The organism is Arthrobacter sp. BB-1, assembly GCF_006151685.1.
Lineage (GTDB): Bacteria > Actinomycetota > Actinomycetes > Actinomycetales > Micrococcaceae > Arthrobacter.
The window spans coordinates 228,718-285,067 of sequence record NZ_VDEV01000012.1 but is presented as its reverse complement, the minus strand read 5'-3'; the positions used below and the strand labels follow the sequence as shown (position 1 = coordinate 285,067).

Annotated in this window: 52 protein-coding genes, 3 tRNA genes and 2 riboswitches (2 of these 57 running past the window's edge); of the genes, 18 read left to right on the top strand and 37 right to left on the bottom strand. The window is 66.2% G+C overall.

Annotated features, from left to right (window positions below):
• Positions 1–1,497, bottom strand: the 5' portion of a protein-coding gene (locus FHJ30_RS07470; protein ID WP_139028670.1) for a cation acetate symporter. 120 nt of this gene lie to the left of the window's left edge; the window shows 1,497 of its 1,617 coding nt (coding positions 1–1,497); its start codon is at positions 1,495–1,497; its stop codon lies off the left edge, out of view.
• Positions 1,494–1,874 carry a DUF485 domain-containing protein gene (locus tag FHJ30_RS07465; RefSeq protein ID WP_139028669.1) on the bottom strand — a complete coding sequence of 127 codons (381 nt, stop codon included), beginning with the start codon at positions 1,872–1,874 and terminating at the stop codon, positions 1,494–1,496. Before FHJ30_RS07465 ends, FHJ30_RS07470 begins: the two co-directional genes overlap by 4 nt.
• 181 nt (positions 1,875–2,055) lie before the next feature.
• Here FHJ30_RS07465 and FHJ30_RS07460 point away from each other — a divergent pair, with 181 nt between their 5' ends.
• From FHJ30_RS07460 to FHJ30_RS07445, 4 genes are read left to right on the top strand one after another with little or no spacing between them, the layout of a single operon-like run.
• On the top strand, positions 2,056–3,252 hold the full coding sequence (locus FHJ30_RS07460) for a sensor histidine kinase (RefSeq protein ID WP_139028668.1): 1,197 nt from the start codon (positions 2,056–2,058) through the stop codon (positions 3,250–3,252).
• Between the two features lie 57 nt (positions 3,253–3,309).
• On the top strand, positions 3,310–4,026 hold the full coding sequence (locus FHJ30_RS07455) for a LytTR family DNA-binding domain-containing protein (RefSeq protein WP_139028667.1): 717 nt from the start codon (positions 3,310–3,312) through the stop codon (positions 4,024–4,026).
• Positions 4,023–4,373, top strand: a complete 351-nt coding sequence (locus FHJ30_RS07450) for a hypothetical protein (protein ID WP_139028666.1) — start codon at positions 4,023–4,025, stop codon at positions 4,371–4,373. Before FHJ30_RS07455 ends, FHJ30_RS07450 begins: the two co-directional genes overlap by 4 nt.
• Before the next feature lie 7 nt (positions 4,374–4,380).
• Positions 4,381–5,847: a cation acetate symporter gene (locus FHJ30_RS07445; protein ID WP_139028665.1), complete on the top strand. Its 1,467-nt coding sequence runs from the start codon at positions 4,381–4,383 to the stop codon at positions 5,845–5,847.
• 56 nt (positions 5,848–5,903) lie between these two features.
• Here the strand turns inward: FHJ30_RS07445 and FHJ30_RS07440 are convergent, their stop codons facing one another.
• The 6 genes from FHJ30_RS07440 to rpsB all read right to left on the bottom strand — a co-directional run bounded on the left by FHJ30_RS07440 (position 5,904) and on the right by rpsB (position 10,885).
• A complete protein-coding gene (locus FHJ30_RS07440) occupies positions 5,904–6,488 on the bottom strand; it encodes a DivIVA domain-containing protein (protein WP_139028664.1) in 585 nt (194 codons plus the stop codon).
• A gap of 89 nt (positions 6,489–6,577) precedes the next feature.
• Positions 6,578–7,501 carry a phosphatidate cytidylyltransferase gene (locus tag FHJ30_RS07435; protein ID WP_139028663.1) on the bottom strand — a complete coding sequence of 308 codons (924 nt, stop codon included), beginning with the start codon at positions 7,499–7,501 and terminating at the stop codon, positions 6,578–6,580.
• The gene (gene frr / locus FHJ30_RS07430; RefSeq protein WP_066274709.1) at positions 7,501–8,058 is read right to left on the bottom strand and encodes a ribosome recycling factor; all 558 of its coding nucleotides are present in this window, start codon (positions 8,056–8,058) and stop codon (positions 7,501–7,503) included. The genes FHJ30_RS07435 and frr overlap by 1 nt, the downstream gene beginning before the upstream one ends.
• A 128-nt stretch (positions 8,059–8,186) precedes the next feature.
• Positions 8,187–8,924, bottom strand: coding sequence for a UMP kinase (gene pyrH / locus FHJ30_RS07425; protein WP_139028662.1), 738 nt, complete (start codon positions 8,922–8,924; stop codon positions 8,187–8,189).
• A gap of 125 nt (positions 8,925–9,049) precedes the next feature.
• Positions 9,050–9,886 (bottom strand): translation elongation factor Ts, encoded by an 837-nt coding sequence (gene tsf / locus FHJ30_RS07420; protein WP_066274704.1) that lies wholly within the window; start codon positions 9,884–9,886, stop codon positions 9,050–9,052.
• 129 nt (positions 9,887–10,015) lie between these two features.
• Positions 10,016–10,885 carry a 30S ribosomal protein S2 gene (rpsB, locus tag FHJ30_RS07415; RefSeq protein WP_139028661.1) on the bottom strand — a complete coding sequence of 290 codons (870 nt, stop codon included), beginning with the start codon at positions 10,883–10,885 and terminating at the stop codon, positions 10,016–10,018.
• 466 nt (positions 10,886–11,351) lie between these two features.
• Here rpsB and FHJ30_RS07410 point away from each other — a divergent pair, with 466 nt between their 5' ends.
• The gene (locus FHJ30_RS07410; RefSeq protein WP_139028660.1) at positions 11,352–11,921 is read left to right on the top strand and encodes a M23 family metallopeptidase; all 570 of its coding nucleotides are present in this window, start codon (positions 11,352–11,354) and stop codon (positions 11,919–11,921) included.
• Between the two features lie 35 nt (positions 11,922–11,956).
• Here the strand turns inward: FHJ30_RS07410 and FHJ30_RS07405 are convergent, their stop codons facing one another.
• Positions 11,957–13,147: an acyl-CoA dehydrogenase family protein gene (locus FHJ30_RS07405; RefSeq protein WP_139028659.1), complete on the bottom strand. Its 1,191-nt coding sequence runs from the start codon at positions 13,145–13,147 to the stop codon at positions 11,957–11,959.
• A 634-nt stretch (positions 13,148–13,781) separates the two neighbouring features.
• Here FHJ30_RS07405 and FHJ30_RS07400 point away from each other — a divergent pair.
• Positions 13,782–16,214: an AAA domain-containing protein gene (locus FHJ30_RS07400; protein ID WP_240793625.1), complete on the top strand. Its 2,433-nt coding sequence runs from the start codon at positions 13,782–13,784 to the stop codon at positions 16,212–16,214.
• A gap of 31 nt (positions 16,215–16,245) precedes the next feature.
• Here the strand turns inward: FHJ30_RS07400 and FHJ30_RS07395 are convergent.
• The 5 genes from FHJ30_RS07395 to FHJ30_RS07375 all read right to left on the bottom strand — a co-directional run bounded on the left by FHJ30_RS07395 (position 16,246) and on the right by FHJ30_RS07375 (position 20,215).
• Positions 16,246–16,319: transfer RNA gene (locus FHJ30_RS07395), tRNA-Ile, on the bottom strand.
• 72 nt (positions 16,320–16,391) lie between these two features.
• On the bottom strand, positions 16,392–17,588 hold the full coding sequence (locus FHJ30_RS07390; RefSeq protein WP_139028657.1) for a glycosyltransferase: 1,197 nt from the start codon (positions 17,586–17,588) through the stop codon (positions 16,392–16,394).
• 148 nt (positions 17,589–17,736) lie between these two features.
• Complete coding sequence (locus tag FHJ30_RS07385) at positions 17,737–18,645, bottom strand: DMT family transporter (RefSeq protein WP_139028656.1); 909 nt, start codon at positions 18,643–18,645, stop codon at positions 17,737–17,739.
• Complete coding sequence (locus tag FHJ30_RS07380) at positions 18,645–19,268, bottom strand: CDP-alcohol phosphatidyltransferase family protein (RefSeq protein ID WP_139028655.1); 624 nt, start codon at positions 19,266–19,268, stop codon at positions 18,645–18,647. Before FHJ30_RS07380 ends, FHJ30_RS07385 begins: the two co-directional genes overlap by 1 nt.
• A 95-nt stretch (positions 19,269–19,363) precedes the next feature.
• Positions 19,364–20,215, bottom strand: coding sequence for a phage holin family protein (locus FHJ30_RS07375; RefSeq protein WP_139028654.1), 852 nt, complete (start codon positions 20,213–20,215; stop codon positions 19,364–19,366).
• Between the two features lie 176 nt (positions 20,216–20,391).
• Between FHJ30_RS07375 and FHJ30_RS07370 the strand changes: the two genes are divergently transcribed.
• The 3 genes from FHJ30_RS07370 (at position 20,392) to FHJ30_RS07360 (ending at position 22,317) form a co-directional block, all read left to right on the top strand.
• Positions 20,392–21,615 carry a multidrug effflux MFS transporter gene (locus tag FHJ30_RS07370; protein ID WP_228405652.1) on the top strand — a complete coding sequence of 408 codons (1,224 nt, stop codon included), beginning with the start codon at positions 20,392–20,394 and terminating at the stop codon, positions 21,613–21,615.
• 4 nt (positions 21,616–21,619) lie between these two features.
• Positions 21,620–21,808, top strand: coding sequence for a hypothetical protein (locus tag FHJ30_RS07365; protein WP_139028653.1), 189 nt, complete (start codon positions 21,620–21,622; stop codon positions 21,806–21,808).
• Positions 21,809–21,909: 101 nt separating this feature from the next.
• Positions 21,910–22,317 (top strand): hypothetical protein, encoded by a 408-nt coding sequence (locus tag FHJ30_RS07360; RefSeq protein WP_139028652.1) that lies wholly within the window; start codon positions 21,910–21,912, stop codon positions 22,315–22,317.
• 49 nt (positions 22,318–22,366) lie between these two features.
• Here FHJ30_RS07360 and FHJ30_RS07355 read toward each other — a convergent pair.
• The 6 genes from FHJ30_RS07355 to FHJ30_RS07330 all read right to left on the bottom strand — a co-directional run bounded on the left by FHJ30_RS07355 (position 22,367) and on the right by FHJ30_RS07330 (position 28,683).
• Positions 22,367–22,442 (bottom strand) — tRNA-Asn (locus FHJ30_RS07355).
• Between the two features lie 125 nt (positions 22,443–22,567).
• Positions 22,568–22,640: transfer RNA gene (locus FHJ30_RS07350), tRNA-Asn, on the bottom strand.
• A 71-nt stretch (positions 22,641–22,711) separates the two neighbouring features.
• Positions 22,712–24,640: a DNA primase gene (gene dnaG / locus FHJ30_RS07345; protein ID WP_139028651.1), complete on the bottom strand. Its 1,929-nt coding sequence runs from the start codon at positions 24,638–24,640 to the stop codon at positions 22,712–22,714.
• A gap of 52 nt (positions 24,641–24,692) precedes the next feature.
• A complete protein-coding gene (locus tag FHJ30_RS07340) occupies positions 24,693–25,982 on the bottom strand; it encodes a deoxyguanosinetriphosphate triphosphohydrolase (RefSeq protein ID WP_139028650.1) in 1,290 nt (429 codons plus the stop codon).
• On the bottom strand, positions 25,975–27,153 hold the full coding sequence (gene dusB / locus FHJ30_RS07335) for a tRNA dihydrouridine synthase DusB (RefSeq protein WP_139028649.1): 1,179 nt from the start codon (positions 27,151–27,153) through the stop codon (positions 25,975–25,977). Before dusB ends, FHJ30_RS07340 begins: the two co-directional genes overlap by 8 nt.
• Positions 27,154–27,219: 66 nt before the next feature.
• Positions 27,220–28,683: a YibE/F family protein gene (locus tag FHJ30_RS07330; protein WP_139028791.1), complete on the bottom strand. Its 1,464-nt coding sequence runs from the start codon at positions 28,681–28,683 to the stop codon at positions 27,220–27,222.
• A 142-nt stretch (positions 28,684–28,825) separates the two neighbouring features.
• Here FHJ30_RS07330 and FHJ30_RS07325 point away from each other — a divergent pair, with 142 nt between their 5' ends.
• Positions 28,826–29,581 (top strand): alpha/beta hydrolase, encoded by a 756-nt coding sequence (locus FHJ30_RS07325; protein WP_139028648.1) that lies wholly within the window; start codon positions 28,826–28,828, stop codon positions 29,579–29,581.
• A gap of 107 nt (positions 29,582–29,688) precedes the next feature.
• Here the strand turns inward: FHJ30_RS07325 and FHJ30_RS07320 are convergent, their stop codons facing one another.
• The 3 genes from FHJ30_RS07320 to FHJ30_RS07310 form a co-directional block, all read right to left on the bottom strand.
• Positions 29,689–30,717 carry a GNAT family N-acetyltransferase gene (locus tag FHJ30_RS07320; protein WP_139028647.1) on the bottom strand — a complete coding sequence of 343 codons (1,029 nt, stop codon included), beginning with the start codon at positions 30,715–30,717 and terminating at the stop codon, positions 29,689–29,691.
• A gap of 2 nt (positions 30,718–30,719) precedes the next feature.
• Entirely contained in the window at positions 30,720–32,105 is a 1,386-nt protein-coding gene (locus FHJ30_RS07315) for a glycine--tRNA ligase (RefSeq protein ID WP_139028646.1), read from the bottom strand.
• Between the two features lie 251 nt (positions 32,106–32,356).
• Positions 32,357–33,358, bottom strand: coding sequence for a DMT family transporter (locus FHJ30_RS07310; protein WP_139028644.1), 1,002 nt, complete (start codon positions 33,356–33,358; stop codon positions 32,357–32,359).
• A gap of 33 nt (positions 33,359–33,391) precedes the next feature.
• On the opposite strand from FHJ30_RS07310, the gene FHJ30_RS07305 reads away from it, so the two are divergent.
• Positions 33,392–33,619, top strand: coding sequence for an RNA-binding S4 domain-containing protein (locus FHJ30_RS07305; RefSeq protein WP_139028643.1), 228 nt, complete (start codon positions 33,392–33,394; stop codon positions 33,617–33,619).
• Between the two features lie 47 nt (positions 33,620–33,666).
• Here FHJ30_RS07305 and FHJ30_RS07300 read toward each other — a convergent pair whose 3' ends face one another.
• Complete coding sequence (locus FHJ30_RS07300) at positions 33,667–34,317, bottom strand: alpha/beta hydrolase (protein WP_139028642.1); 651 nt, start codon at positions 34,315–34,317, stop codon at positions 33,667–33,669.
• A gap of 79 nt (positions 34,318–34,396) precedes the next feature.
• Here FHJ30_RS07300 and FHJ30_RS07295 point away from each other — a divergent pair, with 79 nt between their 5' ends.
• The 3 genes from FHJ30_RS07295 to FHJ30_RS07285 all read left to right on the top strand — a co-directional run bounded on the left by FHJ30_RS07295 (position 34,397) and on the right by FHJ30_RS07285 (position 37,085).
• The gene (locus tag FHJ30_RS07295; RefSeq protein ID WP_139028640.1) at positions 34,397–35,266 is read left to right on the top strand and encodes an SGNH/GDSL hydrolase family protein; all 870 of its coding nucleotides are present in this window, start codon (positions 34,397–34,399) and stop codon (positions 35,264–35,266) included.
• 84 nt (positions 35,267–35,350) lie between these two features.
• Positions 35,351–36,553: a winged helix DNA-binding domain-containing protein gene (locus FHJ30_RS07290; protein ID WP_139028790.1), complete on the top strand. Its 1,203-nt coding sequence runs from the start codon at positions 35,351–35,353 to the stop codon at positions 36,551–36,553.
• 13 nt (positions 36,554–36,566) lie between these two features.
• A complete protein-coding gene (locus tag FHJ30_RS07285) occupies positions 36,567–37,085 on the top strand; it encodes a hypothetical protein (protein ID WP_139028639.1) in 519 nt (172 codons plus the stop codon).
• Between the two features lie 6 nt (positions 37,086–37,091).
• On the opposite strand, the gene FHJ30_RS07280 is transcribed toward FHJ30_RS07285, so the two are convergent.
• The gene (locus FHJ30_RS07280) at positions 37,092–38,576 is read right to left on the bottom strand and encodes a CoA-acylating methylmalonate-semialdehyde dehydrogenase (RefSeq protein ID WP_139028638.1); all 1,485 of its coding nucleotides are present in this window, start codon (positions 38,574–38,576) and stop codon (positions 37,092–37,094) included.
• Between the two features lie 28 nt (positions 38,577–38,604).
• A complete protein-coding gene (gene mmsB, locus FHJ30_RS07275; RefSeq protein WP_139028637.1) occupies positions 38,605–39,507 on the bottom strand; it encodes a 3-hydroxyisobutyrate dehydrogenase in 903 nt (300 codons plus the stop codon).
• Between the two features lie 114 nt (positions 39,508–39,621).
• Between mmsB and FHJ30_RS07270 the strand changes: the two genes are divergently transcribed.
• Positions 39,622–40,545 carry a LysR family transcriptional regulator gene (locus FHJ30_RS07270; RefSeq protein WP_171058956.1) on the top strand — a complete coding sequence of 308 codons (924 nt, stop codon included), beginning with the start codon at positions 39,622–39,624 and terminating at the stop codon, positions 40,543–40,545.
• Positions 40,546–40,587: 42 nt separating this feature from the next.
• Here FHJ30_RS07270 and FHJ30_RS07265 read toward each other — a convergent pair whose 3' ends face one another.
• The 4 genes from FHJ30_RS07265 to FHJ30_RS07250 all read right to left on the bottom strand — a co-directional run bounded on the left by FHJ30_RS07265 (position 40,588) and on the right by FHJ30_RS07250 (position 46,038).
• Positions 40,588–41,706 carry a zinc-binding dehydrogenase gene (locus FHJ30_RS07265; RefSeq protein WP_139028635.1) on the bottom strand — a complete coding sequence of 373 codons (1,119 nt, stop codon included), beginning with the start codon at positions 41,704–41,706 and terminating at the stop codon, positions 40,588–40,590.
• Positions 41,707–41,806: 100 nt separating this feature from the next.
• A complete protein-coding gene (locus tag FHJ30_RS07260; RefSeq protein WP_139028634.1) occupies positions 41,807–43,189 on the bottom strand; it encodes an MFS transporter in 1,383 nt (460 codons plus the stop codon).
• 180 nt (positions 43,190–43,369) lie between these two features.
• On the bottom strand, positions 43,370–44,485 hold the full coding sequence (locus FHJ30_RS07255; RefSeq protein WP_139028632.1) for a homoserine O-acetyltransferase: 1,116 nt from the start codon (positions 44,483–44,485) through the stop codon (positions 43,370–43,372).
• Between the two features lie 12 nt (positions 44,486–44,497).
• A riboswitch (SAM riboswitch) is annotated at positions 44,498–44,613 on the bottom strand.
• Positions 44,614–44,712: 99 nt separating this feature from the next.
• On the bottom strand, positions 44,713–46,038 hold the full coding sequence (locus tag FHJ30_RS07250) for a bifunctional o-acetylhomoserine/o-acetylserine sulfhydrylase (protein WP_139028631.1): 1,326 nt from the start codon (positions 46,036–46,038) through the stop codon (positions 44,713–44,715).
• 43 nt (positions 46,039–46,081) lie between these two features.
• Positions 46,082–46,197: riboswitch (SAM riboswitch) on the bottom strand.
• 164 nt (positions 46,198–46,361) lie between these two features.
• On the opposite strand from FHJ30_RS07250, the gene FHJ30_RS07245 reads away from it, so the two are divergent.
• Together FHJ30_RS07245 and FHJ30_RS07240 are read left to right on the top strand one after the other, a co-directional pair.
• Positions 46,362–47,000 (top strand): VOC family protein, encoded by a 639-nt coding sequence (locus FHJ30_RS07245; protein WP_104997321.1) that lies wholly within the window; start codon positions 46,362–46,364, stop codon positions 46,998–47,000.
• Positions 47,001–47,183: 183 nt separating this feature from the next.
• A complete protein-coding gene (locus FHJ30_RS07240) occupies positions 47,184–48,635 on the top strand; it encodes an HNH endonuclease signature motif containing protein (protein ID WP_139028630.1) in 1,452 nt (483 codons plus the stop codon).
• A 99-nt stretch (positions 48,636–48,734) separates the two neighbouring features.
• Here FHJ30_RS07240 and FHJ30_RS07235 read toward each other — a convergent pair whose 3' ends face one another.
• From FHJ30_RS07235 to tdh, 6 genes are all read right to left on the bottom strand, one after another.
• A complete protein-coding gene (locus FHJ30_RS07235; protein WP_139028629.1) occupies positions 48,735–49,511 on the bottom strand; it encodes a CPBP family intramembrane glutamic endopeptidase in 777 nt (258 codons plus the stop codon).
• A 97-nt stretch (positions 49,512–49,608) separates the two neighbouring features.
• A complete protein-coding gene (locus tag FHJ30_RS07230) occupies positions 49,609–50,397 on the bottom strand; it encodes a DeoR/GlpR family DNA-binding transcription regulator (protein ID WP_139028627.1) in 789 nt (262 codons plus the stop codon).
• 95 nt (positions 50,398–50,492) lie between these two features.
• Positions 50,493–51,704: an imidazolonepropionase gene (gene hutI / locus FHJ30_RS07225; RefSeq protein WP_139028625.1), complete on the bottom strand. Its 1,212-nt coding sequence runs from the start codon at positions 51,702–51,704 to the stop codon at positions 50,493–50,495.
• A gap of 11 nt (positions 51,705–51,715) precedes the next feature.
• Complete coding sequence (locus FHJ30_RS07220; protein ID WP_139028623.1) at positions 51,716–52,849, bottom strand: FAD-binding oxidoreductase; 1,134 nt, start codon at positions 52,847–52,849, stop codon at positions 51,716–51,718.
• A 41-nt stretch (positions 52,850–52,890) separates the two neighbouring features.
• Entirely contained in the window at positions 52,891–54,087 is a 1,197-nt protein-coding gene (locus FHJ30_RS07215; protein WP_139028621.1) for a glycine C-acetyltransferase, read from the bottom strand.
• An 8-nt stretch (positions 54,088–54,095) separates the two neighbouring features.
• Positions 54,096–55,142 carry an L-threonine 3-dehydrogenase gene (gene tdh / locus FHJ30_RS07210; RefSeq protein WP_139028620.1) on the bottom strand — a complete coding sequence of 349 codons (1,047 nt, stop codon included), beginning with the start codon at positions 55,140–55,142 and terminating at the stop codon, positions 54,096–54,098.
• A gap of 130 nt (positions 55,143–55,272) precedes the next feature.
• On the opposite strand from tdh, the gene FHJ30_RS07205 reads away from it, so the two are divergent.
• On the top strand, positions 55,273–56,184 hold the full coding sequence (locus FHJ30_RS07205; protein ID WP_139028619.1) for a LysR family transcriptional regulator: 912 nt from the start codon (positions 55,273–55,275) through the stop codon (positions 56,182–56,184).
• Between the two features lie 57 nt (positions 56,185–56,241).
• On the opposite strand, the gene FHJ30_RS07200 is transcribed toward FHJ30_RS07205, so the two are convergent.
• Positions 56,242–56,350: the 3' portion of a DUF5666 domain-containing protein gene (locus FHJ30_RS07200; protein ID WP_139028618.1), read on the bottom strand. 491 nt of this gene lie beyond the right edge of the window; only the last 109 of its 600 coding nucleotides appear in the window; the start codon falls outside the window, past its right edge; its stop codon occupies positions 56,242–56,244.

Sequence of the window (56,350 nt, the reverse complement as noted above, 5' to 3'; positions counted from 1 at the left end):
CGCCAGCGGGATGGATACGATGCCGGGGTTGCTCAGCGGGAAGAGCGCGAAGTTCGCGTCCTTGATCATCGAGGTTGCTGCGCCGGAGACCACCGGCGAGAAGATGATCAGGACAATCGCCGAGCCCAGGCCGCCGTACATGCTCCAGACCGCGCCCTGCGTGGTGAACCTCCGCCAGAACAGGGAGTAGATGATGGTGGGCAGGTTGGCGGAGGCTGCCACGGCGAATGCGAGCGCCACAAGGAACGCCACGTTCTGTCCGTTGGCGAGGATGCCGCCCAGGATGGCCAGGACCCCGATGACCACAACGGTGCGCCGGGCCACTTTCACTTCCGTGTCGGCGTCGGCCTTGCCCTTGGCGATGACGCTGGCATAGATGTCATGGGCGAAGGAGGCGGCAGCGGTGATGGTCAGGCCGGCCACAACGGCGAGGATGGTGGCGAACGCCACGGCCGAGATGAAGCCCAGAAGCAGCGGCCCGCCCAGGTAGAAGGCCAGGAGCGGGGCAGCGGAGTTGACCTTGCCCGGGGCGGAGTTGATGGTTTCGGCGCCAACCAGGGCGGCTGCGCCATAGCCGAGGACCAGGGTGAAGAGGTAGAACAGGCCGATCAGCCAGATGGACCACACCACGGACTTGCGGGCTTCCTTGGCCGTGGGGACGGTGTAGAAGCGCATGAGCACGTGGGGCAGCGCGGCAGTGCCCAGCACCAGGGCCAGGCCAAGCGACATGAAGTCGAGCTTCGAGGTTTCCGTCTTGCCATACTGCAGGCCGGGGTTGAGGACGGCCGGGTTGTTGGCGGTCTCAACGGCTGCGCCGAGGAGGCTGGACAGGTTGAAGCCGTAGATGGCCAGGACCCACAGGGTCATCACGGCGGCACCGGCGATGAGGAGGATGGCCTTGATGATCTGCACCCAGGTGGTGCCCTTCATGCCGCCGATGAGGACGTACATGATCATCAGGGCGCCGACGACGATGATCACCAGGGCCTGGCCGCCCCAGTCGCTGATGCCGAGCAGCAGGGAGATGAGGCTTCCGGCGCCTGCCATCTGGGCGAGGAGGTAGAAGAAGCAGACGGCGAGGGTGGAGATGGCGGCGGCGATGCGGACCGGCCGCTGCTTCAGCCGGAAGGACAGGACATCAGCCATGGTGAACTTGCCGGTGTTGCGGAGGAGCTCTGCAACGAGGAGCAGTGCAACGAGCCAGGCCACCAGGAAGCCGATGGAGTACATAAAGCCGTCATAGCCGTTGATGGCGATGGCGCCGGTGATGCCCAGGAAGGAGGCGGCCGAGAGGTAGTCGCCGGCGATGGCGGTTCCGTTTTGGGAGCCTGTGAAGGAACGGCCGGCCGCGTAGTAGTCAGCCGCGGTCTTGTTGTTCCGGCTGGCGCGGAAGACAATCACCATGGTCACGGCAACAAAAAGGCCGAAGATGCCCATGTTCAGCAGCGTGGTGTCCTTGAGGGCGGCAACGTCCACCGCTGTAGCGATAGTGATCATTTGGTGGCTCCGCCTACTCGGTTTCCGTGCTTATCAAATTCGTGCCCTTCGATTTCGTCCCGGATCTCCTTGGCGATGGGGTCAAGCCGCTTGTTGGAGTAGTGGACGTACCAGCCAGTGATCGCGAACGTTGACACGAACTGGAGCAGGCCGAGGATCAGGCCAACGTTGATGTTGCCCCAGACCTTCGTGGACATAAAGCCCACGGCATAGTCGGCGAGCAGGACGTACGCGAAGTACCACAGCAGGAATGCTGCTGCCATGGGAAAGACAAAGCTGCGGTGACGCTTGCGCAGTTCCTTGAACTGCCCGGTCGACTGGACTTGCTCGAAGTCCACGGACGCCGCTGCGTCCGGAGTGTGGGCATCGTTACCCATCGTTCCTCCTCGTTGAGACTTGCCTGGACACACCAAACGGCAGTCCCGGGAATGGGGTACCGCAAATGTGACTGCAATCACTCTGCTGCGTGGGGGTCCCACATTCCAGACTTTCCCTGCCGGCGGTCGCTCAACGGTTGGGATGCTGCGACAAACGGCACCCGCGGCTACGCTGGGCACCATGCCGGACTCCCCCCTCCTGACTGCCGCGGCCGTGGCCGTCATCGCCATGGCCATCGCCGTCGTCGTCGGCGTGGGACTCAAGGTGCTCCGCTCCTTCCGGGACCTGGGGACCGACGCCGAGCGGGCCACCTACCACACGCTGCACGCCGCCTCCCAGGCGGGCCAGCACCTCCGCCGCGGGCTCAACCCCGCCGGCGCCGCCAAGGCCAGCCGCCAGTTGCGCGGCCTCCTGGGCTGCGACGCATTGGCGATCATGGACACCTCCGGCGTGCTGGCCTGGGACGGTGCGGGTGAGGACCTGAAACCCCGGATGATGGACCTTGCTGCCGGTGTCCTGGCGAACGGCCGGACAGCCGTGCTCCCCGCCGGGGACGCCGGCCCCGCAACAGACACTACCGGGGGTCCGCTCGCTGCTGTGATCGCTCCGGTGCGGGCCGGCACCCGGGTGGTGGGCGCCGTCGCTGCCTTCGCCCCGACCGCGGGTGCGGGGCTTGTCCGGGCCACCAGCGAAGTGGCGGACTGGGTGGCTGTACAGGTGGAACTCGCGGAGCTGGACGCGTCCCGCACCCAGTTGATGGAGGCCGAGGTGCGGGCGCTGCGCGCCCAGATCAGCCCCCATTTCATCTACAACTCACTGAACGCCATCGCATCGTTCATCAACACGGACCCGGCACGCGCCAGGGAGCTTGTGGTGGAGTTCGCCGACTTCACCCGCTACTCCTTCCGGCGGCATGGCGACTTCACCACGCTCGCCGAGGAGCTCCGCTGCATCGACCGGTACCTGCTCCTGGAGCGGGCCAGGTTCGGCGAGCGCGTCCAGGTGAGCCTCCGCGTGGCGCCGGAGGTGCTCAGCACCGTCATCCCGTTCCTGAGCCTGCAGCCGCTGGTGGAGAACGCCGTCCGGCACGGGCTCGAAGCCAAGGAAGGGCCCGGGCACATCAGCATCACGGCCAACGACGCCGGCGCCTTCGCCGAGGTGACCATCGAGGACGACGGCGTCGGCATGGACCCCGGCCAGCTCCAGTCCATGCTGGCCGGGCACACCGACGGCGACCATGTAGGCCTGCGGAACGTCGATGCCCGGCTCCGCCAGGTCTACGGCAACGACCATGGGCTGGTGATCGAAACCGCTCCCGGAGAAGGAACCCTGATCACCATGCGGGTCCCCAAGTCGCAGCCGGGCCACGATGCGTGACCCTGCCCGGACTGCGCCCGGTGCTTTACGCAGGCTCCGGAAAGCTACCCTTGGAGCATGATTAACGTCCTCGTCGTTGATGATGAGCTGCCCGCCGTTGAGGAACTGGCGTTCCTGCTGGGCAGGGACGACCGCGTGGGAACGGTCCTCCGGGCCACCTCCGGCAGCGAAGCCCTCCACGCACTCTCCTCCGCCCCGGTCGACGCCGTCTTCCTGGACATCCACATGCCCGCGATGTCCGGCCTGGACATTGCGCGCGCCATCGCAGGGAGCAGCCGGCCGCCCGCCGTGGTGTTCGTGACGGCGGACGAGGACCACGCGCTGGACGCTTTCGAACTCGCCGCGGTGGATTACCTGCTCAAGCCGGTGCGGGCGGAGCGCCTGGCCCGCTGCGTGGGGCGAATCAGCGAACTGCGCGACGGCGGCGCCGCCCCGGAGATGATCACGGTTGACCAGGGCGGGACCACCCGGATGATCAGGCGCGACGACGTCACGTACGTCCAGGCGCAGGGCGACTATGCGCGCCTCCACACCGCCGAGGCCAGCTACCTGATCAGGGTTCCGCTGGCTGACCTTGAGCAGCAGTGGGCTGACGCAGGATTCATCCGGACGCACCGCTCCTACCTGGTGGCCCTGAAACACGTGACCTCCATGAAGCTTGCCGCCGACGGTCCCAGCGTCACGGTGGCGGGCGCGGGGCTGCCCATCAGCAGGCGCCACCTGCCCCTGGTGCGGGAGAAGCTCGAGGCCACCCGGATCAGGCCCATTGCATGACCAGGGTGCGGGTAACGGCGCCGCGGACTGCGGTGCGTCCGGCGAAGGAGACGCGGGAAGCCGCCCAGGATTCCGAAGTCGGCCAGGTTTTTGTGAGGTCCCTCATCCGGTCCCAGCTGCGGCTGGCGCTGGTGGTGGCCGGGGGGTTCCTGGTGATCCTTGGCGCGTTTCCGCTGCTGCTCACCGCGGTCCCGGGGCTGGCTGAAACCCGGGTGGCCGGCATTCCGTTCGCCTGGCTGCTGCTGGGGGCAGGCATCTACCCGGTTATTGGGCTGAGCGCCTGGCTGTACATCCGGACGGCCGCGCGCAACGAGGCCCGGTACCGGGACCTGGCCGAGGACCAGTGAGGCAGGCGTGAACCCTGGCATTGCCGTCGCTGCCCTGCTGGGCGTCTCCCTGGCCACCGCCGTGATCGGCTTCTACGGCCTCCGCATTTCGCGGACCACGGGTGATTTCTACGTCGCGTCCCGCACCGTCCGGCCATGGTGGAATGCGTCCGCGATCGGCGGCGAATACCTGTCGGCCGCCAGCTTCCTGGGTGTCGCCGGGCTCATCCTGCTGTCCGGAACCGATGCACTATGGTTTCCGGTGGGGTACACGGCAGGCTACCTCATGCTGCTGCTCTTCGTGGCGGCCCCGCTGCGGCGGTCGGGTGCCTACACGATCCCCGACTTCACCGAGGCAAGGCTTGACTCGCGGCCGGTCCGGAAAGTCACCAGCCTGGTGGTGGTCTTGGTGGGCTGGCTGTACATCGTGCCCCAGCTCCACGGCGCCGCGCTCACCATCCGCATCACCACGGGGCTGCCGTCCTGGGTTGGGTCCGTTGCAGTAGTGATTGTCGTCTGCCTCACTGTGGTGGCCGGCGGCATGCGCTCCATCACGTTCGTCCAGGCGTTCCAGTACTGGCTCAAGCTCACAGCGCTGGCCGTGCCCATCCTGTTCATCATCTTCGTGCTCGCGGGCAACGGGGCCCCTGCGCTGGCGGCACCTGCGGTCAACCCCACCGGCGTGCCCCCTGCCGGGCTCTACCAGAACGTGTCGCTGCTGGTGGCCCTGCTTTTTGGAACCCTGGGGCTGCCGCACGTGCTGGTCCGGTTCTACACCAACCCGGACGGCCAGTCCGCCCGCCGCACCACGCTGATCGTCCTGGGCCTGCTGTCCGTCTTCTACCTGTTTCCCACCGCCTACGGGCTCGTGGGGCGGATGTTCGCGCCCGGCCTGGCCCGGGCCGGGCAGGCCGATGCCATGGTGCTGCTGCTGCCGGGGGAACTGGTGGGCGGGACGGCGGGAGACCTGCTGTCCGCGCTGGTGGTGGCGGGAGCGTTCGCAGCGTTCCTTTCCACTACCTCCGGGCTGGTGGTTTCCCTGGCTGGCGTCATCAGCCAGGATGTCCTGGGCGCGGGCGTGGGCAGTTTCCGGCTGGCCGCCGTCATTTCCGCCGTTGTCCCCCTGGGCTTTGCGTTCATGACCGACTCGTTCGCCCTGGCCGGGAGCGTCGGGCTGGTCTTCGCCTTCACGGCTTCCACCGTGTGCCCGGTGCTGCTGCTGGGGATCTGGTGGCGGGGGCTTACGGACGCCGGCGCCATCGCCGGCATGCTGACCGGCGGGGCCCTGTGCGGCGGGGCAATGATCGTGGGCGCCCTGGCCGGGGCAGCCAACACGCCGGGCTGGCTCGCCCAGCCGGCAGCGTGGACTGTGCCCACAGCCTTCGCGGTGATGGTCATCGTGTCCCGTGCAACGGTGCGGCGGATTCCGGGAACCATGGCCAGGGTGATGACCCGGCTGCACACGCCGGAGCGCCCGCTCGCCACCGAACGCTGAGCTCCGCTCCCCTGCCGGCGGACAACGGAGCCATGTCCGCGGGCGGCTGTGCGGCGTCAGTCGATCGCAGCCATCAGCTCGACCACGCGGTCCAGGAACGCGTCCACCTGCGATTCCTCGTACCCGTCCCTGCCCACGGCAGGGCGGAACACTGCCCGGCGCACACTGTCCACGCTGAGCGGCTTGTCCTGCTCAAGGTAGGCAATCAGCTCGCGGCACAGCCGGTCGACGTCGGCCGTGTTGTAACTGCGCGCCTTCTTCTTGGTGGGACGGCGGAAGCGGTCGCCATCAGGGCGGTGCAGGCGCCCGCGGAGGATGCCGGAGAGGTTCCCGATCTCGCGCAGCCAGGCCTCTTCCCCGCGGGCTGCGATCAGTTCGTCCCGCTCCCGCCGGGCGAAGGCGTCCTCGAGCCGGTCCAGCGCGGCATCCACCACCGTGGCCGAATACCCGCCTTTGACGGGGTCGAAGGAGACAGCCCTGACATCTGAACTGTTGACGGGCTGGGCCGCGGATTCCGGAGTCTCCAGTGACACCCTGGCACGTTGCAGGAACTGGTCCACCTGTTTGGCGTTGTAGCCATACTCACCGCGCTGCACGCGCTCAAAGGACGCAGGGATCTGCCGATGAAAGTCCAATGCCACTTTTGCTTCCTTCAATGCTCTTCAGCCGTAGTACTTCCGCACCAGCTTATTTGTGCTGGGGGTGGTCCGCCTTTCAGGCGGCGTTTGTGTCAGGCACCGGCCACCAGTCCGTAAAGGACAAAGGCTGCCGGCGATGCAAAGACGATCGAGTCAAGCCTGTCCATGACTCCGCCGTGCCCTGGCAGGATGCTGCTCATGTCCTTGATGCCCAGTTCGCGCTTGACCATGGATTCAGCGAGGTCCCCTGCCGTAGAAGCGGCAACCAGGCCAACCGCCAGGACAATGCCCACCCACCACGGCTTGTCGAGCACGAACAGGCAGGCAAGGATGCCGATGAGCATGGCCCCGCCGATGGATCCCGCGAATCCTTCCCAGGACTTCTTGGGGCTGATCTTGGGCGCCATCGGGTGCTTGCCCAGGGACGCCCCCACAAGGTAGCCGAAGGTGTCGTTGGAGACCACCAGCAGGAGCATCACCGCCACCTGCCAGGCGCCCTGCGGGATTATTCCGCCCGGCCACAGCCCCAGCGGCGTTACACCGCCCGCGGCGTGCAGGGGCAGGACGGCGAAGCTGATGAAGAACGGCACCCAGCCCAGGGTGAAGACGCCCGCGAAGATACTGTTGGCCGAGCCGGCGGCACTCTCGATGGACCGCCACAGCAGGACGGCCACCGAGCTCATCAGCATGGCAAACAGGAGGCTTTCAATGCCCCCGAGGTACGCGGCGAACGGCATGGCCACTGTGCCGGTCATCACCGGCACGATGGGCATCCTGGTCCCGTTGGCCTCCAGGGCGCGGTAGATCTCCCACACCCCGAAGATGGCAAAGGTGGTGGTTACCGCAACGAAGCCGAGCGGGAGCAGCAGCAGGCCGCCCAGCACGGCAAACAACATGGCCAAACCCACCACGACGGCGGCCGGAAGGTTGCGTCCGGCCTTTGGCGTCGGGTTGCTCCTGGGCTGCTTCCCCCGTGTGCGCGCCCTTGCTGCCGGGGCCTGATCTGCCTGGCCCATCAGACTTCGAGCAGCTCTGCTTCCTTGCGCTTGAGCAGCTCATCGATGCCGTCAACGTGGGCCTTGGTGAGGCTGTCGAGCTCCTTCTCGGCGCGGGTGCCCTCGTCCTCCCCGGCCTCGCCGTCCTTGACCAGCCTGTCCAGGGTTTCCTTGGCCTTGCGGCGGATGTTGCGGATGGACACCTTGGCGTCCTCGCCCTTGGTCTTGACGATCTTGACGTATTCCTTGCGGCGTTCCTTCGTCAGCTCCGGGATGGTGATCCGGATGACGTTGCCGTCGTTGGAGGGGTTGGCGCCCACCTCGGAATCGCTGAGGGCCCGCTCAATGTCGCGCAGGGCGGTCTTGTCGAACGGGGTGATGAGGATGGTCCGGGCGTCCGGGATGGCGAAGGATGCCAGCTGCTGCAGCGGGGTGGGCGAGCCGTAGTACTCCACCAGGACCTTGTTGTACAGGCCCGGGTTGGCGCGGCCGGTGCGGACGGAAGCGAAGTCTTCCTTGGCTACCTCTACTGCCTTGTCCATCTTTTCTTCGGCCTCGAGCAAGGTTTCTTCGATCACGGTCTCTCCTGAAGGGTCCGGTGCAGTCCGGGTACCCGGGTCCCTGCACACAACATGGTTCTCTGTTGCTGTCCGTCCCCGCCACTACAAGCGCGGACGGAACTGTCCTGAAATCATCCTAGCCGCAGCTAGGTGGTGACCAGCGTGCCCAGCTTTTCGCCGAGGATGGCCCGGGTGACGTTCCCTTCGCCTTCCATGCCGAACACCACCATGGAAAGGTTGTTGTCCTTGCACATGGTCATGGCCGTCTGGTCCATGACGCGGATGTCGCGGCGGAGCGCGTCATCGTAGCTGAGGGTTTCCAGCCGCTCGGCTGTGGGGTCCTTCTTGGGGTCCGCCGTGTAGACGGCGTCCACGCCGCTCTTGGCCATCAGGACGACGTCGGCGTGGACCTCCAGGGCCCGCTGCGCCGCGACGGTGTCCGTAGAGAAGTACGGCAGCCCGGCGCCCGCACCGAAAATGACCACGCGTCCCTTTTCCATGTGGCGGATGGCACGGCGGGGAATGTAGGCCTCGGCCACCTGGCCCATGGTGATGGCGCTCTGGACGCGGGTTTCGACGCCGGCCTGTTCCAGGAAGTCCTGGAGGGCCAGGCAGTTCATCACGGTGCCGAGCATGCCCATGTAGTCGGCGCGGGAGCGGTCCATGCCGCTCTGGGAAAGTTCGGCGCCGCGGAAGAAGTTGCCACCGCCAACCACGATGGCCACCTCCACCTGCGGGACGGCTGCGGCGATCTGCTTGGCGACATCGCGGACGGTCTCAGGGTCAACGCCCAGCTTCCCGCCGCCGAAGACCTCACCGGAGAGCTTCAGGAGGACCCGGCGTCGACTTTTCTCTGGCTGGATTACAGTGTTGACGGCTTCCATGATGCCTTCCTGTTGGTGAACTCTAAAAAGGTTATCCTGCTGCGCGGCCAAAGGTCCCATACGGGACGTCCCCCGCGCATGCAAAAGGGGCGGCCACCGAAGTGGCCACCCCCTTGCTGTTTCGGCTAGGAGCCGACGCGGAAACGCGTGAACGCGGTTCCCTTGACACCGGCCTCGGTGAGGACCTGTGCCACGGACTTCTTGGCGTCCTTGGCGAATGCCTGGTCAACCAGGACCTCACCCTTGTAGAAGCCGGTAACGCGGCCTTCCACGATCTTGGTGAGGGCGGCTTCGGGCTTGCCCTCGGCCTTGGCGGTCTCTTCGGCGATGCGGCGCTCGGACTCGACCAGGTCGGACGGAACGTCCTCGCGGGTCAGGTAGTTCGGGGCCATGGCAGCAATGTGGACTGCGACATCGTGGGCGGCGGTGGCAGCAGCTTCGCCTTCACCGTCAACAGCGAACAGCACGCCAACCTGGGCCGGCAGGTCCTTGGAGGTCTTGTGCAGGTAAGCGTCGACCGTTGCACCCTCGATGCGGGAGATGCGGCGGACAACAACCTTCTCGCCCAGGACAGCGCCTTCTTCGACGACGACCTCGGAGAGGGGCTTGCCGTCAACATCGGTGGCGAGCAGGGTCTCGAGGTCGGCTGCGCCGGACTCGACGGCAACGGCCAGGACCTTGTCGGCCAGCTGGATGAACTTGTCAGCCTTGGCGACGAAGTCGGTCTCGCAGTTGACCTCGATCATGACGCCGACGCCGTTGCTGACCTTTGCGGCCACCAGGCCTTCAGCGGTGGAGCGGCCCTCACGCTTGGTAGCGCCCTTGAGGCCCTTGATGCGGATGATCTCGATGGCCTTCTCGGCGTCGCCGTTGGCCTCGTCAAGAGCCTTCTTGACGTCCATCATGCCGGCGCCGGTGCGCTCGCGCAGGGCCTTGATGTCCGCGGCAGTGTAGTTCGCCATGTGAACCCCTCTGTCTAGAAATTTGTTGTGGTGTACGGACCGACAGGACGGCAGCCCGTGGTGGGCCGCCATCCTGTCAGCAGCTCCGGCAACCGCATGACGGCGCCGGAGAATCCGGATTTACTTGTGTTACTTGGCTTCTTCGGAAGGAGCAGCAGCTTCCTCCGCCGGAGCAGCAGCTTCTTCTGCGGGAGCAGCAGCAGCTTCTTCTGCCGGAGCAGCAGCTTCAGCCTTGCTGCCTTCAAGGAGCTCGCGCTCCCACTCGGCCAGCGGCTCTTCCGGAGCTTCGGTAGCGCCCGTGCCACGGTTGTTGCGCGCGATGAGGCCTTCGGCAACGGCGTCTGCAACAACGCGGGTGAGGAGGTTGACGGAGCGGATAGCGTCGTCGTTACCCGGAATCGGGAAGTCGACCTCGTCCGGATCGCAGTTGGTGTCCAGGATGGCGACAACCGGGATGTTCAGCTTCTTGGCCTCGTCAACGGCGAGGTGTTCCTTCTTGGTGTCCACGATCCAGAGCACGGACGGTGCCTTGGTCAGGTTGCGGATACCGCCGAGGTTGGACTCCAGCTTGGTGAGTTCGCGCTTGAGGAGCAGCAGCTCCTTCTTGGTGTAGGCGGAACCGGCGACGTCGTCGAAGTCGATCTCTTCGAGTTCCTTCATGCGCTGGATGCGCTTGGCGACCGTCTGGAAGTTGGTCAGCATACCGCCGAGCCAACGCTGGTTGACGTAGGGCTGGCCAACGCGGGTAGCCTGCTCGGCAATCGCTTCCTGGGCCTGCTTCTTGGTGCCGACGAAGAGGACGGTGCCGCCGTGTGCAACGGTGGCCTTCACGAACTCGTAGGCGCGGTCGATGTAGGACAGCGACTGCTGAAGGTCGATGATGTAGATGCCGTTGCGCTCCGTGAAGATGAAGCGCTTCATCTTCGGGTTCCAACGGCGGGTCTGGTGTCCAAAGTGGACGCCGCTGTCAAGCAGCTGGCGCATAGTTACGACGGGCATGCCGACGCTCCTTCCGGCAGGTCATTCATGAGAGAGCCCGGAGGCTTCTTACCCTGCCACTAGTTGACGGTTGATTAGCGTGGCCCGGACGGGCCGTGCTCCTGGCATCCATCAGGCTTCCCATCAGGACCGGGGTCCTGACCGCAAGAGGCCTGATCCGCCGCCAGCGAGGCCTGGGCGTCGCTTCTGGAGGGCTGGATGCGCGTAGTCAGCCGCCGCTCCCCCACACTCCTGAATGAGATGTGCCGACGCCGCCCGGACAGGACCATGTAACCCTTGGAAGAACCATTGGATAGTCGCTGGACGGAAAGCGTTGAGGGCGCAGCAAACTGCTCCATCAAGTGTACTACAGGCGACCTCGGCCAGAGGACACTGACCAGGACAGGAACGACGCCGCCACGCGCCTTATCCACATAGCCGCGGCTTGCACTCGCGGCACCATTTGGGGCGGGCGCAGGCTGGTGGCATGAGACCATCCTTGCTGCTCGCGGCGTTCCTCCTGATGCCCGCCTCGCTGGCCCCGGCCGGGGAACCCCTCGCCCCGGCACCTGCCCAGGCTGCGCCCCTGGCAGCCGTGGGCGACGCAACGCCGGCAGCCACGCCAGGTGTGGCCAAACCCTCCTGGCAATGGCCCCTCGCTCCACGCCCCCGGGTGTTGCGGGATTTTGATCCGCCACCCAAGCCCTGGCTGAGTGGCCACCGGGGCGTGGACCTTGGGACAGCGTCCGACGGCGCGCACGTTGCCTCGCCGGCCGCGGGCACCGTCAGCTTCGTCGGAGTGGTGGTGGACCGGCCCGTCATCACCATCGACCACGGCAATGGCCTGCGGAGCAGCTTTGAACCCGTTGAGAGCACTCTCGCTGCCGGCAGCACGGTAGCAGCCGGGCAGCTCATCGGCTCCGTCATTCCCGGGCATTGCCCTGCCGAATCCTGTGTCCACTGGGGCGTGCGCCGCGGCGATGACTACGTCAATCCGCTGCAGTTTGTCATGGACCTCCGGCCGTCCATCCTGCTGCCGCTCGGAGCACCGCCTTAGCCCCCGGTCCGCGGGCGCCAGGCCGGCCGGACTGGCTAGACGATCGCAGAGATGCCGGTGATGGCGCGACCCGTCACCAAGGTGTTGATCTCGTGGGTGCCTTCATAGGAGTAGATAGCTTCGGCGTCGGCGAAGATCTTCGCCATCTCGAAGTCCGTCACAATGCCGTTGCCGCCCAGGAGGCTCCTGCCGATGGCTACGCTTTCGCGCATCCGCGCGGTAGTGAACGCCTTGGCCAGGGCCGACTGTTCGTCCTTTGCCAAGCCTGCGTCCTCCAGCTGCGACAGCCTCACCATCATGCCCATGGAGCTGACGGCGTTGCCCAGGATCTGCACCAGCTGGCTTTGGACCAGCTGGAAGGACGCGAGGGGCCTGCCGAACTGGTGGCGTTCCACGGCATAGCGCCGGGCAACGTCGAAGGTTGCCAGCTGCTGGCCCACCGCCTGCCAGGCGACGCCGAGGCGGGTCACTTTGAGTACCTTGTTGGTGTCGCGGAAGCTGTTGGCGTGGGCGAGCTTGAAGAAGTCCGGGACCACAACGCCATCCAGGGTGATGTCGGCATTCTGGACGGTGCGCAGGGAGATCTTGTTCTCGATTTTGGCGGCACTGAAGCCCTCCAGCGTGGTGTCCACCAGGAAGCCCTTGACCTGGTTGTCGTCAACGTCCCTTGCGTAGATGACCACCCAGTCGGAGAACGTTGCGTTGCCGATCCAGCGCTTTGCTCCATTGAGGATCCAGTTGCCGCCCTCCCGGCGGGCGGTGGTGCGGGTGCCGCCGGCCACGTCGCTGCCGCCCAGGGGTTCGGTCAGCCCGAAGGCGCCAATCTTCTTCAGGGCATAGACGTCCGGAAGCCAGGCGTCCTTCTGCTCCTGTGAAGCCAGCGCCTCAATGGAGCCGGTGAAGAGGCCGTCGTGGACGCCCATGAACGTCGAAATGGAGGTGTCGGCCCGGGTCACTTCGGCGTGCATCAGGCCGGCAAAAAGGTTGGAGTGCCCCTGCCGCCTTACCGGACTGACAAGGTCGATCTCCGCAAGTTTCGGAATGAGGTCCATGGGGAACTCACCGCGGTTCCAGCAGTCCACGGCGATGGGCTTAACCTCCCGCGCCAGGAACTCCCGGACCTCCGCCAACCGGTCCTGTTCCTTTCCGGTGAGCAGTTGCTCGAAGGCGAAAAAGTCGCCGTCGGCGTAGGGAAGGTCGTGGATGGTTTGGGATGTGTTGGACATGGTTTCCTCACAACGATCACAACAGTCGGCAGGATCTTCGGGTTAAACCCGGCAGACCCACTATGTTACTGGTGAGTAACTTACCGCAAGTTTTTCTTTGCCGCAATGGCTGGCCTGGCGGCTTGGGCGCGCAGGGGTTGATCCCGATGCATGAATCGTGCGGGGAAGTTCTGTAACGTCTGAGCGCAACGGAGCAAATACTTCACTTGGGGGAAATGTCATGGTTGATCCGCGCCGCGAGGCCGTCCTGATCCGGCGCCGGGACCAGTCAGGCGTTGAGGACAAGACCCCGGAAGTGCTGGACTACAGGGTCGACGGGGACGCTGTCCACGTCACCTTCCGAACGGCCGGCGGGCCCCGCGCGTACAGGTACTCCGCGAGGAATGTCATGGTTCTCCGCGACCCGGTCAGCACAACCATTGACGACAGGACCCGTATCAGCTTCGGCGGCCGGGCCATCCATGGGGTTACCGACCTGTTGTGTTTCCGCGGCCCGGGCGGGGCATGGTGGCGGGCTTTCACTTCAGGCAGTGAGGGCGAAAGCTACAGGACATGCCGTGAGGAAGAAATCAGCATTGAACGCAGTCCTGACACTGGGACCGAAGCATCCGACGTCCTGGGTTACTGGCACAGTGTGGTCTCCCATTTGGCCCAGGACGACCCACTGCGCAGGCCTTATGCGAACTTTCGAGCCGTCCCGCGGGAAAGCGTCCTCGATCTTTATCTTCGCGGTCATTCTCCTGACCCGGAACCGGAACTGGACGGGTATATTTTCCCCTTCTCGTCAAACCTCAGCCAGCGGGAAGCTCTCAGAAAGGGGCTGGCCCACCGGATTTCAGTAATCGACGGACCGCCTGGCACGGGAAAGACGCAAACGATACTCAACATGGTGGCAAACATCGTCCGCCTCCCCGGGAAAAGTGTGGCCATTGTGTCTTCCAACAATGCTGCGGTCGAAAACGTTCGTGACAAATTGGCCAAAGAGGGCTTCGGGCACGTCGTTGCAGACCTGAGGCGAAACGACCTCAAACGTGATTTCTTCGAGAATAAACACGTCGAGAATATGGAAATGCAACGCAGGCTGGGAGCTTCACCTGTGGCCGCGCCAGAGGCCAGCAGGATTTGGCGGCTTGACGCGCGCCTGCAGGAGCTGCAGGCGGTGGCCAGGGAACTGGCAGGCAAGCGGCAAGAACTGGATGCCTTCAGGCTCGAACAGCGGCATTTCAGCCGCCACGTCGCCAATCACGATCCGGCTTTCCTGCCGGCTTTGCCCCTCCTGCAGGGGCCCTCAGGCCGGATCCTTGAATTCCTGGCGGAGGCAGCGTGCATTCCAGCAAACGAGCGCCCCCTGCGCCGGCTTTTCCGCCGGATCAGGAGCCGTTTCCGATACGGATCAACCCGGAACATAGATTCCGGTGACACGGACGTAGTCATGCGCCTTCAGGCTGCCTACTACGACACCAGGATCGCGGAGTTGGAAAAGCAGATTGAGCAGGCCGCCGCACATCTCGCCGGGGACGATTTTCCTGCTCTCGAAGCCGAACTGCGGCAGCTGTCCCAGCAGTCGCTGAAGGCGGACTTGTACCAGCGCTACGCGGGCGTTCAGCCACAAAACTACACAGACGGCTCTTACCTCCGGCAGTTCACATCATTTATCACCGGCTACCCAGTGGTCTTGAGCACATGCCATTCCTTGCGGCGGAGCGTCCCTCCCGGATACTTGTTCGATTACCTGATCATCGATGAGGCTTCCCAAGTAGACCTGTTGGCCGCGGGCCTCGCACTTTCCTCTGCCAGGAACGTGATCGTCGTCGGCGACCTTCGCCAGCTTCAGCACATCGCCGTCCAGGGAGCCGCCAAACGCGCCGGACCAGCACCGGCGCCCAGCTACGACTACGGCCGTCACAACATACTGTCTTCCATCATCGAACGCTTCGGTGCGGATGTTCCCCGGACCATGCTTCGCGAACACTACCGTTGCGATCCTGCGATCATCGATTTCTGCAACAGGAAGTTTTACGGTGGGCAGCTCATTCCCTACACAGTGGGTGACCCGCAAGGTACCGCCCTTGCAGTAGTACGGACAGCGCCCGGCAACCACATGCGGCAACACCTGGGAGGAGGACGGACCAACCAGCGCGAAGCCGACGTCATTGCGAAGGACGTACTTGAACGCTTCTGCTCGGGCACCCGGCACGAAGACATCGGCGTGGTCACGCCGTACCGCCGGCAAGTGGACAAGGTGGCGGAGGCCCTGCTCAACAGCATCCAGGCCGACACAGTTCACAAGTTCCAAGGCCGTGAAAAGGAGATCATCATCATGAGCACGGTCCTGGATGAGACCAGGGACGGGAACTTTGGCGTTGATTTCGTGGATAACCCGCAGATGGTCAACGTGGCGGTGTCCCGGGCGATCAAACGCTTTGTCCTGGTGACCAACCATGACATGCTGCCGGCCAGCCGCCATCTCCGGGACTTGGTGGAGTTCATCCGCTATCACAATCCCGACGAGGGCATCTCCGACAGCGGAGTCCTTTCAGTTTTCGACCTCCTTTACACGGAATATTCAGCAGTGCTGCAGCCCTTGGCATCACGAATGCAGACACCGTCAAAGTTTGCTTCGGAAAACATCATCTGGACAGTGCTATTGGAGATACTGGCGGAGGAGATGTTCAAGGACTTGTCTGTTGCCCGGGAGGTCCTCTTGCGAAACCTGCTGCCTGGCTTGTCACGGCTCACCACTCCACAGGCCGCCTATGTGCGGAACGGCGCCAGATTTGACTTCCTGATATACAGCCGCATCACCAACAGACCGGTCCTGGCCCTAGAGGTTGACGGATTTGCCTTCCATGAAAATGACGGAAGACAAAAAGCAAGGGACAGCCTTAAGGACGGGATCTGCCGGACACACGGAATCCAGCTGCTGCGGCTTCCGACCACCGGGAGTGGGGAGCTGCACCTGATTCGCCAGGAACTCCGGGCTGCACAGCTCACACAGCACCGCCCTGATGGACGTGGCTCTCTCCGTCCCGCCCCAGGGCGGGTATCCGAGCCCTCATCGACGTAAGTGATCCTGTCTGAGGGCCGGAAGAGAAAAGTAGGGCTACTCGGACTTGAACCGAGGACCTTAGGATTATGAGTCCCGCGCTCTAACCAGCTGAGCTATAGCCCCTAGCGCCCCGGACCTCCCGTGATACGCGCACGGTGGCAGGGCAAAAACACTCTAGCAAACCCCGGAAAGCGTTCAGACCACTTTGTCCTCGAACCGCGCGCCCCGGTACAGGTCCTCAAAGGTCTGCAGCGTTCCCTGGATGCTGTGTGGCTCCACCATCTGCCGGCTGGCTTGGCCCATGGCGGCGCGCTCAGCGGCAGGCAACTCCAGGATCCGCGTGATCTTCTTGGCGAGGTCATCGCTGTCATTGGGGGTAAAGAGGTACCCGTTCTCGCCGTCGCGCACCAGGTGCGGCAGTGCCATGGCATCCGCCAGCACCACCGGAGTGGATGCGGACATCGCCTCCAGCGTGACCAGCGACTGCAGCTCGGCTGTTCCCGGCATGCAGAACAGGTCGGCCTGGATATAGGCCTTCCGCAGCTCCTCGTCGGTGGCAAGCCCGAGGAACTTGACCCGGTCACCCAGGCCCAGCCGATGGACAAGCTGCTCCAGTTCGGAGCGCACCTCGCCGCCGCCAACAATTTCCAGGTGCACGTTCAGCTCCGGCGGGGTCTTGCTGATGGCCTCGATCAGCACATCCACGTGCTTCTCCTCGGCCAGCCGGCCGGCGAACATCACCGTCGGGTACGGATGCGGGTCGATCTGCTCCCCGGGCTGCAACTCATACGCGGCGGAGTCGATGCCGTTGGACAGCGGCAACACCTTGCGAAGGAAGGCGTGCTGGTGCATAGCCTTGGCTGCAAGGGGCGTGGGTGTGGTGACCACATCCGCCTTGCCCATGACCTTGCCCATGTCCTTCCACGAAATACGTCCGATGATGTCCTTGAACCACTGCGGAAACGGCAGGAACGGGTTCAGGTTTTCCGGCATGAAGTGGTTGGTGGCAACGATCCGTACGCCGCGCTTCACGGCCTCGTACAGGACGTGCTCGCCGATCATGTAGTGGCTCTGGATGTGCACCACGTCCGGCTGCACGCGGTCGAAAAGAAGGCTGATTTCCTTCTTGATTTCCCAAGGAAAGCAGATCCGGAAGTATTCGTGGGTGGGAACGCCATGGGAGCGGAGCCTGTGGACCGTTCCTTCCGGGCGGAACTCGGTGAAGCTCTTCCCGTTGTCCGCGCGACAGGCCAGGACGTGCACGTTGTGTCCCCGGCCGGTCATTCCCTTGGCCAGGCGGTAGCCGAACTGGGCTGCTCCGTTGATGTGGGGCGGATATGTGTCCGCGGCGATCAGGATGGTCAGGGGACGCTGGTCGGCGGGCGTGGTCACGTGGAGAGCTCCTGATGGTCACGGTGCAGACAGCATGAACTGGCAGCACGGCTGGCCGCTGCGCCGGTGGCGCCTGGCCTCGTGGTGAATTTTGGCTTGACGGGATCTTGGATGGAGTGTGCTGGACAGTATTCGGTGGACAGCGGGGCTAGCGTGCCGCCCGGCCCACGGCCTTCCGCGCGTCCTTCTTGCGCTTCGTGACCTCGGGGTGGTGCCTGGACAGGGCGATTACCCCAACGATAGCAAGGGAGGCCGCAGTTCCCATGGCAATGGCCATCACGGCGTGGACATCCGGACGCAGTTCCCCGAGGATCACAATGCCGATGGCAATGCCCACGATGGGGTCGATCACCGTCAGCCCTGCGATCACCAGGTCCGGCGGACCGGTGGAGTAGGCGTTTTGGACGAACCAGGACCCCAGTCCCCCCGCTGCGAGGAGGGCCACGACGGTGTACCACTGCACATTCAGCAGGAACAGCCCGTTGGGATCCAGCAGGTGCTTGCCGATGATCCGGGTGAGGACTGCCACGAACCCAAAGAGGACCCCGGCACCCAGGATGTAGACGAACGCATTCATCCGGTGCCTGAACATGGCGGCGAGGGTGCCGAAGAGCCCCACGGCAAGGGCCAGCAGCAGCACGATGGTGAGCTCGTCTTCCAGGCTCACGTGGTGGTTTTCCTGTGTGACGTTGACTGCCAGCAGGACGAAGAGCGCAGAGCCGGTCACGCAGGCACCAATGGCCACCACCGTTGCCCGATTGATGATGAGGTCCTGGTCCTTTGCATTGATGATGGTGGTGATGACCAGCGCGATGGCACCGATGGGCTGCACAACCGTGAGCGGGGCGGACACGAGCGCCACCGCGTTCATGGCCATGCCGGTGCACAGCAGCAGGAGGCCGAACACCCAGCGGGGGTTCCGCAGCAGGCGCAGGAAGCCGTTGGAGCTCAGAGCGAGGCCGCCGGTGTCCGCTTTGACGGCGCTCCCCTGGCGTTGGGCACCGAGGGCCAGGCAGAAGGCGCCAAGCAGTGCAAGCACAACTGCCAGCCACACCATCAGGTGGTCCCGTCGTCGTGTTGTGCCTGCAGCCGGCCCTTACGCAGGATGGCCCAGAAATAGTTGTAGGCAGCAACCCAATGACCAACCAGGCCAAGCCCAAGCACTATCCAGGCCGCCACGAACAGCTCGGCCGAGAATCCTGTGTCCAGCCGTGAAAGGACCAGCATCGGCGTCCCCAGCAGCAGCAGTCCGGTGCGCACCTTGCCCACCACGCTGACCGGGAGGTCCGGGTGGCCCCGGAAGAAGGACAGCGTCAGGGCCAGCAGGACCGCGTCCGGGACAACCAGCGCGGCCAGGTAGAGCCAGTGGACGACGCCGGCGATCACCAGCGTGACAGCAACGGCAATCATGGCGAGGCGGTCCGCGATCGGGTCCAGGACCCGGCCCAGCCTGGAGGCCTGGTCGAAGCGGCGGGCGATGTAGCCATCGATCCAGTCGGTGCCGGCCATGACCGCCAGGACCACTACCCCGGCACCGTATTCCTTCTGCGCCAGGACAAGCCAGATGAAGAGCGGGACCCCCATGAAGCGCACCACGGTGAGCAGGTTGGGAATGGTGAACACCAGGTCATGGTCCACCTGGGGGCGTCCAGGTCGGGCGCCGGCACCAATGAACTTCACCCCGTGCCCCTTTCCTTCCTGCCGCCCCTGCGGGCGCCTTGCCGTTCCAGCCGTGGACCTTCTGTTGGTTTCCGGGACGGGCCCGGCACCCTGCCCTAATACGTTCGCAGAAGCTTACGGACCAGCACCAGGAAGACCGTCCCTGCGGCGATGAAGGCCGCCAGCGGCTTCCAGCGCTTGTCGAGGTCAGCGGATCCGGACAGGGCTGCGAACTTCTGCCCCGCAACGTCCCGGCCGTGGCTGGCCAGGGCCTGCCCTTCGCGCAGTTTGTCCTGGGCGGAGGCCAGCAGGTAGCGGGCCTGGGTCTTGACGTCGAGCTCCGTGCCGAGTTCGTCGCGCACTTCGGTGAGGTGGTGGCGGCGCTGGCCAAGGCGGCGGACCAGCTCCGGCTCGGATGCGTGCGGAAATTCCTTGTCGTGCTCGGCCGCCTTCGCCGCCTTCTCAGCCTTGGCCTTTGCGGCGGCTTCATCCTTCGCGGCTTTGGCGGCCTTGGCTTCCGGACTCTGGGGGTCCAGGACTGCGGCGTTGAAGGCTGAACCTTCCTTGGCAACACCGATATCGTGCTTGATGCCGCGGATGGTCTCCTCCGGCATGAGCGGCATGGCCTTCTTGAACTTCCGCGCGCCGATCAGGCCGCCGATAAGTGCGATCAGCAGGAAGGCCGCCGACACCAGGAGCGCGGCCAGCCAGGCGGGCATGATGGTTGCAAGCCCCATGATGGCCGCCACGATGAGGCCCACCACCAGGAACATCAGGAACACCAGGGCTACGGCAAAGAACGCAGCGGCTACTCCAACCTGGATTCCCTTGCGCTTGAGCTCGATCTTCGCGAAGGCGATTTCGTCATTGAGCTGGCGCGGCGCCAACCGGAAAAGGAGTTTTAGCGTCCTGGGAAGCGCAGTGATGCGCAATCCCTGGCTGGTACGCCCGCTGTGACGTCCGCTCATCGGTTCCGCCTTACTGGTTATGGGTCGAATCGGCTTCCGTGTGCTGCGGGAAAGTGCAGCCGCACAGTCCCCGCACCAAAACTATCATTCAGGTTAAGGACGAACTTCGGGGCTTGCCGGGCGGCAGTACCTACAACGCTGCAAAGTTAGTCTCTGCGGGCCTAGGATTGATCTCCGTGACCATCCCCAGCAATCCGGGCGACCTGCTAAGCCGTCGCCGGAAACTCCTGTACATCCTCCTCCTCGGCGCCCTGACGGCACTGGGCCCGTTCACGATCGACCTCTACCTGCCTGCGTTCCCCGCCCTGGAGGCGAGCCTGGGGGTGACCGAGGCGCAGGTCCAGCTGACCCTGGCGGGGACCACCGTTGGCTTTGCGATCGGCCAGCTCGTGGTGGGCCCGTTCAGCGACAAGTTCGGCCGCAGGACGCCCCTCATCCTGGCCACGGCGCTGCACATCGCGGCGTCCTTGGGGGCCGCCCTGTCCGCGGACATCACCGCCCTCGGCATTTTCCGGGTCCTCATGGGCGTCGGGGCTGCCGGCGGCGGTGTGGTGGCCATGGCCATGGTCCGGGATCTGTTCTCCGGCTACGCGATGGTCAAGATGTTTTCCCGCATGTCCTTGGTCAACGGCCTGGCGCCGATCCTGGCACCCGTGATCGGCTCGCAACTGCTCCTGGTGATGCCGTGGCCCGGGATCTTCGTATTCCTTGCCGCCTACGGCACCCTGGTGATCATCGCCTCGCTGTTCCTGGTGCGCGAGACTCTTCCGCCGGAAAACCGCCGGCAGGGCGGCATGACTGTCCGCCAGCGTTACCGGATCCTTTTCGGAGACCGCGTCTTTGTTGGGCTGCTGCTGGTGGCCGGCCTGAACTTCGGGGGGCTGTTCACGTATCTTTCGGCCTCGCCGTTCCTGTTCCAGGACATCTTTGGCTTCTCGCCCCAGCAGTACGGCCTGCTCTTTGGCATCAATTCACTGGGCATCGTGGCCGGAATCCAAACGAGTTCCCGCCTCATCCGGCGGGTGCCGCCGCAGTGGATCCTCGCCGGTGCCACCGCCTGGATGTTCGTGATGGCCATGCTGATCGTGGTGTTCGACCAGCTGGGGTTTGGCCTCTGGGGAGTCATGGTTCCGCTGTGGTTCTACATCATGGGGACGGGCTTTATGTTCCCCTGCGTGCAGGTGCTCGCCCTGGCCGGCCATGCTGCCCAGGCGGGCACTGCTGCCTCCCTGCTGGGGTTCTCAACCTTCATGATGGCCGGCCTCATCTCCCCCGTGGTTGGCTGGCTGGGCATCACCAGTGCCGCTCCCATGGGTGCGGTGCAGGCGGTGTGCATCCTGCTGGCCATCGCGGCGCTATGGCTGGTGGTGCGGCCGCGCACCGTTCCATCGATCCACTGACGCCATGAAGAACGCCGGACGAAAGCCGCACCGCAACCCCCGGGGACTGTTCCTCGGGGCGGTGCTTGGCGCCGTCGCAGGCTATTTCGCCGGCCGCGCGCTGGGGAATCCCGCCATGGGCATTGTGCTGGGGATGGTGGCCGGATCCGCCCTGCTGTACCGCGTCAACCCCGGGCCCTGGAACCGTCCGTAGCCTTTCCGCACCCGGAGCCACCGGCTGTGCGCCGAATCCGGGGGATTCGCCGGGGCCCGGCATCTGCCGCCGAACCCCGCTGCCGCGATAAAATGTTGTCCGTGCCCAACTGGCAGGATCAACCCCCGCTTCCGGCCACGTGGCAACGGTGCGATAACCGGATACTGCCACTGTGGTGGGACCGGTTGTGCGCCCAGAGCGGCAGCCAGTCTGCGGCCCTCTACGCCGCGGGCCTGTTCACTGAGGACCGCCGCCGTCCCATCGCCCAGTGGTACAACCCGGCCTTCAAGGCGGCGCTGTTGGTGGCCCCGGAAACCTCCCCCGAATGGCCCGTGCAGCGCTTCGGGATCTTTTACGCCCCGCCGGACACCGGCTTCGTCCGGATCCACTCGGCACCCCATGAGTGGAACCCGCGGCAGCCACGGAAGTCACCTACCGAGCAGGAGGCGTTCATTGCCGCCATTGCCGAAGCGGAACGCTTCCTGCAGGTGGAAATGGACTTCGTCTAGGACGACAAAAATCCCCGTCCCTCCACAGGAGGAACGGGGATTTTTCGGCTGGCTCCTCCTGCTGGACTTGAACCAGCAACCCTTCGATTAACAGTCGAATGCTCTGCCAATTGAGCTAAGGAGGAATGAAGCAGGTATGACATTAGCAAAGGTTTCCGGCCAATGTGAAATCGGCGTTGCCGCCCGCCCGGGACCGCGTCCCGGGGCATAAAAAATCCCCGTTCCGGAGGTCCGGAACGGGGATTGTGCGCTCCTCCTGCTGGACTTGAACCAGCAACCCTTCGATTAACAGTCGAATGCTCTGCCAATTGAGCTAAGGAGGAATGAAGCGGGTATTAGCCTAGCAAAGACCCGCGCTGGAAACGAAATCGAGCAAGCGGCCGGGGTGCCAGGGCTACGTTTCCGCCCGAAGCGAGCGGCGTTCCATTTCCAGCATCATCAGTTCCCGGTTGAGTCGCTGGTACGTTTCGGGGTCCGCTGCAGGGTCAAGCCGCTGAAGCTGGCCCATCTTGTCCGCCTTGACGCGCGTGATCTGAAGCTCGAACAGCCGTGACAGGATGTCGCGGCAATACTTCCGGACGGCTTCCTCTGTGCTCGCGGGCAACGGCACCACGGCCAGTTCGGACACCAGGGGCCGCAGCGGTTCGGGGACCTCGTGCATCACCTGCTCCACCCACCGGACGGGGTCCCCGGTCAGGGCGGGGTCCGTGGCACGCATGGCGTCGTGGACGGCCTGGAAGGCAGGCGTGACGAACCGGGCGGCCGAGAAACGCTCCCAGATCCCGCCGGCAAGAAGCGACGGTTCCTGCAGTGCCACCTCGAGCGCCTGCCGCTCCATGGACGCCACCGGGTCCCGGGGGTCCGGCCGGTGGTAGGAAGGAACGGCGCCCGACGGCGGCCCTGCAGCAACACCGGGTCCGCCGGGTGGGGCGGTGCTTGCGGTAGTCCGCGCGGCGGGGCCGGGAGCCCCGCCCGGGTCGCCGCGCTTCGCGGCGTTTTTCACTTCGGCGTTGACCAGCCGCAGCACCTCGTTGGGGTCGGGCATGCCCAGCCAGCCGGTCAGCGCCTGGCAGTAGCCTGTCCGGGTGGACGCGTCGCGGATGGCCGCCACCACTGGGACGGAGGCCTTCAGCCCCTGTACCCGGCCCTCCACCGTGTCCAGGTTGAACTGCTTCAGGGTGGTGCGGATGGCAAACTCGAACAGCGGCCGGCGGGACTGGACCAGGGCGTGCACGGCTTCGTCGCCCCTGCTTTGGCGCAGGTCGCAGGGATCGGCGCCGGAGGGCTCCACGGCCACGTACGTCTGGGCGGTGAACCGCTGGTCCTCCTCGAAGGCGCGCAGTGCGGCCTTCTGCCCTGCGGCGTCGCCGTCGAAGGTGAAGACGACCTCTCCCCCGGTGCCGTCGTCGGACAGCAGGCGGCGGGCGATCTTGATGTGCTCGGTGCCGAACGCGGTGCCGCAGGTGGCCACCGCCGTCGTAATTCCCGCAAGGTGGCACGCCATCACGTCGGTATAGCCCTCCACCACCACCAGCTGGCGGTCCTTGGCGATGCTGCGTTTGGCGAGGTCGATCCCGTAAAGCACCTGGGACTTCTTGTACAGGGTGGTTTCGGGCGTATTGAGGTACTTGGGGCCTTGGTCGTCCTCGTAGAGCTTGCGTGCGCCGAAGCCGATGGTGTCCCCGGCGATGTCCTTGATGGGCCAGATGAGGCGGCCGCGGAACCGGTCGTAGATGCCCCGGTTGCCTTCGGAGAACATGCCCGTCAGTTTGAGCTCGGCGTCCGTGAAGCCGCGGCCCCGGAGGTGCTTGAGCAGGGCATCCCAGCCCTGCGGGGCATAGCCAACTCCGAAGTGTTCCGCGGCGGCGCGGTCGAAGCCACGGCCGTGCAGGAAAGTCCTTCCCTCGGCGGCTCCCGGCGTCAGGAGCTGGGCGCGGAAGAACTCGTCGGCGATCTTGTGGGCATCCAGCAGCCGCTGCCGCCGGCCCACTTCCTCACGGTTGGGGCCCGTGCCGCCGTCCTCGTACCGCAGCTCGTAGCCGATCCGGGCTGCCAGCTTTTCGACGGCTTCCTGGAAGGAGCTGTGGTCCTGTTTCTGCACGAACGCGATGACGTCGCCGTCCTCGCCGCAGCCGAAGCAGTGGTAGCGGCCAACCTGCGGCCGGACGGTGAAGGAGGGGGAACGTTCGTCGTGGAAGGGGCACAGGCCCTTGAAGGTGCCAAGCCCGGCGCCCTTGAGCGTGACGTAGCCGTCAACCACTTCCTTGATGTCCGTGCGCTGGCGGACTTCGTCGATATCTTCGCGTTTGATCAGCCCGGGCACAGAGCCATCCTAGTGCCCGGATACGACATTGAAGTTGGGGACGTTACCGGGGTCACCACAGGGACGGAAGGCTCCCCACCAGGCGTTCGTACATGGCCAGGGCGGAGCCGTCGGTCAGCGAGGCCACCTGGTCGATCACCACGCGGAGGCGTGCGCCGTCGTCGGGTGCGTCCCGCCAGTCGGCGGCAAACATCGGCTCCAGGTGCCGGTCACCCGTGGCGCTGAGCGCCGTGACCAGGGCGTGGAGCACCTCGCGCTGGCGCTCGTAGATGGGTTGGCGGTGCTCGGTGGTCATAACGAAGGTGGTGGCCAGGCCCTTCATGACGGCGATTTCCATGACGGTCTCGTCCGGAACCATCAGCTCGGCGTTGTACCGGGTGAGGTTTTCCGGGCCGTAAACCGCGCGGGTGGTTTCCAGGGCACTTTGGCAAAACCGGCCGATCAGCTGGCTCGTCATGTTCTTCAGGGCAGCCATGGATTTGCGGCTGCCGTCCGCCTCGCGGACCCAGACGTCCGTGGCCTCGAGCCGGGCCAGGGCGGCATCGATGGCGGCGGGATCATTGTGCGGGAGGTACCACTGTTTGGCGTACCCCACCACGCGCGCGCGGTGGTCCGGGTTGTCCATCCAGCGCAGCTGGAAATGCCCGGCCACGATCGCGTCCTCGACGTCGTGCACCGAGTAGGAGATGTCATCGGCCAGGTCCATGACCTGGGCTTCCAGGCAGGACCGGCGTTCGGGGGCGCCCTCCCGGAGCCAGTTGAAGATGGGGAGGTCGTCCTCGTACGCTCCGAACTTGCTGGTCCGCTGGCCGTGGATCACCGGAGCTTCAAGCGCGGACCACGGGTATTTTGCCGCCGCGTCCAGGCTGGCGCGGGTGAGGTTCAACCCCGCCGGCTGCCCGTCCGGGGTCAGCACCTTGGGTTCCAGCCGGGTCAGCAGCCGCAGGGTCTGGGCATTGCCCTCGAATCCGCCGATGGCGTGGGCCACCTCATTGAGGGCCGATTCGCCGTTGTGCCCGAACGGCGGGTGCCCGAGGTCGTGGCTGAGGCAGGCGGTGTCCACGACATCCGGGTCGCAGCCCAGGGACCGTCCCAGTTCCCGGCCCACCTGCGCGACCTCAAGGCTGTGGGTCAGGCGGGTGCGGACAAAGTCGTCCGTGTCCGGCGCCACCACCTGGGTCTTGGCACCAAGGCGGCGGAGCGCGGAGGAGTGCAGCACCCGGGCGCGGTCCCGCTCAAAATCGGAGCGGTAGACGTTCTTGGGCGGCTCCTCCACCCAGCGGGCGGAATCGTGCGTGTCATACCCCGGCAGGACCGGGGCGGCAGTGCGGGTCTCAGCCACCGGAAACGTCCAGTTCCGCCGCGGAAATGTCCCGCGACTGGTCAGCATTAAGGGCCCGGGATTCCAGCCAGTCCTTCGGCAGCGCGGGCTTCTTCGGTGACCCGGCGCGGCCGCGGGGACCTTCCGCGTCACCGCCCGGGTAGGGCGAGTCGACGTCGAGCTCGGCCAGGGCGGCGCTCAGTTCCTCGAGGCTGTTGACCAGCGCCATCCGCGTGCGGAGTTCGCCGCCCACCACGTAACCCTTGAAGTACCAGGCAATGTGCTTGCGGATTTCCCGCAGCGCCTTGCCTTCATCGCCGAAGGTCTCCACCATCAGCTCCGCGTGCCGGTAGACGCCCTGGGCAACCTGGCCCAGGTTGGGCCTGTGCCGGGTGTCGCTTCCCTCGAACGCTGCCTGCAGGTCACCGAAAAGCCACGGCCTGCCCTGGCAGCCGCGGCCCACCACCACCCCGTCAACGCCGGTTTCGCGGACCATCCGGACCGCGTCCTCCGCGGACCAGATATCGCCGTTGCCCAGCACCGGGATATCCGGCAGCGCCTCGCGGAGGCGGGCGATGGCGGACCAGTCGGCCTGTCCCGAGTAGAACTGCGCGGCCGTCCTGCCGTGGAGGGCGACGGCGGCAACGCCGGCATCGCGCGCAATGCGGCCGGCGTCGAGGTACGTGAGGTGGTCGTCGTCGATGCCCTTGCGCATCTTGATGGTCAGCGGGACATTGCCCTTGGAAGCTTCCTTGACGGCGGTCTGGACGATCGAGGTAAAGAGGTCGATCTTCCAGGGCAGGGCCGAGCCGCCGCCCCGGCGGGTGACTTTGGGAACGGGGCAGCCGAAGTTGAGGTCGATATGGTCCGCGCGGTTCTCCTCGACGAGCATGCGCACAGCGGCGCCTACTGTCACCGGGTCCACCCCGTACAGCTGGACGGACCGGACTTTTTCGTCGTCGTCGTGGGAAATGATCCGCAGGGACTCAGGGGTCCGCTCCACCAGCGCGCGGGAGGTGACCATCTCTGCCACGTACATGCCGCCGCCGTACTCCCGGCACAAACGGCGAAACGCCGAGTTGGTGATCCCGGCCATGGGTGCCAGGATCACCGGCGTGTCCACGGTGATGGGACCCAGCTTCAGGGGCGGGAGTTCCAGCTTGGGGGCGGGAGTAGTTGCTGCAACAGTCACCTGTCTATTGTTGCAAAGCCGGGCAAATCGGGAATCCGCGCTGGTGCGGAACCGGTCTGCCCCCGGTCAGCCCCGGTCCGCCCGGCGGCCCCGCCGCGTGGGCAGCCCGCCGTCCTCCCCTGCAGCCGACCGCCGGGAGCGCCCCTCCAGCGCGGCGGCTGCGAGGGCGCCGGTGTCGTCGACGTCATCCACGATGTTGTGTCCCGTGCTGCCGGTGGCTGCGCCTGCCGGCGTCCAGCCTGGCCCGTCCGCTGCCACGGCAGGGGCGGCAGGCACGGCCGGTTGACCGGCTCCCGGCCGGACGCCGGTGGCTTTGACCACCAGGACCGCGATCAGCGTGGTGACGGGGATGGCCAGCACCAGGCCGATGGAACCCACCAGGGTACGGATGACTTCCTCTGACAGTTCCGCGCTGGTGAGCGTGTCAGCGAGCGGGCGGTCGTACAGCATCACGATGATCAGGATGGGCAGGGCTGCGCCGGCGTACGCGAAGGCGATGGTGTACACGGTGGAGGCGATGTGGTCGCGGCCGATCCGCATGGCCGAGGTAAACAGCTTCCGGGCACTGCTGCCCGGTGCCAGCTCGTAGAGTTCCCAGACGGCGGAGGACTGCGTGATGGTCACATCGTTGAGGACGCCCAGCCCGGAGATGATGAGCCCGCACAGGATGACGCCGGAGATGGAAATGTTGGCAGAGGTGTTCACCAGGGTGGTGGCGTCGTGGTTGCCCACCCCGGCGAGGTTCGCCGCGCCCGTGGCCCAGGCGGCCAGGAGCGCCGTGATCCCCAGCCCGAACATGGTGCCCAGCAGCGCGGTGGAAGTCCGCGCCGAGAAGCCGTGGGCAAAGTACAGGACCCCGATCATGATCACCGTGGATCCCACCAGGGCCAGCAGCAGCGGCGGCTTCCCCTCCACCAGCCCCGGAAGCATAAAGCTGGCCAGCACGAAGTAGGCGCCCACCAGACCGATCAGGGCGCGCAGGCCCCGCCAGCGGGCCACCGCGATCACCACCGCCGCATACAGCAGTGCGAGCAGGACGATCGGCAGGGTGCGGACGAAGTCCACGAAGATGAAGGCCGGCGAACCCTGGGAGGCCGAGGCGCCCTGGGCGTTGGACAGGTTCAGGTACCGGATCTGGTCGCCGGGCTTCACCCCATGGGACTTTGCGACGTCCGGGTTGATGACCACTTTGACCGGGCTTCCGCCCTTGTCCGGCTCGGTGAAGGCGAAGGTGCAGTCCGATCCCTGCTGGGACTGCTGGCCTTGGGCCTGCCCGCCCGAGCCCTGCTGGCTTTGACCCTGTTGGCTCTGACCCTGCTGCGACGCGCCCTGCATGCAGTTTTCCACCACCACGCTTTGGATGGTGCCGGTGTCGAAGGTGACGCCGGGGGCCGCGGAGTAGGGGTTGGCCAGGGAGATGCCTTCCTTGCTGCCCGAGGGCCAAAGCATCGCCATTCCCGCGAGGGTGAGCAGCGTCAGGGGGATGAGCACCGCCGCCAGGATGCGGTTGGCTTTTCGACGGGCGGCCATCGCTTCCGGCGTCGGTTCCGAATGGCCTGTGGAAGCGTGGGAGTGACCGGACCCCATCAGCAGTAGAACCTCATACATTGAACTCTACGTCCGTCACCGTAGGGTTGATAAATGGATCTTTGGGGACTGGGAGGTACCGGGCATGGTTAGCAGCAGTACTGAGGAAAACGGCGGATCCCGCCACGCGGGTGCACCCGCGGCTGCCCGGCAGGCAGTGCTCAGCGTCCTTCAGCCGGCGGCTCCCACCCGTGGTATTGCCCTGGTGCTGCACGGCGGCAAGTCGCAGAGCCGCGAGCCTGTGGAGGCCAGGCACCTGAGTCCGGCGAGGATGGTGCCCTTCGCACGGCACCTGCACCGGGCCGGCCGGAAGCACGGCCTGGCTGTGTGGTCCCTGCGCAACAGCGTCCGCGGCTGGAACGGCTCGGAGATGACCCCGCTGCAGGACGCCCGCTGGGCACTTGGCCAAATCCAGGAGCAGCACCCGGGCCTGCCGGTCTTCCTGGTGGGCCATTCCATGGGCGGGCTCACCGCCGTCTGCGCCGCGGACCAGCCCGGGGTGGAGGCCGTCGTCGCGCTTGCTCCCTGGCTCAACCCGGGAACTCCCGTCTCCGCCGTTTCAGGCCGCAAGGTGCTGATCGTGCATGGGACCAAGGACAGGTGGACCAGCCCCTCGGCGTCGCTGTTGTTCGCCCGGCGCGCTTCGGCCAACGCCGCCAGCATGCAGTACGTTGCGCTCAAGGGGGCAGGCCACTTCATGCTCCGCAAGATCGGGCTGTGGCAGACGCTCACTACGGGGTTTGTGATGAAGGCTTTCGCCGAAAGCACCGGCGCCGACGTCGCCCTGCCCGAGGGCTTCGCCCGGCTGCTCCCGGAATCAGCCGTCCAAGTGACCCTGTAATCCCCCGGTCCTAAATACCCGCACCAACCTCCCCAACTGGGTAGCGCCAAGTGCCGTTTTGGGGCCCCAAAACGACACTTGGCGCTACCTGGTTGGGATTGGCGGGGCTAGTCCGAGACGATGAGGGTTTCCGGGCCGGCCAGCCGCGCCTTGCCGCTTTCCAGCAGGGGTTCGACGGCGGCACGGAGGGCCGTCATGGAGTCGTCCAGTTCGAGCATCACCGGGTGCTGGTAGGCGATCAGCGCGAGCATGTCGCGGACCGCCTCGGCAGCATCATCCGCGGCGAGGGCGGGTTCGTGGCCGACGAACACGTCGGTGGGAGCCTCTGCGCCCTCCGCACCTGGTGCCGCGTCCGGGTGTGCCGGCGCCGCGTAGCTAACCGCGAAGGCACGGATCCGGCCTTTTTTGGTTGGCGCAACGCCGGCACCGAAGGCCGACTCGGGCCGTGCGCGCAGCACGATGGCGCCGTGGGCCCCGGTGAGGTCGTCCAGGAACAGCTTCTGCACCTGCCCCATGGACAGCACGCCGGGCGAGTCCCAGCCGTGGATGGAGGTGTAGTACCTGCCCACAACGTCCGTCAGCTCAACGGACCCGGTTGCCAGCTCCATCACCACGTCGGAGCCGGCGTTCTCATCGTTGGCCGGCCTGCCGCCGTCGTCATCCGCAGGAAACACCGGCAGCCGCAGGGCTCCCGGCTCTATGACCACCAGCCGCGAACGCTGGATGGGCCCAAGCTCGAATGCCTCGGCGAAAGCGGCACCCGGGGTGCCCGGCTCCACTTTGGCGCGGAGCCTGGACACGCCCGACGGCGACTGGCCGGCTTCGCGGCGCAGCATGGTCAGGAGGGTGGCACCGATGCCGGAGCGCCGGTGGTCCCGTGCCACCTCGATGTAGGCCCAGAGCCGTTCGGGGTGCAGCGAGGCCTCGTACACCACGCCCGCCGCCACGGGGATGCCAACGCCGTCAATCACGTCCTCGGCCACGATGCAGCGGCGCCAGGGCGTGCCCCCGCCCCCGTCAGAGGAGAGCGTCAACGCGCCCCGGAACTGCCGGGCCTGCTGGGTCTCCGGGTCGCCCCAGATCTCCAGCAGGGCGAGGTCGTCGCCTTCGCGCCACTCGCGGTATTCGATGGCCATGGCTAGGCGCCGATCAGGCGTGCGGCCAGGTAGCCCTCCACCTTGTCCAGGGAAACGCGTTCCTGGCTCATGGTGTCCCGCTCGCGGATGGTCACTGCCTGGTCCTCAAGGGTGTCGAAGTCCACGGTGATGCAGAACGGGGTGCCGATTTCGTCCTGGCGGCGGTAGCGGCGGCCAATGGCGCCGGCGTCGTCGAAGTCGATGTTCCAGTTCTTGCGCAGCTGCGCGCCCAGGTCCTTGGCCTTCGGGGACAGGTCCTCGTTGCGGCTCAGCGGAAGCACGGCGGCCTTGACCGGGGCCAGGCGCGGATCCAGCTTCAGGACGGTACGGACATCGACGCCACCCTTGGCGTTGGGGGCCTCGTCCTCGGTGTAGGCGTCCACCAGGAAGGCCATGAAGGAGCGGGTCAGGCCTGCGGCGGGCTCGATCACGTACGGGGTGTAGCGCTCGTTGGTGGCCTGGTTGAAGTAGCTCAGGTCCTGGCCTGAAGCCTTCGAGTGGGTGGAGAGGTCGAAGTCGGTGCGGTTGGCGATGCCTTCCAGCTCGCCCCACTCTGAGCCCTGGAAGCCGAAGCGGTACTCGATGTCCGTGGTGCCCTTGGAGTAGTGGCTCAGCTTCTCCAGCGGGTGCTCGAAGAAGCGCAGGTTCTCCTCGCGGATGCCCAGGCCGGTGTACCAGGCCATGCGCTCGTTCATCCAGTACTTGTGCCATTCCTCATCCGTGCCGGGCTCCACGAAGAATTCCATCTCCATCTGCTCGAACTCGCGGGTGCGGAAGATGAAGTTGCCCGGGGTGATCTCGTTGCGGAAGGACTTGCCGATCTGGCCGATGCCGAACGGCGGCTTCTTCCGCGAGGTCGTGAGGACGTTGTTGAAGTTCACGAAGATGCCCTGTGCCGTCTCGGGGCGCAGGTAGTGCAGGCCCTCTTCGCTGGCAACCGGACCCAGGTAGGTCTTGAGCAGGCCGGAGAACTCCTGCGGCTCCGTCCATTCACCGCGGGTTCCGCAGTTGGCGCAGGCGATGTCCTTCAGGCCGTTCTCTGCCGGGCGGCCCTTCTTTTCCTCGTACTCTTCCTCGAGGTGGTCGGCGCGGTAGCGCTTGTGGCAGGAGAGGCACTCCACCAGGGGGTCGGAGAAGACCTCAACGTGTCCGGAGGCTTCCCAGACCTGCCGGGGCAGGATGACCGAGGAGTCCAGGCCCACCACGTCCTCGCGGCCGCGGACCATGGACTGCCACCACTGGCGCTTGATGTTTTCCTTCAGCTCGGCGCCGAGGGGCCCGTAGTCCCAGGCAGAGCGCGAACCTCCGTAGATCTCACCGGCCTGGAACACGAATCCCCTGCGCTTGGAGAGGGAAATGACCTGGTCGAGAACGGATTTTGCTGCCATGGGGGTAACTCCAATTTCTACAGGGCCGCTGGGTGCGGTCCGCGGGTTTCAGGCCCTGCCCGAGCCAGCGGCGGGGTGCCGGTGGCTTACAGGCGGGGCGGATGAAGGAAAAATGCGAAAAGCTGCGTGTCCTAGCCTACCGGCCGCTGCCTGGCCGGGTGTTACCCGGGCAGGCGGCCGGATGTTTGCCGCAGCCTGCCCGGACGTTACCGGGACAGGCAGCCGGATGTTGCCGCGGTAACACCCGGATGTTACCGGCGCAGCGCGCCCCGGGGCCATGGCAGGGTGGCAAGGATGATGGCGGCAAGGGTAAGGATGGTGCCCAGCACCGTGGCCGGCGCCACCACGGTTCCCGGGGCCGGCAGCACCACATCCAGGGCGAGCGAGCCCAGCAATTGCCCGGCGATCATGCCCAGCCCGGTCACCAGGACGCCCAGGCTGCGGACCAGCAGTGCGCCCAGGCCTATGAAGACGCAGCCCATGGGACCGCCCACGTAGTACCACCACTCCCCCGGCAGCGGGTTGCCCCATCCGGCCACCGAGACTTTGATGGCGTAGGCGATCCACAGCACGGCGGAACCGGCCACGAAGTTGACCAGGGTCGCGGCGATCGGCGTGCCGTAGTGGACGGTGGCTGTGCCATTCATTGCCTGCTGGAAGCTCATCAGGAATCCTGCGGCAACGGGCAGCAGGAGCGGGACCAGCAGCGACGCTGCCCCGCCGCCCGGCCCTGCGCCGCCGTCGGAAGCCACCGCCGCCGACCCCGCGAACCGGGGAGACACGGCCCAGGCAACGGCGGCGATGGTCAGCAGGCAGCCGATGACGCGGATGCCGGTGACGGGCTTCCGGCCGGCCGGTCCGATGCCCAGCCGGTCCACCAGCAGCCCGCTGACTGTCTGCCCGGTGACCGTGGCGACCGTAAACAGCGCAACGCCAAGGATGCCCACCGTGAAGGACTGGGCGAAGACAAAGAGCGCACCGATGCCGCCGGCAAGGACATACACCGGCGGAAAAGCCCTGCTGCGGACTGCGGGCAGGATCCGGGCCAGGCCGGCCCGACCCCGGGGAAGGACCAGCGAGATAAGGATCATGAGGGCGAGGCCCGTGCTGAAACTCACCACCGCGGCAGCGATGCCGTCGTTGAGGCGCGTTCCGAGGGCCCCGTTGATGCGGCCCTGCACAGGAATGGCGAGGCCCGCGCCCACCGCCAGTGGAAGGCCTGCGAGCAGCGGCAGGCGGGGGCTGGGGGTCATTGAATCCACTTTACGTCAGGCATCATTGCTTCTATGAGCAATGTTGAAGAGATCACCATCCGCGACAGCATGATCCGCCTCGGCCAGCTCCTGAAGCTCGCCAACCTCGTGGAGGACGGAGTGGAAGCGGCTGAGCTCATCAAGAACGGGCTCGTGAAGGTCAACGGTGAGATCGACGACCGCCGCGGCCGACAGCTGCACAACGGGGACACCGTGACGGTGAACGGGCAGACTGTGCGCGTGGTGGCGCCCGCAGCCTGACGCCGCAGCGGCCCGGCCACCCAGGCCGCCGCCCGCCGTCGTACGTCCTACTTCTTGAGGACCTCGTGGGTGAGGAATTCGCCCACGTGCCCGATCTCCTGCTGGTTGATCCCGTGCCACATACCCGTGTACAGCACCTTGGTGAGCTTGACGTGCTTCCGGACCCAGCCCATGGTGTATTCGATCTTGTCCGGGGTGATCACTGGATCCTGCTGGTCGCGGCCCCAGAACATGGGAATGGTCCCGTCCAGCTCGGCATCCCTGAAGCTGGGATCGTCGCCGGCATCCACCACAAAACCTGAGAGTCCGACGACGGCGGCGAAGTCCGTGGGCCGCTGCCGCAGGAGCGTGGTGGCCATGGCCATGCCCATGGAGAAGCCGAGCAGCGTCACGGAGGGGTGACCCACCCGGATGGCGTCGATCCAGTCCAGCACATAGGACGAGGCCGCCTTGACCCGTTCCAGTGAGTAGTCGATGGACGCGGTGAGCGGGAACCAGGTGAACCCCGGGCCCATGGCGATCGGCGCCCGGACGGAGGCGACGGCGAAGTCCCCCGGCAGCAGGTCAGCCAGGCTGAGCAGGTCCTGCTCGTTGGCCCCGTAACCGTGCAGCAGCACCAGCAGCGGCTTGCCGTCGCGCTGGTCCTCTGGATGGGACCACAAAACAACAGGGGCAGGAAATACTTCAGCTTCAGTCATGGTTTCCATTCTTACCAGTTACTTCGAGGTAACAACCTACGTTCGCGTAGCCAGAGAGGCGAAAGGCAGGATAGGGACCGTGACTGAAGCAAGTGCCATCCAGACCCCGCCCGCGCATTCCGGATCCCACCCCTGGACCCGCTACGTGGCGATGGGCGATTCCTTCACCGAGGGCATCGGCGACCCCGAACCCTCAAGCCCGGGCGGGTTCCGCGGCTGGGCTGACCGGGTGGCGGAGGAACTGGGCAGGACCCAGCCGGACTTCGCCTATGCCAATCTCGCAGTACGCGGCAGGCTGCTGCAGCAGATCGTGGACCAGCAGCTGGCACCGTGCCTTGCGTTGAAACCGGATCTTGTCACCCTCTCCGCCGGCGGCAACGATCTCCTGCGTCCTGGCGGGGACCCTGACGTCCTCGCTGAGAAGCTCGACTCCGTAGTCCAGATCCTGGCCATGGGCGGTGCAACCGTGGTGCTGTTCAACGGCCCGGACACCGGCACTTCCGTGCTCGGCAGGATCCGCAGCAAGGTGGCCATCTACAACGAAAACCTGCGGACCGTCGCGGCCCGGCACGACGCCGTGATCGCTGACATGTGGTCCCTGCGCCAGCTCGGCGATCCCCAGATGTGGGACCAGGACCGGCTGCACTTCTCCCCCCTGGGCCACCACACGATCGCCGCCATGGTGCTGGACTCACTGAACGTTGAGCACACGCTGGAACCCCTGCAACCCAAGCCGTTTCCGCCCCGGACGTGGCGGGAGGCGCGCTCGGGCGACCTGGTGTGGGCCCGGCAGTACTTTGTGCCGTGGGTGCTGCGGCGGCTGCGCAACCAGTCCTCCGGTGACGGCATCACGGCCAAACGGCCGACGCCGGGTCCCGTCTTCGGGCCGGGTGTTCCGTTGGGATCTGGCGAGGGTCCGCTGGGCACCGCCGAGGCTGCCCGCCGCTAGCGCGGGTCCGGCTTCCGGGACAGGACAGCGTGCAGCGCAAGCAGTGAACGGACTGGACTGGCCATGGGTAGGGAACCGGAGCGTATGGGACGGGATGCGGCAGTGCGGCTGCGGCTTCACGCGCAAATGCTCCGGGAACCCGCCGCCGCCTCGGCGGAGGCAGCGCTGCGGCGCCTGCTGGCCGTGCAGGCGCAGGAGTTTCCCTACGCGAGGTGGAGCCTGGCACAGCGTGTGTCCCGTTCCATTGCGCCGGCAGTTACCGCCGCGGACATTGAGGAGGCAGTGGCCAACGGCCGGATATTGCGGACCCACATCCTGAGGCCCACCTGGCACTTTGTGCACCGGGACGATCTCCGCTGGCTCATGGCGCTCTCGGCGCCCCGGCTTGAGCAGGCCAATTCCTTAACGTACCGGCGCACCGGCATTGACGCGGCAACAGCCGCCCTGAGCGCGCAGGTCCTGGCCAGGGCCGTCGCGGACGGTCACCACCTTCCACGGGAAGCCCTCGCGGAAAAACTTCGGGAGGCCGGGTTCGCGGCGAAGGGCCTGGAGCTTGCCTACCTGGTGATGCACGCTGAAATCAGCGGCGTCCTGGTGAGCGGCACGCCGGTGCGCAGCGCGGGCGGTGCCCTGAAGCAGACGTACGCACTCTTTGACGAACGGGTTCCGGCCGGACCGCGGACGGGGCCGACCCGCGCGGAAGCGTTGGCTGAACTTGTCCGCCGCTACTTCGCCAGCCGCGGCCCCGCCACCGTTAGGGACTGCGCGGACTGGTCGGGAATGACCATGGCGGACGTCCGGCAAGGCCTGAAACTCACCTTGGCGGCAGAGCCGGCCACCCTCGCCGAAATGGCGATTGACGGCGTCGTGCACTATTACGGTGCTGGCGATTCCAGTGCCGGGGATCCCGGTGCCGGCGCCGCTGCCCGCCCGGCCGGCGGCACTGCATCGGAAGCCGGCCCGCGGGTGGACCTGGTCCAGTGCTACGACGAATACATCATGGGCTACTCCGCCACCAGACACTACATGGGCGGCGGCGCCCCGGCGTTCCCTTTCCAAGGCCAACCGATGCACGTGGTCTTGCTGGACGGGCGCCTGGCTGGGTCCTGGCGTCATACCCTGCTCCCCGACAGGTGCGAACTGGATATCCGGCTCCACGGTTCCGCTGACGCTCCGGGTTCACCCTTGGCGGCGGCGGTCCAGGAAGCCGTGGACCGGTACGGCGCCTTCATCGGGCTTCCGGCCGTCCGTGTGCAGTACGGGGCTAAGCTGGAAGGACACACATGAGAGGCACGGCACCGTGAGCAACTTGTTTTTCTGGATCATCATTTTGTCATTCCTGATCCCGATGGCCATGCGGATGTACCGGAAGTCCGTAGCCCGCCGGGACCAGGAGCAAAGCTTCACCGGACGGTACCCCGAACAGTTCCCGGGCGGCGGAATCTTCCCCGGCTCCAACGGCCCGCAGAACAAGCAGCCCCGGGACGGCTTCACCCAGCAGGACTACTTCAGCGGCGGATTCCGCCAGCTTGACCGCCCCGCGCCGCTCCACCCAGGCCAGCCCCTGCCGCCCGTACAGCCCGTCCCGCCGATGGACCAGCAGTTTCCGCCGTACGGGCAGCCCCACCCGGGCAACACCCAGCAAGGGCCCCGCGAAGAAGCCCCGCAGCAGCCCGCAGCACCTGCAACTCCCCCGCCGCCGTCGGCCCCCCAGGGCTACCGCGCACGCAAGCTTGCCGAACTCGATGAGAAGTACAGCAACGGGGAACTTTCCGTGGAGGAGTACATGACCCGCCGCGGCGAGATCATGAACGGCTAGCCTCCGTCAGTCCACCTGCGGGAAACCCAGGTCGATCACGGACGTAGCGGGGTCCGGCCACCGCGTGGTGACCACCTTGCCCCTGGTGTAGAACCGGATGCTCTCCGGCCCGTACATGTGCGTGTCCCCGAACAGCGAGTTCTTCCAGCCGCCGAAGGAGAACGTGCCCACCGGCACCGGGATGGGCACGTTGACGCCCACCATGCCCGCCTCGACGTCGAACTCGAACTGCCGGGCAGCGCCGCCGTCGCGGGTGAAGATGGCCACCCCGTTGCCGAACTCGTTGTCATTGACCAGGCGCACTGCATCGCTGTAGGTGTCCACGCGGACCACGGACAGGACAGGGCCGAAGATTTCGTCGTCGTACACCTTCATGCCCGGCTTCACGTGGTCCACCAGGCTGACACCGATGAAGAACCCGTTTGAATCGAACTGCTGCGAGCGCCCGTCGACAACCACCGTGGCGCCCTCGTTTTCGGCACCCGCCACATAGGAAGCCACCTTGTCCCGGTGTTCTGCAGTGATCAGCGGGCCCATCTGCGACGCCGGGTCCGTGCCCGGGCCGATCTTCAGGGTGGCCATCCGGCTCTTGATGGCCGCAATGAGGTCGTCGGCAATGTTCCCGACGGCGACGAGCACGCTGACCGCCATGCAGCGCTCGCCCGCCGAACCGTAGGCTGCCGAGATGGCAGCGTCCGCAGCCATATCCAGGTCCGCGTCCGGCAGGACCACCATGTGGTTCTTGGCACCGCCCAGGGCCTGGACGCGCTTGCCGTGGTCCGCTGCGCGCTTGTAGATCGACTGCGCGATGGGCGTCGAGCCGACGAAGCTGACGGCTTTGACGTCCCGGTGTTCAAGCAGGACGTCCACCGCCCCCTTGTCGCCCTGGACCACGTTCAGCACGCCGGCAGGCAGGCCCGCTTCCGCAAAGACTTCCGCGATGAACACGGCTGACGACGGATCCTTTTCGCTGGGCTTCAGGAGCACGGTATTGCCGCAGGCCAGGGCGCTGCCGATCATCCAGAGCGGCACCATGGCCGGAAAGTTGAACGGCGTGATGCAGGCAACGACGCCCACAGGCTGCCGGACGGAGTGGACGTCCACGCCGCTTGAGACCTGCTCCGAGCGCTCCCCCTTGAGCATGTGGGACAGGCCGGTGGCGAACTCAATGTTCTCGAGGCCGCGGGAGATTTCCCCCTCCGCGTCGGAGAGCACCTTGCCGTGTTCGCTGGTGAGGATGGCGGCAAGTTCGGACTTGCGCTGGGTCAGGATTTCGCGGACGCGGAAGAAGATGTTGGTCCGCTTGGCCAGGCTCGTTGCCCGCCAGGCCGGCAGCGCTGCCTTGGCCGCAGCGATGGCTTCCTCTACCCGGGCCGCGGAAGCCAGCGCCACCTGCTTATCCTGCTCTCCGGTGGCAGGGTTGAAGACGGGGCCGAAGCGCTCGGCATCGGCAACGCGGCTGCCGTTGATGTAATGCGGAATGGTCTGCATGGTTGTCTCTCTTCTCGTTGGCTGGCTTCTAGTTGGCCGGGTCGAGGGAACCGTCGACCAGCTTGATGATCATGGAGCAGTCCTTGCCGGACTCGCCCGCGTCGATGAGGCGCTGGTAAAGCTGCTGCACGTGCTTCCCGATCTCGAGCGGCGTTCCGGTGTCCTCCGCAGCGCTGATGGCCAGGCCGATGTCCTTGTTCGCCAGCTCGGCGGTAAACGTGGGGGCGAAATCGTTGTTGGAGGCCGCGGTGGGGACCACTCCGGGAACGGGGTACCAGGTGCGCAGGGCCCAGCTGTCCCCGGAGGACACGGAGGCGATGTCCCAGAACACCTTCTTGTCCAGGCCGAGCCGGTCCGCCAGCACTGCACCCTCGGCCGTGGAGGCCAGGTTGATCAGGAGCATCAGGTTGTTGCAGATCTTGGCCGCCTGGCCGGTGGTGGCTCCGCCGGTAGGGATGATGTTAGCCGCCATCGGTCCGATGTATTCGGTTGCGTCGGCAACGGCGCCTGCTTCACCGCCCACCATGAACGTCAGCGTGCCTGCCTTGGCACCGCTCATCCCGCCCGAGACAGGTGCGTCGACGAAGCGGAAGCCGGCGGCAGCAGCGGCGTCGTGCAGTTCCTTTGCTGCGGCGATATCGATGGTGGAGGAATCCACCAGCAGCGTGCGCGTATCGGCATGCGCCAGCACCCCGTCGGCACCCAGGTAGACGGCCTTGGCGTGCTCGCCCTTTGGAAGCATGGTGAACACAACGTCCGCTCCCGCCACCGCCTCGGCGATGCTTCCCACCGGCTTCACCCCTCCCGCCTCCGCTGCGGCGAGCGCGGCGGGGTTGAGGTCAAACCCCCGTACGTCGTGCCCCGCCTTTGCGAGGTTCCCGGACATGGAACCGCCCATGTTTCCCAAACCGATCCAACCGATGACTGCCATGGCATTAGCTCCTTTGCTGTGCATCCGGCCGAGGGCGGCCGGGAGGTCTGTGTCCACCATCACACCCTGCTACAGTGCAATCAAGGGGAAAAATCACAGACAGTATGTGCACTGATGCACACGAATGAAAGGCTTGCGGTGGCACGGCTTCCCAGTCCGGACGACCTGCTGATTTTGTTAACCGTGGCCCGGCTGGGGCGTTTCAACGCCGTCGCCGAGACGATGGGCACCACGCACACCACCATCTCGCGGCGGATCCTCGCCCTGGACAAGCAACTGGGCGGCCGCACTCTCGAGCGCAGCCCGCACGGCTGGGAGTTGACGGAACTCGGGGCCTCGGCCGTCGCCGCGGCGGAGGCGATCGAGGAAACGCTCGGGTCCCTGGCCGCGGTAACGGGGCAGCACCGGGACGCCCTGTCCGGCATGGTGCGCATCAGCACCTCGGACGGCTTCGGCGCCGAATTCGTGACGCCTGCCCTGGTCAGCCTCCAGCATCGGCACCCGATGCTGAACGTGGAGATGCTCAGCGCCACACGCAAAGTCAGCCAGAACCGCTCCGGGGTGGACCTGGAGGTGGTGGTGGGCCGCACCGACGTGAGCAACGCCCAGGCCATCTTCCTGACCAATTACTTCCTCAGGCTCTATGCCAGCCCCGCCTACGCTGCAGAGCGTGGCTTGCCGGAAACGCCCGACGGCGTGGGGCAGCACGGCTTCGTCTCTTACGTTGAGTCGGCCCTCCAGGTTGCCGAGCTGGGCCACCGGTCCTCGCAGCTGCCCATGCCGAAGTCCAGCTTCCAGGCAACCAGCATCTTTGCCCAGGTGGAGGCAGTGCGCCGCGGCGCCGGCATCGGGCTGCTTCCGAACTTTATGGTGGCGGGGAACCCGGAGTTCGTTCCGGTGCTCGCGGACGCCTTCGAACGCCAGGTGCCCATCTGGGCGGTGGCAAGGCCGGAATCGCTGCGGTCCGCCCGCGTGCAGGCCGTGATTGCCGCCCTCAAGGAGGAAGTAGCGGGACGCCAGGACGTGCTGGCAGCCTAAGGCCCGGGCACCCTGAACCTAGGCCCGGGAGCGGTAGCCGGCTCAGGCCCGGAAAAGCCGCCTCACCACCTGCCCGGCGGCGAGCGCGTCGAGGCCTTCGTTGATTTCGTCAAGCGGCCGGGTGTCCGTGTGCAGCAGCTCAACGGGAAGCCTGCCCTCGCGCCAATACTGCAGGTATAGGGGAATGTCCCGGTCCGGCACGGCATCGCCCATGTAGGAACCGAGCAGCCGCTTGCCCGCCCCTGCGAACTGGAGGGCGGGCACGGTGAGTTCCGCGGTGGGGTGCGGCAGTCCCACCGAGACCACGGCGCCGCCGCGCGTCACGTGCTCAAGGCACGACGCAATGACCCGCGCTGATCCCACGGCCTCGACGGCGGTGTCCACTCCGTCACCGGCGGCCTCGGCAATCAGCCGCGGGGCGTCGTCGGGAGTTCCGACGGCGGTTGCGCCGCACCTCAGGGCGAGCCCGTGCTTGCCCTCGTTGGGATCGATGGCGATCACGGAGGAGGCACCGGCGAGCGCTGCGGCCATTACGGCCGAAAGCCCGACGGCGCCGAGTCCGAAGACGGCCACCGACTGGCCTGGCTGGACAGCAGCGGTGTTCAGGACAGCGCCCATCCCGGTGAGCACGGCGCAACCGAACATTGCCGCGACAGTGTCCGGGACGTCGTCGTCGATGACCACCACTGATTCCCGGGCCACCACGGCGTAGTCGGCGAAGGCCGAAACCCCCAGATGGTGGTTGATCCGCTCCCCCGCAGGCGTCCGCAGCAGGGCTTCGCCATGCAGGAGGTCGCCAGACCCGTTGACCTCCGCCGCGCGGTGGCAGAGTGCGGGACGCCCAGCCCGGCAGGCCCGGCAGGCACCGCAGCTGGGGACGAACACGAGGACCACGTGGTCTCCGGGGGAAACGTCCGTGACACCCTCACCCACCGTGGCAACCCGTCCCACAGCCTCATGCCCCAACGCCATGGGAAGGGGCCGAACGCGTGAGCCGTCCACCACTGACAGGTCTGAGTGGCACAGGCTCGAGTAGGTGATGGTGATGCCCAGTTCACCGGCCCGCGGTTCGGGCCGGTCAAGTTCCTCGACCCGGAGGGGATGCGCTTCGGTGTAGCTGGTTCCAGACGGGACGGTGGCGTAAAGGACGGCTGCTTTCATGGGGATCCTCACTTCAGGTGTGGTGCTGACGCCCAACTGCCCGGGCCTGCGTTGCGGCAGGTCCGGGCAGTTGGGTGATGCCTGGCCGTATGGGGGCTGCCTACTTCTTGGCGGCGGCGAGCAGGTCTGCCGTGCCCTGGGCGTCGGCCGCGTCCACATCGTGGAGCGAGATGCCGCGGGTTTCCTTGAGGAAGAACACAGAGATGGCGGTCACGATGCAGGCGGCCAGCAGGTACAGCGCCACCGGAGTGGAGGACTTGAAGGACCCCAGCAGCGAGCTGGCGATGATCGGCGCGAGCGAGCCGGCCACGATCGAGGTCACCTGGTAGCCGAGGGAAACACCCGAGTACCGCATCCGGGTGGGGAACATCTCAGCCATGATGGACGGCTGCCCGGCGTACATCAGTGCGTGGAACAGCAGGCCGATGGTGATGGCTGCGAGGATGATCAGCTCGTTGGCGGTATCCATCATCGGGAAGGCGAAGAAGCCCCAGGTTCCGGCGAGGACGGCACCGGCCATGTACACGGGGCGGCGGCCGAATGAATCGGACATCTTGCCCACGAGGGGTACCGCGCAGAAGTGGATGAAGTGAGCCACCAGCAGGAGAAGCAGGATCCGGGACGTGTCCGTCTGGACCACGACCTTCAGGTAGGTGATGGAGAACGTCACCACCAGGTAGTACAGGATGTTCTCCGCGAAACGCAGGCCCATCGCGGTGAAGACGCCGCGCGGGTAGCGGCGGAAGACTTCTGCGACGCCATAGCCCTTGTGCTCGACGGTGACTTCCTTGCGGGCCTCGATGAAGATGGGCGCGTCCTGGACCTTGGTGCGAATGTAGTAGCCAATGATGACGATCACTGCGGAGAGCCAGAAGGCAACGCGCCAGCCCCAGCCAAGGAAGGCTTCCTGGGAGAGGGTTGAGGAAAGGGTGAACAGCACGCCGGTGGCGAGCAGGTTGCCCATGGGCACCGCGGACTGCGGCCAGCTGGACCAGAAGCCGCGGGACTTGCTCGGGCTGTGTTCGGCGACCAGCAGGACGGCGCCGCCCCACTCGCCGCCGACGGCGAAGCCCTGGACGAAGCGGAGGAAGACCAGCAGGGCGGGTGCCCAGTAACCGATCTGGGCGAATGTCGGCAGGCAGCCCATGAGGAAGGTGGCAACACCCACCAGGATGATGCTCAGCTGCAGCAGCTGCTTGCGGCCGAACTTGTCACCGAAGTGGCCGAAGACGATGCCACCGATGGGGCGGGCGACGAAGCCGACGGCGTAGGTGACGAAGGCTGCGATGATGCCGTCCAGCTCGGTTCCGGAATTAGGGAAGAACATCTTGCCGAACACCAGAGTGGCGGCGGAGGCGTAGAGGAAGAACTCATACCACTCAACCACGGTGCCGGCCATGGAGGCCGTAACAACTTTCCTCAGGCCCGAGGCCTTGACGTCGGTTTCCTCGGGCCGCCGTGCGGCGGACTTTTCCGTACTCATTGATGACTCCTTCGGCGTCTTCTTCGACACCACTGGGACAGGCTGTGGCGGATACGTGTGATTTTGGCCACGAACCGCCGGGTCCCAACGAGTATGGTCCGCCTGAACGCTGAGCTCAACGGCGAATCATGCAGAGGCCATCTGCAATAATGCACATCTGGCTGTCCACGAGGGCCGGTCCTATGCCGAAAGGTGCTCCCGCAACTGGCTCCCCAGCTGGCCGATTTCGGTGAGGAAACCGTCGTGCCCGATGGGCGCCTCAATGAGGTGGACGTCCACCTCCCCCGGGAGTGCCCGCGCCAGCTCACGGGACTGGGACGGGAAATAGAGCCGGTCCGAATCCACGGCCGCCACAAAGAAGCGCGCCTCGGAGCGGGCCAGGGCCTGCTCGAGGGGTCCGCGCCCCCGGCAGACGTCATGGCTCATGAGGGCCTCGGTGATGGCAATGTAGCTGTTGGCATCAAACCGCTGGACGAGCTTGGTGCCCTGATGGTCCAGGTAGCTCTCCACCTGGTAACGCCCGCGGGCAGCGAGTTGTGCAGCCTGGAAGGGAGACTCGGGGGCCTGCGGCGCGCGGCCGAACCGCCCATCCAGCTCCCCCGGGGAGCGGTACGTGATGTGGGCGATGCGCCGTGCCAGGGCCAGGCCGTCCTCCGGGAAAGGGCCACCGTAGTAGTCGCCACCCTTGAAGTTCGCGTCCTGGCGGATCGCGAGGGTCTGTGCCTGGGCGAAGGCGATCTGCTCGGCGGTGCTGGCTGCCCCCACCGAGATAACCGCACAGCGCTGGACGCGTTCCGGGAAAGTGACGGCCCATTCCAAGGCGCGTGCCCCGCCCATGGAGCCTCCCAGCACGGCAAACCAGCTCTTGATCCCCAGCTGGTCGGCCAGCCGCGCTTCAGCCACAGTGCTGTCGCGCAGGGTGACGAGCGGAAAGCGCGAACCCCAGGGCTTGCCGTCCGGCGCGGGCGAGGACGGACCGGTGGACCCGTAGCAGCCGCCCACAATGTTGACGGACACCACGAAGAACCGGTCCGTATCCACCGGCGCGCCGGGGCCGGCAAGCTGCTCCCACCAGCCTTCTTCATCGGTGTCGCCGCGGGTCACGTGGGTGCTTCCGGTCAGGGCGTGTTCGATCAGGACGGCGTTGCTGCCGTCCTCATTCAGGGTGCCCCACGTTTCATAGGCGAGGACGACGTCCGGGAGGTAGCCGCCGGCCTCGAGCTGCAGCCCCCCGATGGGGGCATAACGGACAATCCCATGTTCGGGAGCGGTGGTACGGGTGACGGTAACCGTCATGGCAAGACCTCTTCTACGCGCTTGCCCGCCGTCGAATGACCGGCAGGCCAGGTCTTCACCCGGGGCACCCCACCGCGGAAGGAGGGTTGCCGGCCAGCAAGCCGGGGCTGTCACTGGCACTCATGACCTGGTTCGAGTGTACGAAACAGCCCCTGCCTGCTGCCAAGAGTGTGACTGGTTGTGACTTCCCCGGCCCGCCTCCGTGTATTGCGCCCCTCTGCCTCCGGCTAGGCTCCGATTGCCTCCTTGGCGGCCCGGAAACCGGCTTCCAGGTCCGCCAGGATGTCGTCGATGTGCTCGATCCCCACCGACAGCCGCACCAGGCCCGGGGTGACGCCGGCTACCGCCTGCTGTTCAGGGGAGAGCTGGCTGTGGGTGGTCGACGCCGGGTGGATGACAAGGGAGCGGACGTCGCCGATGTTTGCCACGTGGGAGTGCAGCTCCAGTGCATCCACGAAACGCTTGCCGGCTTCGGCTCCCCCGGCGAGGTTGAACGAGACGATCGCGCCGGTCCCCTTGGGACCGTACTTGCGCCCGCGCTCGTACCAGGGGCTGGAGGGCAGGCCGGCATAGGCGACCGATTCGACGTCGTCCCTTCCTTCCAGCCAGCGCGCCACTTCCGTGGCGTTGGCAACGTGCCGTTCCACGCGCAGGCTCAAGGTCTCAAGGCCCTGTGCGATCAGGAAGGCATTGAACGGGGAGACGGCGGAGCCCAGGTCCCGGAGCAACTGGACGCGGGCCTTGAGGATGTAGGACAGGTTGGCGCCCAGGGCACCGTCCTTGCCGAGGTCCCTGGCGTACACCAGCCCGTTGTAGGTGGGATCCGGGGTATTGAAACCTGGGAACCTGGCCGGGTCCTTGCCGAAATCGAAGTTGCCTGAGTCCACAATCACGCCGGCGATCGCGGAGCCGTGGCCGCCCAGGTACTTGGTGGCGGAGTGCACCACGATGTCTGCACCCCATTCCAGTGGCCGGATGAGGTAGGGCGTGGACAGGGTGTTGTCCACGATGAGGGGCACACCGGCCGCGTGGGCAACGCCGGACACGCCCTCAATGTCCAGGACGTCCTGGCGGGGGTTGGACACCACTTCGGCGAAGAAGAGCTTGGTATTGGGCTGGACCGCATCCCGCCACTGGTCCAGGTTGTCCGGGTCCGCCACGAAGGTGACGGAGATGCCGAACTTCTTCAGGGTGTGGGCGAACAGGTTGTAGGTCCCCCCGTACAGGCTGGGGCTGGCAACAATGTGGTCCCCCGCCTCGGCGATATTCAGGACGGCGAAGGTTTCCGCGGCCTGTCCCGAGCTGAGCAGCAGTGCTCCCAGGCCGCCTTCGAGGCTGGCGATCCGTTGTTCCACGGCGTCCTGGGTGGGGTTGCCGATGCGGGTGTAGATCGGGGCCAGTTCGGCGAGCGCAAAGCGGTTGGCGGCGCTCTCCGCGCTGGGGAACACAAAGGATGTTGTCTGGTAGATAGGGAGGGCACGGGCACCGGTGGCACTGTCCGGCTCCTGTCCTGCATGGATCTGGCGGGTTTCGAAAGACCATCCGTTGGACAACTAAGGCTCCTTTGACATGGGCCCGTCATGCTTGAAGCACCGCGGGCCGCGCTTGCCACCCGGCCGTTGCCGGACAGCCAGGTCCTCACCCGGGGCACCCCACCGCGGATGGAGGGTTGCCGGCCAGCGAGCCGGGGCTTGGAGCTGGCACTCATGACCTGAACCCAGTGTAGGAACGCGCACGCCGCGCCGGACAGGATTATGACGAACATGGTCCCCGGATTTCCGCGCCGGAAGCGGCTGAAATCAGGTGCCGCCGATGGAAATTCCGAGTAAGGGTACCCTTAGCTGAGAGGCCGATCACAAAGTGCCAAGATGTTGGCATGCGCATGGATCACGTCTCTTACGCCTGTGAACACGATGGCCTGGCTGCCACCACCGAACGTATTTCCTCTGCCCTCGGCGTTGAGGCAGTGAAGGGCGGGGTACACCCGCGGTTCGGAACCCGGAATATGATCATCCCGCTCGCGGGGCACAAATACCTCGAGGTAGTGGAGGTCCTGGACCACCCCGCTTCTGACAAGGCACCCTTCGGGCAGGCTGTGCGTGCACGGTCTGCCGCGGGCGGCGGCTGGATGGGCTGGTGCGTCGAAGTGGACGACCTCGCCCCCTTTGAAGAGCGGCTGGGACGCTCCGCGGTCAACGGAAACCGCAAGTTCCCTGACGGCCGTGAGCTGGTCTGGAAGCAGATCGGCATATTGGGCCTGATTGCCGACCCCCAGGTTCCCTACATGCTCAAGTGGGAAGGGGACCCGTCCCTGCACCCCTCCAACGCCTACGAGAGCAACGTCAAGATGAGCTGCCTTACCATTGCCGGTTCCGCGGCCCGGGTGACGGAATGGCTGGGCGAACCCGTCGAGAAGCCCTTGGAGGACGTTGCTGTGGAGTGGGTGGCGCCGCACGGAACCCCCGGGATCCTCTCGGTGACCTTCGAAACCGGCAACGGAGCAGTCACCATCTGACGCCCCCTTGATTGCCGTCCCGGTAAGCCCGGCACGGCGTGTGGCCCGGTGCCCCCTGGTCTTCGGCCGCCATCAGCATGTGACAACGGCGTCACCTGCCGATGGCGGCCGAATCCATGTTCCAGCGACTTTGGACCCGATGGCCCGCGGTTAAATGTCGTACCCTCCCGCGATCATATTGGTATGGGGAAAGCGGCGGTGGCGAAGGCGTTTGAGGACATCAACGCGGCTGTTGCTGTGCTCAGGGCGGAGGCGGTTGGGTGCGGTTCGGAGCCGTTTTCGGCAGCTGACCCGTTGGCCGGGCTGGCTGATGGGTGCCTGGAGATCCTTGCCGGGGCCGCCGGGGTCCAGGCCCGGATAGCGGGTCTGGTGGCCAACGCTGCGGGGACGTACGCGGGCACCGCCCGTGCGGCCGCTCCGCCGGACGCCCCGGTGCAGGCGCAGGAAATGGCAATCGCAGCCGAGATCAGCTGTGTCATGGCCATCGGGGACCGTGCCGCGGGCGCCCTGCTGGCCCGGTCCCACGCCCTGACCAGCTCCCTGCCCCGCACCCTCGCAGCCCTGCACAACGGAACAATCTCCTGGCAGCACGCCACAGTCATGGTGGACGAGGCCGCAACCCTTGACCCCGCTGGCGCCGCCGCCCTGGAAGCCTACTTCCTGGACCAGCACACACCACAACCGGGCACGGCCGCCGCCATTGGCCAGATGCCGGCGTACCGGTTCCGGGCCAAAGCCCGGACATGGCGGGAACGCCACCACGCCGAATCCATCGAGAAGCGGCACGCCAAGGGTGTGGCTGACCGGCGGGTCGAATACCGGCCGGACCAGGACGGCATGGCCTGGCTCTCCGCCTACCTGCCCGCCCACCACGCCGCAGCCGCCTGGAACCGGCTGACCGCCATCTCCCGGGGGATGCAGGGACCGGACGAGGCCCGCACCCTGTCCCAGCTCCGGGCAGACACCTTCGCCGAAGCACTTCTCACCAGCGGCACCACCAGCGGCAACAGCGGGGGCAGCGGTACCCGGGCCGAGGTGCTGGTCACCGTGCCCGTGTTCTCCCTGATGGGCCTCACGGACGAGCCCGCGGTGCTGGACGGGCACGGCCCCATCCCGGCCTCGATGGCACGGGACCTCGTTGCCGGCGGGGCGGACTCGTTCCACCGGGTCCTGGTTGACCCGCGGGACGGGGCACCACTGGAAATCGGCCGCACCAGCTACCGGGTAACCAAGGCGATGCGGACCTGGCTCAGGCTCAGGGACGGAAAATGCCCCTTCCCCGGCTGCAGCAACAGCTCCCTGGACAACGAGGCCGACCACCTCCTCGCCTGGCACCAAGGCGGCACCACCGGGATCAGCAACCTGGGCCAGCCCTGCCCAAAACACCACAAGCTCCGCCACACCAGCGGCTGGAAACCCACCCCCGCCACCACAACCGGACCACCCGGCTGGACCTCACCCACCGGCCGCCACTACACAAGCGAACACCAAGACTGGGAACCACCACACTGGCCGGAACGGAATGCGGAATTGAAGCGTCTGGGATCAATCGAAGACTGCATGGATTTCGCCTACGCAGGGCTGTCCCCAGGAGAAGACGCCCTGACGCGCATCCTTCACGCCCCGCCCGCCTGACAGGACACGGTTTCGACCGCTCAACCACCACCAGGGTGCTTTCGGCCGCGTCTGCACAAAGTGCCGCCGTCGTCTTGCGCGCCCCAGCGGGAATTACACCTACCCCAAGCCCACGGCCTTGCCAAAGAGGCTGAAGCCAACGAACGCCACGATGTCCAGCAGGGCATGGGCGATCACCAGGGGCATCACCCGCCGCGTCCGGGTGTACAGCCATGCGAAGACGACGCCCATTACAAAATTGCCGATGAAGGGCCCAAACCCCTGGTACAGGTGGTAGCTGCCGCGCAGCAGCGAACTCGCCAGGATGGACAGCGGCACGCTCCAGCCGAACTTTCCAAAGCGGTCCATCAGATAGCCCACCACAATGACCTCTTCCACCACCGCATGGCGCATCGCGGACAGGATCAGCACCGGCACCGTCCACCAGTAAGCGTCCAGGGCACTGGGGATGATGGCGGTGGTGATTCCGAGCGCCCGGCCTGCCGCATACAGAGCCAGGGACGGGATGCCGATCAGTGCCGCCAGCCCCAGCCCCTGCACCAGGTCCCGGCCGGGGCGCGCGAAGTTGAACCCGAGCTTCTGGAAGGCTGACCGCGGGTGGCCGTCGCTGGAGCCGGACTGCCGGTGATCGGTCAGGAAGTAGATCACCAGCAGCACCGGCACCAGCGCAAAAATGATGTCCAGCAACTGGTAGGTCAGGTCGAAGTACTCGCGGGTGCTCTGGGAGCGGTTCAGCGTGGAGGTGCCCTCAGCCAGCGGCGCCCGAGTCATCTTGTCCAGGAGCTGCACTACCGAGTACACGGCGGACTGGCCCAGGGACAGGCCCAACACGATCCAGACTTCGAACCTGAGGCGGCGGCGGGAGGGAACAAACATGTTCCCATCTTGCCTGCAGTTTCTGGATCCGGGCTGATTGGCCTTCAAGTGTCCCCGGACGCTCAGTGTGGCCCGGCGCGCGCCCGATCCCCGTGCGTCAGCCGCCGGCGACGATCACTTCAGTGCCGTTGGCCTCGAACGCCGCCTTGTCCCGGGCGGAAATTCCAGCGTCGGTGATCAGCCGGGTGAAGTTATACCCGTCCATGGTGGCGAAGGCACGCACCCCTACCTTGGAGGAGTCAGCCAGCACGTAGGACACGCGCGCCCTGCTGGCGAGCAGGGCGTTGACCGAGGCCTCCCCCTCCCCCGTGTTCGTGGGCCCCACTTCGGGATCAATCCCGTTGACGCCGATGAAGGCGATATCCAGCACCACCTTCTGCATGATGATGTCCGTGTATGGCCCCACCAGTTCGTACGAGCGGGGGTTGAGGACGCCGCCGGTGACCATGACTTTGATGTTGGGCCGGACCGCCAACTGCCCCGCGATGTTGATGGCGTTGGTCACCACTGTCAGGGTGGGCTGGTTGGACGGCGCGTTGAGATCCTCGCGGGTGGCCAGGATCTGGGCCAGGGCCGTGCTGGTGGTGCCGCCGCACAGACCGATCACGGCCCCGGGGGAAATCAGTGCCGAAGCCGCCTGGGCAATCTGTTCCTTGGCTTCAGCGTGATCGTCACGGTTGTACCGGCCCGGCAGGTCGTAGGCAAGGGCTCCGGTGGTGGCGCCGCCCCGGGTCCTGGTGAGCAGCCGGCGCTTGGCAAGGCTGTCCAGGTCCCGCCGCGCGGTGGCAGGCGATACATTGAGCGTAGTGACGATCTCTTCAACCTCCACCTGGCCGGTCTTGGCCAGGAGGTCAAGGATTGCCGTCAGACGGTCGGTGCGGGTCATGCAAGGCCTCCAAACGCTCCCGCCACCGGCTTTGATGACGTTTTCTGATCATAACAGAACCCTTATGATCAACTTACGTCAGTTAAGGGGTGCGGTTACCGTATCCGGCGGCCAGCCCGCCATACAGCGTACGTCAGGGGCATGCCGGGCCGGTAGGCAAGGTGCGTGGCCGAGGGAGCGTTCAGCAGGTGCAGGTCCGCGCGGTGGCCGACGGCAATCGACCCCACCGCACGCTCGCCGTCGGCGTCGTGCCCTTGGTCCTTGTGCAGGGCGAGGGCGCCGCCGTACGTCGCAGCACGGACGGCTTCATGGACACTGAGCCGCATCTGCAGCACCGCCGTGGTGACGCAGAACGCCATGGAACTTGTGTAGGACGTGCCCGGATTGCAGTTGGAGGCGAGGGCCACCTGCACGCCCGCATCCAGCAGCTCCCGCGCGGGCGCAAGCGGCTGGCGCGTGGAAAGGTCGCAGGCGGGCAGGCACGTTGCCACGGTTCCCCGGCGGCCTGCTCCGCTGCCGGCATCCCAGCCGGCCCAGGTTCCGGCCAGTGCGTCCACGTCCTTGTCGGCGAGGTAGTTCACGTGGTCCACGCTGGCGGCGTCCAGTTCCACGGCAAGCTGGATGCCGGGTCCTTCGCTGAGCTGGTTTCCGTGGACGCGCAGTCCCAACCCTGCATCGCGGCAGGCCAGCAGGACCCGGCGGGACTGCTCCGCCGTGAACGCCCCCGTCTCGCAAAACACATCGGCCCACTGCACGTATGGCCGGACGGCGGCGAGCATGGGGCCGCACACGAGGTCTGTGTAGTCGTCAGCGTCCTGCCCGGCGGGGACCAGGTGCGCCCCCAGATAGGTGGCCTGGTCCGCCACTGTGGACGCGATGCGCGCGCTCCGGGCCTCGTGCTCGACGTCCAGGCCGTAGCCGGTCTTCGTCTCAATGTAGGTGGTCCCCTGCGAAACAGCTTCGCCCACGCGGCCCAGCGCCAGGCGCGTGAGGTCGAAATCGGACGTGGCCCGGGTGGCGCCCATGGTCACGGCTATCCCCCCTGCCGAGTAGGATTCCCCCGCCATCCGGGCCTCGAACTCTGCCGTCCGGTCGCCGGCAAACAGCAGGTGGGTATGGGAGTCCACCCAGCCGGGAAGGAGGGCCCGGCCGCCGGCGTCGACGGCGTCATCCGCGGCGGGAGCATCCGCTGCACCACCGATCCAGGAGATCCGTTCGCCTTCAATCACCACGGCGGCGTCTTTGAGGACCCGGTGCTCCAGGTCCTGCGTCATCAGCTCGGCGATATTGGTGATCAGCGTACTCATACAGCCATTCTTCAGCGCCGGACGGACCAGCGGGTGGCCGCCAGCGCCTGCGCTGTCCGGGATGCCGGACCCGTCCCCGCCGCGCCAGCGCCTCCCGCCGCCTCGTCCGCACCGCCCTTGCCGGCCAGGATCTGGGCTGCCGCGAGCTCAGCCATGGCTGAAGAGGTCTGGAAACCGTAGCCGCCCTGGCCGGCGAGCCAGTAGAAGCCGGGCGCTTCGGCGTCGAATCCTGCCACCGGGACGCCGTCGGCCGCTTCTGTCCGCAGCCCTGTCCACGCCCGGCGGATGTCCTTGATTCCAAGGCTGGTTAGCCGGTTCAGCCTGTCCACCAGTCGCTCAATGTCTCCCGGCCGGGGACGGGCGTCCTCCGGCCCGCTCGGCTCCGACTCCGACGGCGAGATGAGGACGTCGTCGCCGTCCCTGCGGAAATAGAACGTGTTGTCCGCTGCCGCCACCATGGGGCTGTGCTCAGGCAGGGGACGTTCGACGGCGGCAATCGCCGCAGTGCGCCGGTACGGCTGCAGCCCGAGCTTCTCCACGCCGCTGATGACGGCGAGTTCGTCCGCCCAGGCGCCGGCCGCGTTGACCAGGACGCCAGCCTGGAAACCCTCCGTCCCGGCCCCCACCTGCCAGCCGGAGCCGAGGCGCTGCGCGGTGTGCACCCTGGCGCCCGTGATGATGTCCGCCCCGGCAGCCGCAGCTCGCTGCCGGTGGTCGTCCAGGAGCAGCGGCGCGTTGCAGCCGAAGGAGCCGGAGTCCAGTCCTGCCGCTTCGAATGTGCCGGGGACCAGCGCCGGACACAGCTCCAGGGCTTCAGCAGGGGTAATACGCTGCATGTGCCCGCTGGCTTCGGCTGCCACTGCGTCCTCGGAGCCAATCAGCATAAAACTGCGCGGCGCCAGGACGGGTTCAGGCAGCTCGGCATCACGGGCGGCAATCAGCTCGAGGGTCCGCACCGTCAGTTCCTGGACAACCGGGGGTCCGTAGCTGGGGATGAACTGGCGGGCCGAGCGGGACGACGTGTGGTATGCCAGCTCCTGCTCCGCCTCCACCAGCGCCACGCTGCAGCTGCCGGCCAGCGCGGACGCCAGGGACAGGCCGGCAATGCCGCCGCCCACAATCAGGACATCGTAATGTGCTGCCATTTCTCCATCCTCGCAGAGTTGGTGCCCGGTGTTTCGTGTCTTTAGCCTGCCACCCCGGCACGGCTGGCGACGAAGGCACGCACGCAGGCTTCGACGTCGTCCGCTGAATGCGCAGCTGAAAGCTGCACCCGGATCCGCGCGGCACCCCGCGGAACCACCGGGAAGCTGAACGCGGTGACAAAGACGCCATGCTGCAGCATCCGGTCAGCCACCTTGGCTGCCAGGACGGCGTCGCCGAACATGACCGGAACAATGGCATGCTCGCCCGGCAGGAGGTCAAAGCCCTCCTCCGTCATCCGGCGGCGGAACAGGGCCGCGTTCTCGAAGAGCGTGCGCCGCAGGTCCGCCGAGTTCTCCACCAGGTCCAGGGCCTTGATGGTGGCAGCGACGATCGCCGGGGCCACCGAGTTGGAAAAGAGGTAGGGGCGGGCCTTCTGCCGGAGCATGGCCACCACTTCCGCACGGCCGGATACATAGCCTCCGGACGCGCCTCCCAGTGCCTTGCCGAATGTGCCGGTGTAGATGTCGACGCGGTCCGATACCCCTGCGTGTTCGGGCGTGCCGGCACCGGTGGCGCCCATGAAGCCGACGGCGTGCGAGTCGTCAACCATCACCATGGCGTCGTACTTCTCGGCGAGGCCGCAGATGGCCTCAAGCGGAGCCAGGTACCCGTCCATGGAGAAGACCCCGTCCGTGACGATGATCCTGCGGCGGGCATCCTTCGCCTCAACAAGCTTCGCCTCCAGGTCCGCCATGTCCTGGTTGGCGTAACGGTAGCGCTGTGCCTTGCAGAGGCGGATGCCGTCGATGATGGACGCGTGGTTCAGGGCGTCGGAGATGATGGCGTCCTCCGGCCCGAAAAGGGATTCGAAGACCCCGCCGTTGGCATCAAAGCAGCTGGAGAACAGGATGGTGTCCTCTGTGCCCAGGAACCGGGAAACGCGGGCTTCGAGTTCCAGGTGCAGGTCCTGGGTGCCGCAGATGAACCGCACGCTGGCCATGCCGAAGCCGCGCTCATCCATGGCGTCCTTGGCCGCGCGGATGATGTCCGGATGGTCCGCCAGGCCGAGGTAGTTGTTGGCGCAGAAGTTGAGGACATCAGCACCCTGCTGCCCAATCTGTCCGGCGGTGATGTGGCTGGACTGCGGGGAACTGATGCTGCGTTCGGTCTTGAAGAGGCCCGCGCTGCGGATGTCCTCCAGCTCGGTGCGGAGCTGGTCCTTGATGGAGGTATACATGGCGTTCCTTAGAGTTGGGTCCAGTCCAGGACAACTTTGCCACCTGCGCCGCTGCGGGCAAGGTCAAAGCCCTTTTCCCACTGGCCGGCAGGCAGGGTGTCAGTGACGACGGCGGAAATTCCCGCGTGCAGTACGGGGTTGGAGGAGAGCATGGCGCTCATGGCGTACCAGGTCTCATACATTTCGCGGCCGTAGATGCCCTTGAGCGTGAGCATGTGGGTGACCACCTTGCCCCAGTCGATGATGATGTCCTGGCTGGGCAGCCCCAGCATGGCGATCCGGCCGCCGTGGTTCATGTTGTCGATCATTTCGGGCAGTGCGCCGGGGTGGCCGGACATCTCCATCCCGATGTCGAACCCCTCCCGCATGCCCAGGCTGCGCTGGGCATCGCGGACGCGGGTGGTGGAGACGTCGATGGCCAGGTCGGCGCCGAGCTGGCGGGCGAGGTCCAGCCGGGGCCGGGACACGTCGGTGATGGCGATCTTGCGGGCGCCAGCGTGGCGGGCGACGGCGATGGCCATCAGGCCGATGGGCCCGGCACCGGTGATGAGTACGTCCTCGCCCACCAGCGGGAAGCTCAGCGCAGTGTGCGTGGCGTTGCCGAAGGGGTCGAAGATGGCACCGAGTTCCGGGGTGACGGACGGATCGTGGTGGACCCAGACGTTCGTTTCCGGGATCACCACGTACTCGGCGAACGCACCATCCCGCTGGACGCCTACGCTCACGGTGTGGATGCACATCTGCCGCCTGCCGGCGCGGCAGTTGCGGCAGATTCCGCACACAACATGGCCTTCGCCGGAAACCCGGTCGCCCACCTTGACGTCCCGGACGTCCTCGCCGACTTCCACCACTTCGCCGTAGAACTCGTGGCCGGGGATGAGGGGTGCTTCGATGATCCCCTGCGCCCACGAGTCCCAGGACTGGATGTGCAGGTCGGTGCCGCAGATCCCGGTGGTCATGACCCGGATCTTCACGTCCGCGGGGCCGGCTTGCGGTTCCGGGCGCTCCACCAGCTCGAAGCCCGCCTGTGGGCCGGCCTTGTACAAAGCCTTCATCGGCTTCCTCACTCTTGTTCCTGTGTCAGCGGCAGGTGCTGCCCTCCCCATTACAGCGAGGCAGAAGCTTTAGCACAACAACGAAATTCTCAATCGACGATGTAGCTTTTCTAATGCGTAGACTGGCGTGATGGAGATCCACCAGCTTGAAATCCTCCGGGAGCTCGGGGCGCTGGGAAGCGTCAAGGCAGTGGCCGACACCCTCATGGTCACCCCGTCCGCTGTCTCCCAGCAACTGGCGCTGCTGCAGCGGACCATCGACGTGCCGTTGACGCGCAAGGAGGGCCGCAACCTGGTCCTCACTGAGGCAGGCCAGGTACTGGCCGACGCGGGGGCCGCCGTCGTCAGTGCCATGGCCGAGGCGCGTGCTGCCATCGGCGGCTATCACGATACTGCGGCAGGAAGGGTCACACTGTCCGGCTTCCACAGCGCGGGGCAGGCGGTGTTCGCGCCGCTGGCCAGGATCCTTGATGCTCCGGGCCAGCCGCGGATCGAACTGTCAGATGAAGACGTGGCCCAGCAGGACTTCCCCGCCCTGACCGCCCGGTATGACCTGGTCCTGGCCCACCGGATGGACCACAGTCCGCGTTGGCCGGCAGAGCGGGTGTCGGTGATCCCGCTGGCGCACGAACCGCTGGATGTGGCCTTGCCGGCCGGGCATCCCCTCGCGGCCAAGGCTGCGGTGACGGCCGACGACGTGGGCGGCGAGGCCTGGGTGACCAGCCACACAGGGTACTCCCCCGCCGACGTGCTGTCCGCCGTCGCCGCGGTTTCCAGCCGTGAGCTGAACATCGTCCACCGGATCAACGACTACTCCACGGTGGCGGCACTGGTTGCCGCCGGCGGAGTGGTGGGCCTGCTTCCCAGGTACACGGCGGGCCCGGTGCTGAACCCGGACATCGTGCTCCGGCCGCTGGCGGGAATCAGCACCCGGCGCCGGATCGACCTGTTGGCCCGGCCGGAAAACCTGAAGCGCCGTTCTGTCATGGTTGTGTCCGAGGCGCTGCAGGAGATCATGGCCGGGCTCGTGGACCGGGGCTGACCCAACTAAGTAGCGCTAAGTGTCGTTTTGGAGCCCCAAAACGACACTTGGCGCTACCTACTTTGCGTGCCCCTTGCCGTGCCCCATGCCGTGGCCTTTTTCGTGGCCCCGGCCCAGCCCGAGTCCCGGATGGTCACCGGTACCCTCAACAATCCGCTCCGCCGTG

Bases quoted from the DNA above. Each gene is read 5' to 3' on its own strand.
- FHJ30_RS07465 (WP_139028669.1), bottom strand. From the start codon at position 1,874: ATGGGTAACGATGCCCACACTCCGGACGCAGCGGCGTCCGTGGACTTC.
- FHJ30_RS07460 (WP_139028668.1), top strand. From the start codon at position 2,056: ATGCCGGACTCCCCCCTCCTGACTGCCGCGGCCGTGGCCGTCATCGCC.
- FHJ30_RS07455 (WP_139028667.1), top strand. From the start codon at position 3,310: ATGATTAACGTCCTCGTCGTTGATGATGAGCTGCCCGCCGTTGAGGAA.
- FHJ30_RS07450 (WP_139028666.1), top strand. From the start codon at position 4,023: ATGACCAGGGTGCGGGTAACGGCGCCGCGGACTGCGGTGCGTCCGGCG.
- FHJ30_RS07435 (WP_139028663.1), bottom strand. From the start codon at position 7,501: ATGGGCCAGGCAGATCAGGCCCCGGCAGCAAGGGCGCGCACACGGGGG.
- pyrH (WP_139028662.1), bottom strand. From the start codon at position 8,924: ATGGAAGCCGTCAACACTGTAATCCAGCCAGAGAAAAGTCGACGCCGG.
- tsf (WP_066274704.1), bottom strand. From the start codon at position 9,886: ATGGCGAACTACACTGCCGCGGACATCAAGGCCCTGCGCGAGCGCACC.
- rpsB (WP_139028661.1), bottom strand. From the start codon at position 10,885: ATGCCCGTCGTAACTATGCGCCAGCTGCTTGACAGCGGCGTCCACTTT.
- FHJ30_RS07410 (WP_139028660.1), top strand. From the start codon at position 11,352: ATGAGACCATCCTTGCTGCTCGCGGCGTTCCTCCTGATGCCCGCCTCG.
- FHJ30_RS07405 (WP_139028659.1), bottom strand. From the start codon at position 13,147: ATGTCCAACACATCCCAAACCATCCACGACCTTCCCTACGCCGACGGC.
- FHJ30_RS07385 (WP_139028656.1), bottom strand. From the start codon at position 18,645: ATGGTGTGGCTGGCAGTTGTGCTTGCACTGCTTGGCGCCTTCTGCCTG.
- FHJ30_RS07375 (WP_139028654.1), bottom strand. From the start codon at position 20,215: ATGAGCGGACGTCACAGCGGGCGTACCAGCCAGGGATTGCGCATCACT.
- FHJ30_RS07365 (WP_139028653.1), top strand. From the start codon at position 21,620: ATGAAGAACGCCGGACGAAAGCCGCACCGCAACCCCCGGGGACTGTTC.
- FHJ30_RS07330 (WP_139028791.1), bottom strand. From the start codon at position 28,683: ATGGCCGCCCGTCGAAAAGCCAACCGCATCCTGGCGGCGGTGCTCATC.
- FHJ30_RS07325 (WP_139028648.1), top strand. From the start codon at position 28,826: ATGGTTAGCAGCAGTACTGAGGAAAACGGCGGATCCCGCCACGCGGGT.
- FHJ30_RS07320 (WP_139028647.1), bottom strand. From the start codon at position 30,717: ATGGCCATCGAATACCGCGAGTGGCGCGAAGGCGACGACCTCGCCCTG.
- FHJ30_RS07315 (WP_139028646.1), bottom strand. From the start codon at position 32,105: ATGGCAGCAAAATCCGTTCTCGACCAGGTCATTTCCCTCTCCAAGCGC.
- FHJ30_RS07310 (WP_139028644.1), bottom strand. From the start codon at position 33,358: ATGACCCCCAGCCCCCGCCTGCCGCTGCTCGCAGGCCTTCCACTGGCG.
- FHJ30_RS07305 (WP_139028643.1), top strand. From the start codon at position 33,392: ATGAGCAATGTTGAAGAGATCACCATCCGCGACAGCATGATCCGCCTC.
- FHJ30_RS07300 (WP_139028642.1), bottom strand. From the start codon at position 34,317: ATGACTGAAGCTGAAGTATTTCCTGCCCCTGTTGTTTTGTGGTCCCAT.
- FHJ30_RS07290 (WP_139028790.1), top strand. From the start codon at position 35,351: ATGGGACGGGATGCGGCAGTGCGGCTGCGGCTTCACGCGCAAATGCTC.
- FHJ30_RS07280 (WP_139028638.1), bottom strand. From the start codon at position 38,576: ATGCAGACCATTCCGCATTACATCAACGGCAGCCGCGTTGCCGATGCC.
- mmsB (WP_139028637.1), bottom strand. From the start codon at position 39,507: ATGGCAGTCATCGGTTGGATCGGTTTGGGAAACATGGGCGGTTCCATG.
- FHJ30_RS07270 (WP_171058956.1), top strand. From the start codon at position 39,622: ATGCACACGAATGAAAGGCTTGCGGTGGCACGGCTTCCCAGTCCGGAC.
- FHJ30_RS07265 (WP_139028635.1), bottom strand. From the start codon at position 41,706: ATGAAAGCAGCCGTCCTTTACGCCACCGTCCCGTCTGGAACCAGCTAC.
- FHJ30_RS07260 (WP_139028634.1), bottom strand. From the start codon at position 43,189: ATGAGTACGGAAAAGTCCGCCGCACGGCGGCCCGAGGAAACCGACGTC.
- FHJ30_RS07255 (WP_139028632.1), bottom strand. From the start codon at position 44,485: ATGACGGTTACCGTCACCCGTACCACCGCTCCCGAACATGGGATTGTC.
- FHJ30_RS07245 (WP_104997321.1), top strand. From the start codon at position 46,362: ATGCGCATGGATCACGTCTCTTACGCCTGTGAACACGATGGCCTGGCT.
- FHJ30_RS07240 (WP_139028630.1), top strand. From the start codon at position 47,184: ATGGGGAAAGCGGCGGTGGCGAAGGCGTTTGAGGACATCAACGCGGCT.
- FHJ30_RS07235 (WP_139028629.1), bottom strand. From the start codon at position 49,511: ATGTTTGTTCCCTCCCGCCGCCGCCTCAGGTTCGAAGTCTGGATCGTG.
- FHJ30_RS07230 (WP_139028627.1), bottom strand. From the start codon at position 50,397: ATGACCCGCACCGACCGTCTGACGGCAATCCTTGACCTCCTGGCCAAG.
- hutI (WP_139028625.1), bottom strand. From the start codon at position 51,704: ATGAGTACGCTGATCACCAATATCGCCGAGCTGATGACGCAGGACCTG.
- FHJ30_RS07220 (WP_139028623.1), bottom strand. From the start codon at position 52,849: ATGGCAGCACATTACGATGTCCTGATTGTGGGCGGCGGCATTGCCGGC.
- FHJ30_RS07215 (WP_139028621.1), bottom strand. From the start codon at position 54,087: ATGTATACCTCCATCAAGGACCAGCTCCGCACCGAGCTGGAGGACATC.
- tdh (WP_139028620.1), bottom strand. From the start codon at position 55,142: ATGAAGGCTTTGTACAAGGCCGGCCCACAGGCGGGCTTCGAGCTGGTG.
- FHJ30_RS07205 (WP_139028619.1), top strand. From the start codon at position 55,273: ATGGAGATCCACCAGCTTGAAATCCTCCGGGAGCTCGGGGCGCTGGGA.